This window comes from Mesorhizobium sp. (assembly GCF_024509055.1).
In the GTDB taxonomy this organism is placed as follows: domain Bacteria; phylum Pseudomonadota; class Alphaproteobacteria; order Rhizobiales; family Rhizobiaceae; genus Mesorhizobium.
Genome location: NZ_JANINM010000385.1, coordinates 1 through 54,548 on the forward strand (window position 1 = coordinate 1; position 54,548 = coordinate 54,548).

At 64.0% G+C, this 54,548-nt stretch carries 60 protein-coding genes and 2 pseudogenes (1 of these 62 running past the window's edge); 28 read left to right on the forward strand and 34 right to left on the reverse strand.

What is annotated here, in order from left to right:
- Positions 1-973, forward strand: a 973-nt coding sequence (locus Q0L57_RS18600) for an IS66 family transposase (RefSeq protein WP_296744625.1), incomplete at its 5' end; no start/stop codon positions are given.
- Between the two features lie 29 nt (positions 974-1,002).
- Here the strand turns inward: Q0L57_RS18600 and Q0L57_RS18605 are convergent.
- Positions 1,003-1,778 (reverse strand): annotated as a pseudogene (locus tag Q0L57_RS18605) (IS3 family transposase); the annotation flags it as partial.
- A 103-nt stretch (positions 1,779-1,881) separates the two neighbouring features.
- Between Q0L57_RS18605 and Q0L57_RS18610 the strand changes: the two are divergent.
- From Q0L57_RS18610 to Q0L57_RS18660, 11 genes are all read left to right on the forward strand, one after another.
- Positions 1,882-2,214 (forward strand): metalloregulator ArsR/SmtB family transcription factor, encoded by a 333-nt coding sequence (locus Q0L57_RS18610; RefSeq protein WP_042469209.1) that lies wholly within the window; start codon positions 1,882-1,884, stop codon positions 2,212-2,214.
- Between the two features lie 11 nt (positions 2,215-2,225).
- On the forward strand, positions 2,226-2,654 hold the full coding sequence (gene arsC / locus Q0L57_RS18615) for an arsenate reductase (glutaredoxin) (RefSeq protein ID WP_042469211.1): 429 nt from the start codon (positions 2,226-2,228) through the stop codon (positions 2,652-2,654).
- Entirely contained in the window at positions 2,654-3,940 is a 1,287-nt protein-coding gene (locus tag Q0L57_RS18620) for an arsenic transporter (RefSeq protein ID WP_184106163.1), read from the forward strand. The genes arsC and Q0L57_RS18620 overlap by 1 nt, the downstream gene beginning before the upstream one ends.
- Entirely contained in the window at positions 3,937-4,371 is a 435-nt protein-coding gene (gene arsN2, locus Q0L57_RS18625; RefSeq protein ID WP_042469214.1) for an arsenic resistance N-acetyltransferase ArsN2, read from the forward strand. The genes Q0L57_RS18620 and arsN2 overlap by 4 nt, the downstream gene beginning before the upstream one ends.
- Positions 4,371-5,147: an arsenical resistance protein ArsH gene (gene arsH / locus Q0L57_RS18630; RefSeq protein WP_042469215.1), complete on the forward strand. Its 777-nt coding sequence runs from the start codon at positions 4,371-4,373 to the stop codon at positions 5,145-5,147. Before arsN2 ends, arsH begins: the two co-directional genes overlap by 1 nt.
- A gap of 207 nt (positions 5,148-5,354) precedes the next feature.
- The gene (locus Q0L57_RS18635) at positions 5,355-5,624 is read left to right on the forward strand and encodes an HU family DNA-binding protein (protein WP_042469217.1); all 270 of its coding nucleotides are present in this window, start codon (positions 5,355-5,357) and stop codon (positions 5,622-5,624) included.
- A gap of 88 nt (positions 5,625-5,712) precedes the next feature.
- Positions 5,713-5,880, forward strand: coding sequence for a hypothetical protein (locus Q0L57_RS18640; protein ID WP_157105538.1), 168 nt, complete (start codon positions 5,713-5,715; stop codon positions 5,878-5,880).
- Between the two features lie 134 nt (positions 5,881-6,014).
- On the forward strand, positions 6,015-6,653 hold the full coding sequence (locus tag Q0L57_RS18645; protein ID WP_232318418.1) for a hypothetical protein: 639 nt from the start codon (positions 6,015-6,017) through the stop codon (positions 6,651-6,653).
- A gap of 203 nt (positions 6,654-6,856) precedes the next feature.
- Positions 6,857-7,021, forward strand: coding sequence for a hypothetical protein (locus tag Q0L57_RS18650; RefSeq protein ID WP_156477767.1), 165 nt, complete (start codon positions 6,857-6,859; stop codon positions 7,019-7,021).
- 201 nt (positions 7,022-7,222) lie between these two features.
- The gene (locus Q0L57_RS18655) at positions 7,223-7,981 is read left to right on the forward strand and encodes a hypothetical protein (RefSeq protein ID WP_052814282.1); all 759 of its coding nucleotides are present in this window, start codon (positions 7,223-7,225) and stop codon (positions 7,979-7,981) included.
- Positions 7,978-8,625, forward strand: coding sequence for an RES family NAD+ phosphorylase (locus tag Q0L57_RS18660; protein WP_043061441.1), 648 nt, complete (start codon positions 7,978-7,980; stop codon positions 8,623-8,625). Before Q0L57_RS18655 ends, Q0L57_RS18660 begins: the two co-directional genes overlap by 4 nt.
- A 592-nt stretch (positions 8,626-9,217) precedes the next feature.
- Here Q0L57_RS18660 and Q0L57_RS18665 read toward each other — a convergent pair.
- Positions 9,218-9,796, reverse strand: a complete 579-nt coding sequence (locus Q0L57_RS18665; protein ID WP_241769373.1) for a TetR/AcrR family transcriptional regulator — start codon at positions 9,794-9,796, stop codon at positions 9,218-9,220.
- A gap of 138 nt (positions 9,797-9,934) precedes the next feature.
- Between Q0L57_RS18665 and Q0L57_RS18670 the strand changes: the two genes are divergently transcribed.
- The 3 genes and pseudogenes from Q0L57_RS18670 to Q0L57_RS18680 form a co-directional block, all read left to right on the forward strand.
- Positions 9,935-10,924, forward strand: coding sequence for a zinc-dependent alcohol dehydrogenase family protein (locus Q0L57_RS18670; protein ID WP_043061439.1), 990 nt, complete (start codon positions 9,935-9,937; stop codon positions 10,922-10,924).
- A 101-nt stretch (positions 10,925-11,025) separates the two neighbouring features.
- Complete coding sequence (locus Q0L57_RS18675) at positions 11,026-12,135, forward strand: S-(hydroxymethyl)glutathione dehydrogenase/class III alcohol dehydrogenase (protein WP_043061438.1); 1,110 nt, start codon at positions 11,026-11,028, stop codon at positions 12,133-12,135.
- A 409-nt stretch (positions 12,136-12,544) separates the two neighbouring features.
- Positions 12,545-12,724 (forward strand): annotated as a pseudogene (locus tag Q0L57_RS18680) (hypothetical protein); the annotation flags it as partial.
- A 217-nt stretch (positions 12,725-12,941) separates the two neighbouring features.
- On the opposite strand, the gene Q0L57_RS18685 reads toward Q0L57_RS18680, so the two are convergent.
- The 5 genes from Q0L57_RS18685 to Q0L57_RS18705 form a co-directional block, all read right to left on the reverse strand.
- Positions 12,942-13,235, reverse strand: coding sequence for a putative quinol monooxygenase (locus Q0L57_RS18685; protein WP_037093999.1), 294 nt, complete (start codon positions 13,233-13,235; stop codon positions 12,942-12,944).
- Positions 13,236-13,346: 111 nt separating this feature from the next.
- Positions 13,347-14,087, reverse strand: a complete 741-nt coding sequence (locus Q0L57_RS18690) for an SDR family oxidoreductase (protein WP_043061436.1) — start codon at positions 14,085-14,087, stop codon at positions 13,347-13,349.
- Between the two features lie 18 nt (positions 14,088-14,105).
- A complete protein-coding gene (locus Q0L57_RS18695; RefSeq protein ID WP_156477766.1) occupies positions 14,106-14,282 on the reverse strand; it encodes a hypothetical protein in 177 nt (58 codons plus the stop codon).
- A gap of 10 nt (positions 14,283-14,292) precedes the next feature.
- Complete coding sequence (locus Q0L57_RS18700; RefSeq protein WP_043061435.1) at positions 14,293-14,589, reverse strand: putative quinol monooxygenase; 297 nt, start codon at positions 14,587-14,589, stop codon at positions 14,293-14,295.
- Positions 14,590-14,660: 71 nt separating this feature from the next.
- Positions 14,661-15,455, reverse strand: coding sequence for a type 1 glutamine amidotransferase domain-containing protein (locus tag Q0L57_RS18705; RefSeq protein ID WP_061780455.1), 795 nt, complete (start codon positions 15,453-15,455; stop codon positions 14,661-14,663).
- A gap of 113 nt (positions 15,456-15,568) precedes the next feature.
- On the opposite strand from Q0L57_RS18705, the gene Q0L57_RS18710 reads away from it, so the two are divergent.
- Both Q0L57_RS18710 and Q0L57_RS18715 read left to right on the forward strand, forming a co-directional pair.
- Positions 15,569-16,504, forward strand: coding sequence for a LysR family transcriptional regulator (locus Q0L57_RS18710; protein WP_043061434.1), 936 nt, complete (start codon positions 15,569-15,571; stop codon positions 16,502-16,504).
- 84 nt (positions 16,505-16,588) lie between these two features.
- On the forward strand, positions 16,589-17,605 hold the full coding sequence (locus tag Q0L57_RS18715; RefSeq protein WP_043061433.1) for a zinc-binding alcohol dehydrogenase family protein: 1,017 nt from the start codon (positions 16,589-16,591) through the stop codon (positions 17,603-17,605).
- A 218-nt stretch (positions 17,606-17,823) separates the two neighbouring features.
- Here the strand turns inward: Q0L57_RS18715 and Q0L57_RS18720 are convergent, their stop codons facing one another.
- Positions 17,824-18,732 (reverse strand): LysR family transcriptional regulator, encoded by a 909-nt coding sequence (locus Q0L57_RS18720; RefSeq protein WP_043061432.1) that lies wholly within the window; start codon positions 18,730-18,732, stop codon positions 17,824-17,826.
- 136 nt (positions 18,733-18,868) lie between these two features.
- Here Q0L57_RS18720 and Q0L57_RS18725 point away from each other — a divergent pair, with 136 nt between their 5' ends.
- Genes Q0L57_RS18725 through Q0L57_RS18735 form a run of 3 tightly spaced genes read left to right on the forward strand, consistent with a single transcriptional unit; the run spans position 18,869 to position 21,394 of the window.
- Positions 18,869-19,663, forward strand: coding sequence for a class III extradiol ring-cleavage dioxygenase (locus Q0L57_RS18725; protein ID WP_043061444.1), 795 nt, complete (start codon positions 18,869-18,871; stop codon positions 19,661-19,663).
- A gap of 36 nt (positions 19,664-19,699) precedes the next feature.
- Positions 19,700-20,554 carry an SDR family oxidoreductase gene (locus Q0L57_RS18730; RefSeq protein WP_043061431.1) on the forward strand — a complete coding sequence of 285 codons (855 nt, stop codon included), beginning with the start codon at positions 19,700-19,702 and terminating at the stop codon, positions 20,552-20,554.
- A 48-nt stretch (positions 20,555-20,602) separates the two neighbouring features.
- Entirely contained in the window at positions 20,603-21,394 is a 792-nt protein-coding gene (locus Q0L57_RS18735; protein ID WP_061780454.1) for an SDR family oxidoreductase, read from the forward strand.
- 332 nt (positions 21,395-21,726) lie between these two features.
- Here the strand turns inward: Q0L57_RS18735 and Q0L57_RS18740 are convergent, their stop codons facing one another.
- The 4 genes from Q0L57_RS18740 to Q0L57_RS18755 all read right to left on the reverse strand — a co-directional run bounded on the left by Q0L57_RS18740 (position 21,727) and on the right by Q0L57_RS18755 (position 26,179).
- A complete protein-coding gene (locus Q0L57_RS18740) occupies positions 21,727-24,360 on the reverse strand; it encodes an AAA family ATPase (RefSeq protein ID WP_061780453.1) in 2,634 nt (877 codons plus the stop codon).
- Positions 24,357-25,472: a DNA repair exonuclease gene (locus tag Q0L57_RS18745; protein WP_296744626.1), complete on the reverse strand. Its 1,116-nt coding sequence runs from the start codon at positions 25,470-25,472 to the stop codon at positions 24,357-24,359. Before Q0L57_RS18745 ends, Q0L57_RS18740 begins: the two co-directional genes overlap by 4 nt.
- A gap of 78 nt (positions 25,473-25,550) precedes the next feature.
- Positions 25,551-25,937 carry a type II toxin-antitoxin system VapC family toxin gene (locus tag Q0L57_RS18750; RefSeq protein ID WP_043061448.1) on the reverse strand — a complete coding sequence of 129 codons (387 nt, stop codon included), beginning with the start codon at positions 25,935-25,937 and terminating at the stop codon, positions 25,551-25,553.
- Complete coding sequence (locus Q0L57_RS18755) at positions 25,934-26,179, reverse strand: AbrB/MazE/SpoVT family DNA-binding domain-containing protein (protein ID WP_022676113.1); 246 nt, start codon at positions 26,177-26,179, stop codon at positions 25,934-25,936. Before Q0L57_RS18755 ends, Q0L57_RS18750 begins: the two co-directional genes overlap by 4 nt.
- Positions 26,180-27,424: 1,245 nt before the next feature.
- On the opposite strand from Q0L57_RS18755, the gene Q0L57_RS18760 reads away from it, so the two are divergent.
- Positions 27,425-27,871, forward strand: a complete 447-nt coding sequence (locus tag Q0L57_RS18760; RefSeq protein ID WP_156477765.1) for a disulfide bond formation protein B — start codon at positions 27,425-27,427, stop codon at positions 27,869-27,871.
- 2 nt (positions 27,872-27,873) lie between these two features.
- Positions 27,874-28,605, forward strand: a complete 732-nt coding sequence (locus tag Q0L57_RS18765; RefSeq protein WP_043061449.1) for a hypothetical protein — start codon at positions 27,874-27,876, stop codon at positions 28,603-28,605.
- Between the two features lie 282 nt (positions 28,606-28,887).
- Here Q0L57_RS18765 and Q0L57_RS18770 read toward each other — a convergent pair whose 3' ends face one another.
- The 19 genes from Q0L57_RS18770 to Q0L57_RS18855 form a co-directional block, all read right to left on the reverse strand.
- On the reverse strand, positions 28,888-30,492 hold the full coding sequence (locus tag Q0L57_RS18770; protein ID WP_043061450.1) for a mechanosensitive ion channel family protein: 1,605 nt from the start codon (positions 30,490-30,492) through the stop codon (positions 28,888-28,890).
- A gap of 8 nt (positions 30,493-30,500) precedes the next feature.
- On the reverse strand, positions 30,501-31,592 hold the full coding sequence (locus Q0L57_RS18775) for an inositol-3-phosphate synthase (protein ID WP_043061451.1): 1,092 nt from the start codon (positions 31,590-31,592) through the stop codon (positions 30,501-30,503).
- Between the two features lie 198 nt (positions 31,593-31,790).
- Positions 31,791-32,108 (reverse strand): zf-TFIIB domain-containing protein, encoded by a 318-nt coding sequence (locus tag Q0L57_RS34285; RefSeq protein WP_082049398.1) that lies wholly within the window; start codon positions 32,106-32,108, stop codon positions 31,791-31,793.
- Between the two features lie 29 nt (positions 32,109-32,137).
- Positions 32,138-32,989 (reverse strand): cation diffusion facilitator family transporter, encoded by an 852-nt coding sequence (locus tag Q0L57_RS18780; protein ID WP_082049403.1) that lies wholly within the window; start codon positions 32,987-32,989, stop codon positions 32,138-32,140.
- 104 nt (positions 32,990-33,093) lie between these two features.
- Positions 33,094-33,477 carry a DUF305 domain-containing protein gene (locus Q0L57_RS18785; protein WP_052814285.1) on the reverse strand — a complete coding sequence of 128 codons (384 nt, stop codon included), beginning with the start codon at positions 33,475-33,477 and terminating at the stop codon, positions 33,094-33,096.
- Positions 33,478-33,532: 55 nt separating this feature from the next.
- Positions 33,533-34,219 (reverse strand): ZIP family metal transporter, encoded by a 687-nt coding sequence (locus Q0L57_RS18790; protein WP_043061453.1) that lies wholly within the window; start codon positions 34,217-34,219, stop codon positions 33,533-33,535.
- 565 nt (positions 34,220-34,784) lie between these two features.
- Positions 34,785-35,405 (reverse strand): DedA family protein, encoded by a 621-nt coding sequence (locus Q0L57_RS18795; protein WP_043061455.1) that lies wholly within the window; start codon positions 35,403-35,405, stop codon positions 34,785-34,787.
- 117 nt (positions 35,406-35,522) lie between these two features.
- A complete protein-coding gene (locus tag Q0L57_RS18800; protein WP_061780452.1) occupies positions 35,523-38,021 on the reverse strand; it encodes a heavy metal translocating P-type ATPase in 2,499 nt (832 codons plus the stop codon).
- On the reverse strand, positions 38,018-38,218 hold the full coding sequence (locus Q0L57_RS18805; RefSeq protein WP_296744627.1) for a hypothetical protein: 201 nt from the start codon (positions 38,216-38,218) through the stop codon (positions 38,018-38,020). The genes Q0L57_RS18800 and Q0L57_RS18805 overlap by 4 nt, the downstream gene beginning before the upstream one ends.
- Before the next feature lie 3 nt (positions 38,219-38,221).
- Positions 38,222-38,476: a hypothetical protein gene (locus Q0L57_RS18810; RefSeq protein WP_232318554.1), complete on the reverse strand. Its 255-nt coding sequence runs from the start codon at positions 38,474-38,476 to the stop codon at positions 38,222-38,224.
- 131 nt (positions 38,477-38,607) lie between these two features.
- Positions 38,608-39,459, reverse strand: coding sequence for a bestrophin family protein (locus Q0L57_RS18815; protein WP_286165191.1), 852 nt, complete (start codon positions 39,457-39,459; stop codon positions 38,608-38,610).
- A 66-nt stretch (positions 39,460-39,525) separates the two neighbouring features.
- A complete protein-coding gene (gene fliE, locus Q0L57_RS18820; RefSeq protein WP_043061491.1) occupies positions 39,526-39,867 on the reverse strand; it encodes a flagellar hook-basal body complex protein FliE in 342 nt (113 codons plus the stop codon).
- A gap of 67 nt (positions 39,868-39,934) precedes the next feature.
- Entirely contained in the window at positions 39,935-40,303 is a 369-nt protein-coding gene (locus Q0L57_RS18825; protein ID WP_043061458.1) for a hypothetical protein, read from the reverse strand.
- A complete protein-coding gene (locus tag Q0L57_RS18830; protein WP_043061492.1) occupies positions 40,300-40,788 on the reverse strand; it encodes an SRPBCC family protein in 489 nt (162 codons plus the stop codon). Before Q0L57_RS18830 ends, Q0L57_RS18825 begins: the two co-directional genes overlap by 4 nt.
- Positions 40,789-40,845: 57 nt before the next feature.
- Positions 40,846-44,091, reverse strand: coding sequence for a CusA/CzcA family heavy metal efflux RND transporter (locus Q0L57_RS18835; protein WP_043061459.1), 3,246 nt, complete (start codon positions 44,089-44,091; stop codon positions 40,846-40,848).
- Positions 44,092-44,095: 4 nt separating this feature from the next.
- Complete coding sequence (locus Q0L57_RS18840) at positions 44,096-45,259, reverse strand: efflux RND transporter periplasmic adaptor subunit (protein ID WP_043061460.1); 1,164 nt, start codon at positions 45,257-45,259, stop codon at positions 44,096-44,098.
- Positions 45,259-46,536 carry a TolC family protein gene (locus tag Q0L57_RS18845; RefSeq protein WP_043061461.1) on the reverse strand — a complete coding sequence of 426 codons (1,278 nt, stop codon included), beginning with the start codon at positions 46,534-46,536 and terminating at the stop codon, positions 45,259-45,261. Before Q0L57_RS18845 ends, Q0L57_RS18840 begins: the two co-directional genes overlap by 1 nt.
- A gap of 57 nt (positions 46,537-46,593) precedes the next feature.
- Positions 46,594-46,929 (reverse strand): hypothetical protein, encoded by a 336-nt coding sequence (locus Q0L57_RS18850; protein ID WP_061780451.1) that lies wholly within the window; start codon positions 46,927-46,929, stop codon positions 46,594-46,596.
- Between the two features lie 32 nt (positions 46,930-46,961).
- Positions 46,962-47,633 carry a cation transporter gene (locus Q0L57_RS18855; protein ID WP_286165192.1) on the reverse strand — a complete coding sequence of 224 codons (672 nt, stop codon included), beginning with the start codon at positions 47,631-47,633 and terminating at the stop codon, positions 46,962-46,964.
- Positions 47,634-47,701: 68 nt separating this feature from the next.
- Here Q0L57_RS18855 and Q0L57_RS18860 point away from each other — a divergent pair, with 68 nt between their 5' ends.
- The 4 genes from Q0L57_RS18860 to Q0L57_RS18875 all read left to right on the forward strand — a co-directional run bounded on the left by Q0L57_RS18860 (position 47,702) and on the right by Q0L57_RS18875 (position 49,668).
- A complete protein-coding gene (locus Q0L57_RS18860) occupies positions 47,702-48,094 on the forward strand; it encodes a helix-turn-helix domain-containing protein (protein WP_043061463.1) in 393 nt (130 codons plus the stop codon).
- A gap of 79 nt (positions 48,095-48,173) precedes the next feature.
- A complete protein-coding gene (locus tag Q0L57_RS18865) occupies positions 48,174-48,353 on the forward strand; it encodes a hypothetical protein (RefSeq protein ID WP_043061464.1) in 180 nt (59 codons plus the stop codon).
- A 3-nt stretch (positions 48,354-48,356) separates the two neighbouring features.
- The gene (locus Q0L57_RS18870) at positions 48,357-49,175 is read left to right on the forward strand and encodes a hypothetical protein (RefSeq protein WP_064312603.1); all 819 of its coding nucleotides are present in this window, start codon (positions 48,357-48,359) and stop codon (positions 49,173-49,175) included.
- On the forward strand, positions 49,168-49,668 hold the full coding sequence (locus Q0L57_RS18875) for a hypothetical protein (RefSeq protein WP_061780449.1): 501 nt from the start codon (positions 49,168-49,170) through the stop codon (positions 49,666-49,668). Before Q0L57_RS18870 ends, Q0L57_RS18875 begins: the two co-directional genes overlap by 8 nt.
- 49 nt (positions 49,669-49,717) lie before the next feature.
- Here the strand turns inward: Q0L57_RS18875 and Q0L57_RS18880 are convergent, their stop codons facing one another.
- The 3 genes from Q0L57_RS18880 to Q0L57_RS18890 all read right to left on the reverse strand — a co-directional run bounded on the left by Q0L57_RS18880 (position 49,718) and on the right by Q0L57_RS18890 (position 54,097).
- The gene (locus tag Q0L57_RS18880; protein WP_043061467.1) at positions 49,718-51,733 is read right to left on the reverse strand and encodes an ATP-binding protein; all 2,016 of its coding nucleotides are present in this window, start codon (positions 51,731-51,733) and stop codon (positions 49,718-49,720) included.
- Between the two features lie 70 nt (positions 51,734-51,803).
- A complete protein-coding gene (locus tag Q0L57_RS18885; RefSeq protein ID WP_043061468.1) occupies positions 51,804-52,850 on the reverse strand; it encodes a site-specific integrase in 1,047 nt (348 codons plus the stop codon).
- On the reverse strand, positions 52,847-54,097 hold the full coding sequence (locus tag Q0L57_RS18890) for a hypothetical protein (protein ID WP_133178092.1): 1,251 nt from the start codon (positions 54,095-54,097) through the stop codon (positions 52,847-52,849). Before Q0L57_RS18890 ends, Q0L57_RS18885 begins: the two co-directional genes overlap by 4 nt.
- Before the next feature lie 179 nt (positions 54,098-54,276).
- Between Q0L57_RS18890 and Q0L57_RS18895 the strand changes: the two genes are divergently transcribed.
- Both Q0L57_RS18895 and Q0L57_RS18900 read left to right on the forward strand, forming a co-directional pair.
- Positions 54,277-54,519 carry an AbrB/MazE/SpoVT family DNA-binding domain-containing protein gene (locus Q0L57_RS18895; protein WP_043061471.1) on the forward strand — a complete coding sequence of 81 codons (243 nt, stop codon included), beginning with the start codon at positions 54,277-54,279 and terminating at the stop codon, positions 54,517-54,519.
- Positions 54,516-54,548: the 5' portion of a type II toxin-antitoxin system VapC family toxin gene (locus tag Q0L57_RS18900; RefSeq protein WP_043061472.1), read on the forward strand. Its footprint extends 357 nt past the window's final position; only the first 33 of its 390 coding nucleotides appear in the window; its start codon is at positions 54,516-54,518; the stop codon falls past the right edge of the window. Before Q0L57_RS18895 ends, Q0L57_RS18900 begins: the two co-directional genes overlap by 4 nt.

Sequence of the window (54,548 nt, forward strand, 5' to 3'; positions counted from 1 at the left end):
GCTGGTGTCCAAATACGCCGACCATCTGCCGCTCTATCGCCAGTCGGGCATCTACGCGCGCCAGGGCGTCGACCTTGCCCGCTCCACCCTCGCCGACTGGGTCGGGCGCTCGGCCGCGCTCCTCGACCCGCTGGTCGACGCGCTCGAGCGCCACGTCATGGGTGGCGTAACCCTCCACGCCGACGACACGCCCGTGCCGGTTCTGGCCCCCGGCGCCGGTCGCACCAGGACGGGCCGGCTGTGGACCTATGTGCGCGACGAGCGCGGGGCTGGCGGCGAGGCCCCGCCTGCCGTGCTGTTTCGCTACGCGCCCGACCGCAAGGGCGAACGCCCCGTCGCGCACTTGCGAACATTCCAGGGCGATCTGCACGCCGATGGCTATGCCGGGTTCGACAGGCTCTATGGCGAGCGCATCGCAGAGGTAGCCTGTTGGGCGCATGTCAGGCGCAAGTTCTTCGACGTCCATGCCGCAACCGGCTCCGCCACGGCCCGCGAGGCGCTGGACCATATCGCCAGCCTCTATGCGGTCGAACAGGACGTGCGCGGTCGGCCCCCGGACGAGCGACGACACGTACGCCAGACCAGAGCTGGACCGCTGCTCGATGCGTTCCGTCAGTGGCTCGACGCGACCGGACCGAAGCTGTCCCGACGCTCCGACCTCGCGGTCGCCATCCGCAATGCGCTCGCCCGCTGGACGGCGCTTACCCGCTATGCGGACGATGGCCGCCTTGAGATCGACAACAATGCCGCCGAGCGCTCGTTGCGCGGTATTGCCGTCGGTCGCAAGAACTGGCTGTTCGCCGGCTCCGACCAGGGCGGCCACCGCGCCGCCGGCATCTACAGCCTTGTGGAAACCGCCAGGCTCAACGACGTCGACCCCGAGGCATGGCTGACCGACACCATCAGCCGCATCGCCGACCATCCAGCCCGCCAGATCAATGAACTGCTGCCGTGGAACTACCGTCCCGCCTGACGCGACGCCTTCACCGGACGCTTACGGGCCGCCAGCACATCTTCGTGGCGAAGCTGACGGGCGACCACCAGCGCCAGGCACTCGCGGCTGGCCTCGTCGATGATCGTGAGGATGCGGAACTTGCGCCCGTCGTGCGTCCGTGCCTCGACAAAGTCGTACGCCCAGATGTGCCCGGGATATTCCGGCCGCAGCCGAATACACGAGCCATCGTTCAACCACAGCCGACCACGTTTCGGCTGTCGCTGAGGCACCTTCAGCCCCTCGCGTCGCCAGATCCGTTCCACCCGTTTGTGGTTCACCGACCAGCCGGCCGCATGCAGCAGTGCGGTTACCCGGCGATAGCCGTAGCGCCCGTACTGCCTGGCCAGCGCGACGATGTCGTCGGTCAGCGCCTCCTCGTCATCTGCCCCACACGGCACTTTGCGCTGCGTCGACCGATGCTGCCCGAGGACGCGGCACACCCGTCGCTCGGACACATCCAGCACCTCACGCACCTGGTCGATGCACCGCCGGCGCCGTGCGGGGCTCAGAAGTTTCCCCGCGCCGCCTCCTGCAGGATCAGCTTGTCCAATGTCAGGTCCGAGATCGCGCGACGCAGCCGGAGGTTCTCCTTCTCCAAATCCTTCATCCGCCGCGCCTGATCCGTCTTCAGACCACCATATTCCTTGCGCCATCGGTAATAGGTCTGCTCGCTGACTGCGATGCGCCGGCATGCCTCGGCCGTCGTGCCGCCCTGGCCCAGCATGATCTCAACCTCACGCAGCTTGCCGATGATCTCCTCGGGCTTGTGCTTCTTCGCTGGCATTCGTCGTCCCTTCCTCGATCCAGACTGTCATAGTCGATGGACCACTCAGAAGGGGGCAGCTCACGGGGCTGGACACACCAAGCATATCCATTATGCTGGATATATGGAAAACGAGGATGCCATCTCGGCGCTGGGTGCTCTTGCACAAGGAACGCGCCTTGACACGTTCCGCCTCTTGGTACGGCACGAACCGGATGGTTTGGCTGCCGGCGATATCGCGCGTCAGCTCGACGTGCCGCAGAACACCCTGTCGGCGCACCTCGGCATCCTCGCCCGCGCTGGCCTGGTCCGCTCCGCACGGCATAGCCGCTCGATCATCTACCGTGTCGATCTGGACGGCCTGCGCGCGCTGACGCTGTTCCTCGTCAAGGACTGCTGCGCCGGCAATGCGGAGCTGTGCGCGCCGCTCGTCGCCGAACTCACCCCCTGCTGCTGAAAGGACGCCCTGTGGCCGTCGATGTCGTCGTCTATCACAACCCCGAGTGCGGCACGTCGCGCAACACGCTCGGCCTTATTCGCAACGCCGGCATCGAGCCGCACGTGGTCGAGTATCTGAAAACCCCTCCAGCCCGCGCGTTGCTGGTCGAGCTGATCGATCGCGCCTGCATGACACCCCGCGAACTGCTGCGCGAGAAGGGGACGCCCTATGCGGAGTTGGGCTTGGGCGACACGTCGCTATCCGACGACGCGCTGGTGGACGCGATGATGGCGCATCCGATCCTCATCAACCGGCCGCTGGTCGTATCGCCGCTCGGCGTGAAGCTCTGCCGGCCCTCCGAAGCCGTGCTCGACCTGCTGCCGACCAATCAGCTCGGAGCGTTCGCAAAGGAAGACGGCGAGCAAGTGGTGGACGCATCGGGCCAGCGCGTCGCCTGATGCTCCTTGCTGTCCTGATCTTCGTTGCGACGATCGCGCTCGTCATCTGGCAACCCAAAGGCCTCGGGATCGGGTGGAGCGCGATGGGCGGGGCCGTCGTGGCGCTGCTTGCAGGCGTCGTCACGCTGTCCGACGTGCCGGTGGTGTGGGGCATCGTCTGGAACGCGACAGCCGCGTTCGTCGCGATCATCGTTATCAGCCTACTCCTCGATGAAACCGGATTCTTCGAATGGGCGGCGCTCCATGTCGCGCGCTGGGGGAGGGGGCATGGTCGCCGGCTGTTCGTTCTGATCGTGCTGCTCGGTGCGGCGGTGTCCGCGCTGTTCGCCAACGACGGCGCGGCGCTGATCCTGACGCCGATCGTCATCGCCATGCTGCGGGCGCTGGGCTTCAACGACAAGGCGACGCTGGCGTTCGTCATGGCGGCGGGGTTCATCGCCGACACCGCCAGCCTACCGCTGGTCGTGTCGAACCTCGTCAACATCGTGTCGGCCGACTTCTTCCGGATCGGGTTCGGCGACTATGCGTCCGTGATGGTGCCGGTCGACCTGGTGTCGATCGCAGCGACGCTTGGCGCGCTGCTGCTGTTCTTCCGGCGCGACATACCGGCGGATTATGACGTAGGCGCGCTGCGCGCGCCGCGTGACGCGATCCGCGATGCCGCGACATTCCGCGCGGGCTGGATCGTTCTTGCACTGCTGCTCGCCGGCTTCTTCCTGCTCGAACCGCTCGGCGTCCCTGTCAGCGCCGTCGCCGCTGCCGGCGCGATCCTGCTGCTGGTGATCGCGAGGCGAGGCCATGTGATCCCAACGGCCAAGGTGCTGCGCGGCGCACCCTGGCAGGTCGTGATCTTCTCGCTCGGCATGTACCTGGTCGTCTATGGCCTGCGAAACGCCGGCCTGACCGACCATCTGGCAGCACTGCTGGATCGCACCGCGCAAGGCGGCGTGTGGGGCGCGGCGCTAGGAACGGGCGTCATCGCAGCGGTCCTGTCGTCGGTTATGAACAATATGCCGACGGTGCTGGTGGGCGCGCTCTCGATCGACGCCACGCACGCGAGCGGCGCGATCAAGGAAGCGATGATCTACGCCAATGTGATCGGCTGCGATCTCGGCCCCAAGCTGACGCCGATCGGCTCACTCGCGACGCTGCTCTGGCTCCATGTCCTCGGGCAAAAGGGCGTGCGGATCGGATGGGGCTATTACTTCCGTGTCGGCGTCACGCTCACCGTACCGGTGCTGCTCATCACGCTCGCGGCGCTTGCAATCAGGATTAGCATCGCATGACCAGAACGGTCGCCACGTTGCTCGAACCTGCCGGTCTGGCTGGCTTGGCACAATTGCTCGATGCCGCGGACCTGCCGAGTGCCGATATCGCCGATCCCGGCCGCCTGATCATCCGGATTGAGGCCGATAGCCTCGTCGGTTTCGGTGGGCTCGAGGGAGAAGGGTCCGACCGCTTGCTCCGCTCGATCGTCGTCGTCCCCGATCGACGTCGACATGGCCTCGGGCGGGTGTTGGTCGCCGCCCTCGAACGACAGGCACACGACCTCGGGGTGGAGCGCCTGCACCTCCTGACGACCACGGCCGCACCATTCTTCCGGGCGCTCGGCTATGCCGATGCCGATCGCGGCGCTGCTCCCTCGGCCATCGCCGCATCGCGCGAATTCACCGCACTGTGCCCCGCGTCGGCCGCCTACCTCGTGAAAGCCCTCTGATGCCGCTCCGCACGCTCGCCGATCCCAATATCATGCCGGCGCTCGATCCGGCCTATGCCATCCAGCGACCCGCCGTGAGGCTCGGCCCGCTCGATCCCGCGCCGCGTATCCTTCTGCTCTACGGTTCGCTGCGCGAACGGTCCTTCTCCCGGCTGTGCGTTGAGGAAGCGGCACGCCTGCTCCGGTTCTTCGGCTGCGAGACGCGCATCTTTGATCCATCGACCCTGCCGCTGCCTGACCAACATGCTGGCGACGACCATCCGGCCGTCCACGAGCTGCGCGAGCTGTCCTTATGGTCGGAAGGGCAGGTGTGGTGCAGCCCGGAGCGGCATGGCCAGATCACGAGCATTATGAAGCTTCAAATCGATCATCTGCCGCTTTCTATGGGCGGGATGCGTCCGACACAGGGGCGCACGCTGGCGGTCATGCAGGTGTCGGCCGGATCGCAATCGTTCAACAGCGTCAACACGCTGCGCGTGCTGGGTCGCTGGATGCGAATGATCACGATCCCGAACCAATCGAGCGTTGCCAAGGCGTTCAACGAGTTTGATGACGCGGGGCGCATGAAGGCGTCCAGCTACTATGACCGGATCGTGGATATGATGGAGGAACTGGTGCGGTTCACGGTGCTGCTGCGCCCGCACGCGGTTCAGCTTGTTGATCGCTACTCAGAGCGGAAAGCGGCGGGCGTGCCAATCGACCGCGCGACCGATCTGTCGAGCATAGCGATTGCGGCCAAACCGCGTGGCCGGCACGCCGTCAAGGCAGGCGGCTGATGCGACGTTTGCCGAAGCGAGCCACGCTAATGTGGTCCCGCCGGCTAATCCGGCTTGTGCTCTGCGCTTTGAGAAACCTACGGGTTTCAACCTGCGTGGCCGGCCTCCCCAGGCGTCAGCTGGATCGTCGAGCGCTACCTGTCTTGCGCTGACGCGATTATCGCTTCAGGTCGCTACAGCGACAGATGAAGGGGAGCGTGCTTGACGATGAACACCAAGGATCTGGCCAAGGACGTTGCCGCCAAGCGGGGCGTCACCGAGAAGCAGGCCCTCGAGGTCATGGCTGGGCTCCTCGAGGGTATCGCGGAGGCGGCCGCCAAGGGTGAGGAGATATCGCTTCCCGGCTTCGGCAAATTCAAGGTGAAGGACACGCCCGAGCGCTCCGGGCGCAATCCGTCGACCGGCGAGGCGATCACGATCGCGGCGTCGAAGAAAATCACATTCACGCCGGCCAAGGCGCTTAAGGACCGACTGTAGGCTTGACAGCACCGGCCGGCGTCGCCCGGCCACGTGTTGGATGTTCACGAATTATTCGCTATCTAAGGCGTTGGAGAATGACAGGCGCGTGAACACTGCCAAATCTATGCGGCTGGCCCGGCAGGTGAAGGGGAGGTTCGGCACGTGGGCGGCCGTGCGTCAGGCCTCGCGCGTCGAGAACGGCGTATATGTGGTCGATCCAAGCGCTGGCGGTGACCGCGACAGCAAGGATGTAGCGGTTCCCGCCACGGCGTAACGGCCGTGACGTTCAGCTACTCGCTGTTCCTCGCACTGCTGCTGCTTTTCCTGGGGCTCTGCTTCTGGGCAGGGTGGCGCGTCGGCGAGCGCACCGATTTCCTCAGCCCAACCCCGGACCGGCCGAACTCTACGGTGACGCTGTTCATCGTGGTGTTCGGCACCATCGCAGGGCACCTTCTGGGAACCGGCTTCTTCGCCGCCCAGGCGGCATGGTGCCGGGCGACAAGCGTCTGTTTCGACCCCGGCTTCGATCCAAATATCTATCGCGCGCTCGCCCGCGGCGGCGCTGGGGCACGCGATGCGTCCGACCTCGCGCTGGAAATGTGGCTTTTCGCGATGCTCCTCATCGGAGCCGCGACGGGCTCGATCGCGCACTGGTTGGTGCAGCGGGAAGCAGTTAGCGGGAAGACCGACGCGATCGCGTTCGGCTGGCTCAACCCGGCCGTCCAAGCGGTCAAGAAGGGAGACTCGTTTGTCGTCGCCTATGTGCTGACAAAGACGAGCCACGAGTGCTTCACGATCGCATACGAGGGCACCGTCCAGCAGCTCGCGCTGGACGAGGAACAATCGATCAGGTTCGTCGTCCTGAACGACGTCGACCGATTCCTCGTCAAGATATCTGAGAACGGCCTCGAGCGTGTGGACGCGCCGTCGACGCCGATCACGCAGCTTCAGATCACCGCGGTCGAGATCGCCAACGTCGCGCTTGAGGTAGTACGGGCGCCAGACATGGATGTTGCGGCAATCGAGGCTGAAGACGCGGGTTCATAACGCGGCGTTCGAGATCGTCAGACGTCCGTCAGACCTGTCTCCATCCATAAAGTCTAAATCCAAAAAGCTCTGCATTTAACATAATCAATATTATCGGACTAGCAAATCTGCTCTGCGGCGGAAGCACTTAGGCCGCTCTACCGGCACTCACCCGATCAGCGACACCCGCTCGCGCTGGCGTGCTTCGGCTCGGCGAGCCACGCATGAAACTGCGCCAGAATGTCGGCAACGTCCAGTCCCATTTGCCGATGGTGCATTGGCCACGAGCGCGCAGCGGCGCCAACCAGTCCTTGCAGTTCTGGATCAACATCGCCTGGACCCATTTCGGCGTGCTAGCGAGCAGCCATTCCAGTGATGGCCAGTCATAGGCGGGCCGTACCCGCAATTAGGCGGCTGACCGGCTCATCCGAAGCAGTGCGATATCCAGCGTCCCGTTTCAGGAGAACCAACACGCGCCCTGCCCGGCCACTCTCTTTTTCCAGGAAGAGGGGTTACCGGAAAATACAATGAGGGTGACGAAGCCGGTTAGATCGCTTATATGTTAGCTAGACTAACCGTAGGAGCTGCTCATGGCGACCCTCGCCAACGCCGTTGATCCGGGTGCCTTTGCCAATCTGGTGTTCGCCAGCTTGGTCGAGACCGCACGCAACAAGCCAGCCAAACAGCGTGGATCCGAGCCGGCGCCTACGGTCGACGAAACCTTATATATAGCGCCCACGGTTGAGGGCTTCTCCGCACAATATCGCACCGCCGTCGATCACGCGCTGGAGCAGCTAGCTGAAGCCGGTATTGCAACTGATCCGGATCGGCAGGCGCTCTACGCCATCGTCGACAAGCTGCTGCCCGACATTCGCACCCGACACCTCGAGCGCAAGATCGAGCAGCTCCTCGATGTGTTGGCCGACACGCATGACCCGATGGCGGAATTTCACACTGCGGTCGCGGCCGATAACACCGCGATCCGGCAGCGCTTCCTTCAGGAGGTCGAGACGCTTACCTCGGTCGAGGTTGCCGCGCGCGCCGGGCACGAAGCCAAGAACCGCCACCAGACGGCGGCGCGCTGGAAGGCGCAGGCCCGTGTCTTCGCCGTCCCCTATCAGGGGCAGGATCGCTTTCCCGCGTTCCAGTTCGATGCCGACGGCAAACCCCTTCCGCTAATCCGGCAGGTTCTCGCGGCCCTCCCCGCGAACCGCACGCCATGGCAAGTTGCTTTCTGGTTCGTATCGTCCAACTCATGGCTTGGTGGTCCCGCACCCATTGAGCGGTTCGACGAACCAGCAGCCGTTCTCGAGGCGGCAGCCCACGAAGGTGATGAGATCAGCGGGTGACGGCCCTCGCTCCGACAGGCATCGTTGCGAAACCGCCGACCGCCTTCCCGACCCACGTTACCGACCTACCGGTGGGGACGGTGCTTTGGCGCATTCACGCCGAGAAGCTTGCCGGAGACGCGTTCAATCCGGGTTTCGGCGCTTCGCGCTTCGCGCCGATCGGCCCGGTGCGCAAGCGGGTGCCGACGGCCTATGCCGCAGACGGGTTTGAGGCTGCGGTGTACGATACGATCTTCCACGATCTCGATTCCACGCAGACCTTCAAGACCTTTGCGCTGAGCAGGCTTGCCGATGTTCGCTGCTCGGTACTCCGGGTCGCCAGCCCGCTGGTGCTTCGCTCCTTTCTCGCGCCCGATCTGATGAAGCTGGGCGTCGCCCGTACCCAGCTGATCGACACGCCCGCGCGCGAATTTCCGGACACGCGGCGCTGGTCTGCGGCACTGCATCGCAAAGACGCCGCCACGCATGGGATGGTCTGGGAGTCTCGCCCCTATCCCTCGTCGCAGGCGATGATGTTGTTCGGCGATCGCGTGCCGCCTGGTGCGCTAAGCGTGGTCAGCACGTCTGGCATCGATGGTGATCCGGGGCTCGCCATGCGCTTCAAGGCGCTTGCCGATCGCTCCGGCGTGACCCTTGTCGCGTAAGATGGGAGCGAAATTTGCGGTAAAATAACGCCGTGCTGACGCTCCCGCAGGTGGGGTATCGTGGTATATGTATCTCCTAATCGACGCGTAGCGCCGGCTGCCAAGATCAGGAGCACGGGCCGTCGCGTTCCGGCCTCAAGGCCTCGTGTCCGTCACCAAGGTGGCGACCTTAAAATCGGATTGGCCTGTGGGCACACATCAAGGCGCGCGCGACACGTAAGTTCTTGCGATCAACCACCGTCTGAGCTCAACTTGCTTCTAAGAATGCATTGAGGGGGCGAACCAGTGGCGACGAATCCTTCCGAGAGGGTAGAAGCAGACCGATCTGTGATCCTGCGAGACCTCGCCGAAGACGCCTTGGCGACGTTCGAGCGGATCGTCGAGGCGGCTCTAGCTCGACACCGGCGCGTAGCTCGGCGATCTCATCGGATCGCCGCTCAGCACGTTCACCCATCTTCCAGGTGCCTTGACCCATTGAAGGAACCACTTCCCCGCCGAGCAATGTCACGTGTTTCATGTGCTTTCGTCCAATGAGATGAGTTCGACTGTTCGGTCGCGGGAGGCGGATTGGCAGATGACCACCATGTAACGATCATATCGCGGCCGGCCATCGATCGAGTGCCATTTTGGCGATGGAGAGCAGTTCGTTGATCGTAGCGCCGTCGCGCGCCTGAACGGACATGCCTTCCATGACCGTATTGATGAATTTGCCTAGCACGGCCGGATCGGTGTTGGCCGCAAGCTCGCCCTGCGCGGCGCCGCGTTGCAGACGCTCGATCAGGAGAGCCTCCGCCGCGATACGCTTGTCGCGCAGCAGGCATTCGATGGCGGCGGACGCCGGCGAAACGGCTGCCGCTGCCGAATACATGAAGCAGCCGGCCGGCGTTCCAGGTTCCGAGAATGATGACGCCGCTCGTTCCAGCAGGCCTTTGACGGCCTCGTAGGTGGACAACGCCGGATCGTTGATGGGTGAATAGAGGTGGACGCTGAACGTCGCGGCGTAGCGCTCGATCACCGCCGCAAACAGCCCCGCCTTGTTGTCAAACGCTGCATAGAGACTGGCAGCGGCGACGCCAGTCTCCGCCACCAGATCGGCCATCGATGTCGCCTCGTAGCCGCGCTGCCAGAACAGCCGCACCGCCTTGTCGAGCGCAGCGTCAGTGTCGAACACACGAGGGCGACCTGCGCGGCGACGGGCTTTCGTCTCTGTCATCTTTCGTGCACGATATGGAACGATCGATAAATAATATCTTGAAACGGGTGGTCCGTCTCCTTACAGAACGATCATTCAATAATCAAGGATTTTACAATGAGCCGCATCGTCCGCATCCACGAATATGGCGACGCCAGCGTCCTCAGGATTGAAGATGTGGCAGTCCCCGCGCCCGCGGCCGACGAAGTGCAGATCGCGGTGAAGGCGATAGGCATAAACCGCGCCGAGGTGATGTTCCGCAACCATGCCTACCTTCAGGAAGCCGAGTTCCCGAGCCGCCTTGGCTATGAGGCTGCCGGCACTGTCGTTACGGTCGGCGCGGACGTGACCGGGTTTGCGGAAGGCGAAGCCGTCAGCGTCATCCCCCCGCTCGATATCGCGCGCTGGGGCACTTATGGCGAGGTCGCCAACGTGCCCGCCCGCCTCGTCGTCAAGCATCCGGTGGCGCTGACGTTCGAGGAAGCGGCGGCCGTGTGGATGCAGTATGTCACCGCCTGGGGTGCGCTGGTGGAGCAGGCGAAACTCGGCGAGGGCGATTTCGTCATCGTCACTGCTGCCTCCAGCAGCGTCGGCCTTGCTGCCTTCCAGATTGCGCGGATGGTCGGCGCGACGGTAATCGCGACGACGCGTACCGGCGCCAAGCGCCAGGCCCTGATCGATGCCGGTGCACATCATGTCGTCGCGACCGGGGAAGAGGATCTGGTAGCGAGGGTGATGGAGATAACCGATGGTCAGGGTGCGCGCGTGGTGCTCGATCCGGTCGGAGGCCCGTCGTTCGAGCCGCTGACCGAGAGCATGGCACGCGGCGGCATCCTGCTCGAATATGGCGCGCTCAGCGGCGAACCGACGCCGTTCCCGTTGTTCTCCGTGCTGGGCAAGAGTCTCACGCTCAAGGGGTATCTCTACAGCGAGATCGTCTCGGACGATGCCGCCCTCGATCGCGCCAAGGCGTTCATCGTGGCGGGTCTGGAATCGGGCGCGCTCAAGCCGCGGATCGCGCGCACTTTCCCGCTCGACGCGATCCAGGACGCTCACCGCTTCCTCGAATCGAACGACCAGGTCGGCAAGGTCGTCGTTACGGTCTGACCTGCATACCGGGGGGAGTGAGCGATCGCTCCCCCACGAATTTGCGCTGACGCGACGGCCTCGCACCAGCAATCGGTTTAACTCAACGAGGGTATCCCAACATGAAATCTCGCGCCGCTGTAGCCTTCGAGGCGGGCAAGCCACTCGAAATCGTCGAGATCGATGTCGCCCCACCCCGGAAAGGCGAAGTCCTCATACGGGTGACGCACACCGGTGTGTGCCACACCGACGCGTACACGCTGGCGGGGAGTGATCCGGAGGGTGTTTTCCCGGTGGTTCTGGGCCACGAGGGCGCGGGCATCGTTGTCGAGGTCGGAGAAGGCGTCACCAGCGTCGGACCGGGCGATCACGTGATTCCGCTCTACACCGCCGAATGCGGCAAGTGCGACTTCTGCCTGTCGGGCAAGACCAACCTGTGCGTCGCTGTCCGCGAAACGCAAGGCAAGGGCTTGATGCCCGATGGGACCACGCGCTTTTCTTACAATGGTCAGCCCCTCTATCATTACATGGGCTGTTCAACTTTCAGTGAATATACTGTCGTCGCCGAAGTCTCGCTCGCCAAGATCAATCCCGAGGCAAACCCCGAACATGTCTGCCTGCTCGGCTGCGGCGTCACGACCGGCATCGGCGCAGTCCACAATACCGCCAAGGTCCAGCCGGGAGACTCGGTCGCCGTGTTCGGCCTCGGCGGCATCGGCCTCGCGGCGATTCAGGGTGCGCGCCAGGCGAAGGCGGGTCGCATCATCGCCATCGACACCAATCCATCCAAGTTCGAGCTGGCACGCCAGTTCGGTGCTACCGAGTGCATCAACCCCAAGGACCATGACAAGCCTATCCAGCAAGTGCTGATCGAGATGACGGGCTGGGGCATCGATCATACCTTCGAGTGCATCGGCAACGTCCACGTCATGCGCGCCGCGCTTGAATCAGCGCACCGTGGCTGGGGTCAGTCGATCGTGATTGGCGTTGCCGGCGCGGGCGAGGAAATCTCCACCCGCCCATTCCAGCTCGTCACGGGCCGCGTATGGAAGGGGTCCGCTTTCGGTGGCGTCAAGGGACGGACACAGCTCCCCGGCATGGTCGAGGATGCGATGAGAGGCGATATCGATCTGGCCCCATTCGTAACCCACACGATGGGTTTGGAGGAGATCAACGAGGCCTTCGAACTGATGCACGAAGGCAAGTCGATCCGCACGGTCATTCACTACTGACCCGCCGATCCGAAGCGGCGCGAGGCGCTCGGATCGACAACTCGGCCGTCATCATGGCCCGACCCCGGCCATGATGAAGCGCGCTCTGGCAAATGGGCAACGCGTCGCGATGCGGTAACAAGCGCCGAAGTACGGTCGTTACATGCCGATAGCGGCACGGACCAGGGCCGCCCAGCCCAGGCGCTTACCAGCGGAGTGTGTGTGGCCTCGTCGCGCGACCCAACAGGGAAAATGGTTTTATCGTAACCTTTGTCCACTGCTGGAAAAATACTTCAAAGGTGCCGAATATCGGGCCAGCCTGACCTTTGGATGTATTGAGTCGGAAAAGCATTCATCTGTTCCCCGACTGTGATGAACCACGGGCCGCACGGGCGGATAGGGCAGGAAGACTGAATTGAAGAGCAAGGATATTCACGCGACGACGCCGGCCACCGATCATGGGCATACGGGGCTGCCCGCTTGCGTGCAGGTTCGCGGCGCGCGCCAGAATAACCTCAAAAATATTGACGTCGATGTACCGCGCGACGCCTTCGTGGTGTTCACCGGCATATCGGGCTCGGGCAAGTCATCGCTCGCGTTCGGCACCCTCCCGCGAACGAATGGTGCCGTCACGTCGCGACCCATCAACGGCGCCTTATCGTTAAATTCAGAGATATGATAAGTGCAGAAGACAAGGTCATCCACTATTGCGGATGACCTGCCATATTCATCTATTCATTTCCCGATACGGCCGGGCCACCCATTCCGGATAGAAACACGAACCTTACCCTGCAGTCAGACAGCAGCTTAGGGTGCCGACCGCTCGGCTATTTCGCGGCCAGCAGGGTGAACTTGTGAATTTGCGGCGGTTCAGAAAAAAGTTCTTCTGCCTTGTCCATCAGTGCGGCGGCAACCTTGCCGTCGAGATGGGCTTGCCGATCCTCCTCTGTGTCGAACGTATCGAAGATCGCGTACGCACCGGGACCTTCCTCGATCGCATACCAGGTCAGAGTGCCCGCCTCAGCTTGAACGAGCGGCAATGCCGAGGTCAGGAAATTGGCGACATCACGCTCTTTTCCGGGCTTGGCCTTCAGTGGTACATACAGGGCAAGTTTGGGCATAAATGACTCCTCAAGTGAAACCGACAGTCATTATTCGGCAGAGTAACGGAAGAGCGGGCCGCTACGTTCCCCATGAGGCGGAGCAAACGCGGCCCCGCCTCCTCGTCGAAATCAGAACTGCTGTGCGGTCGGCCGGATGACGATCGCGTTGACGTCGACGTCATCAGGTTGTTCGACAGCGAACGCGATAGCACGCGCCACCGATGCCGCCGGGATGGCCTGCTTGTAGAAGTCCAGCACCGTCTCAGCAGCCGTACCCGACGTCGTGAACTTCAGGTCGCTCTCGACGGCTCCGGGCTCGATCGACGTGACGCGGACCTTCTCGCCCACCTCCTGGCGAAGACCTTCGCTGATCGCGCTGACGGCGAACTTGGTGCCGGAATAGACCGTGCCGCCCGGGGCGAAGACCTTGATGCCGGCGACCGAACTCAGGTTGATGATGTGGCCGCTGCCCTGCTCCAGGAAGCCGGGAAGAGCCGCGGCGATGCCGTAGAGCGTGCCCTTCAAATTGACGTCGATCATCTGGTCCCACTCGTCGGTGTTGACCTCGGCCATCGGACGGATCGGCATCAGACCGGCGTTGTTGATCAGTACGTCGAGACGGCCGAAGTCGGCGACGATCGCGGCGACGACGGTCTGGACCGCCGACTTGTCGGTGACGTCGAGCGCATAGGCGCGTGCCGTTCCGCCGTTCTCGGCGATCTGCGCGACGACCTCGTCGAGCTTGTCCTTGCGCCGTGCGGCGATGGCGACCTTCGCACCGCGTTCGGCGAGAAGACGCGCGGTCTCGGCGCCGATGCCGGTGCTCCCGCCGGTGATGAGAACAACCTTGCCTTCGATACCTTTGGTCATGACTGTGTTTCCTTCACTTCAGATGTTGATTTTTCGCTGCGTCGCGGCCCCGCGCCAGCGGTAGCCGCGTGGATGAACGAGGCCGATAAGGCCCGCGCGAAGCGCAGGTGCCAACAGGCCGATCATCCGCAGCTCCTCTATGTAGAACGGTTGTGCCAGCAGCGCCGACCCCACCCATTCTTTAAGCTTGCCCATGGCAGCACCCTTAGGTCGCGGAGACGGGGTTGAGGACAAACGTGGCGCGCTCGGCCAGATCGCCGATCTGAGAGAGGTAGTTTTGGAAGTGGGGCGTCGCGCGGTGGGCGGTAACCGCATCCGCGTCCGCGTACAGCTCGTCGAGGACGAAGCGGTTCGGATCGCTCTGGTCCTGCCAGAGATCGTAGCGCAAATTGCCCGGTTCGGCACGGCTTGGCTTTAGCATGGCGTCGAGCAGAGCGCGCAGGCGGTCGACGGTATCCGCACGGGCGGTTAGGACGGCGACGATCTTCACGTTGGCGGTCATGGCACCATATCCTGTCCTGGTTATATCCGAAGCGGGGCGCATCCTGAGCGCCCCGCCCGTCATCCTGGTACTCACGCAGCGGCGCGATCGAGGGCTTCGATCAAAGCGTCGGCCATGGCTTGGTCCGACGCCGGATTCTGACCCGTGATCAGCTCCCGGTCCACGACGACATTCGAAGCGAAGTTCTTGTCGGTGACAGAGACGTCGCCACCGGCCGACCGCAGCGCCTTTTCCATGTCGAAGAAGAGCTCGCCCTTCAGCACTTGCTCCTCAGCGATCTTCTCCTCGCTCGCCGAGAAGACGGTCATGCGGTAGCCTGAGTAGATCCAGTCTCGCGCCAGGTCGGCCGCCCCGGCGTCATCGCCTTCCTCCAGCGCCTTGCGGAAGGCCGGAGCATCGTCGAGCGTAGAAACAACGACCACCGGTCCGTGGCAGAGGAGCGCGGTCGGCTTGGCCGCCGCGTGGAAGTGACGGAGGATCGTGCCCGCATCGCGGTCCTGCATCAGATCGACGATGGGCGCGTGACCTCCCGGCACGAACACGCCAACGAAGCCGTCCAGACCCTCGTCGACGACCGATTTCAGCGTGCGGACGTCGTTCATGGCCGGGTGGCTGGCGAAGAAGTCCTTGGCGCGCTGGTATGCCGCCTCATCACCGCCAAAGTGGTCCTTCGTGTCGGAACCGGCATCGATGTGCGGCTTGGTCCCATTGGGCGTAGCGAGAACAATATCATAGCCGGCGTCGAGCAGTGCCAGCGCGGGGACTGCCGTTTCGTTGAGATACTGACCGACCGTTGCGGTACTGCCGCCACGCAGACCGAGCTGTGTCGCGTTCGATCCAAGAACGAGAACCTGACCCTTGCTCATCTGAACCTCCATGTTCGCGGCGCCCGTCGCCGATGGATGGGAAATGGGCCTAGTTGATATATTCTAGAAGTTTATCTTTCTAATGTCAGATATACGTCTGACAGGATGACTGCGTGCGCTACGATCTGAACCTGCTGCCGATCTTCGTGGCGTTGATGGAGGAGCGCAGCGTCACGCGGGCCGCCGAGCGAATGGGCATGACACAGCCCGCCCTGTCTAATGCCCTATCGCGTCTACGACTGATGCTTCAGGACCAACTGTTCGTCCGCGAGCGCTACGGCATCCAGCCGACCCCGATCGCGCTTGAACTCTCACCGCTGATCGCCGAGGCACTCGCGCAGCTTGACGACGCGGTCCTCGGTCAGCAGGCCTTCGATCCCGCACAGGCCGAACGGCTCTTCACCATCGCGCCGAACGGCTATGTCGAGTTCGTCCTGGTCCCCGCTGTCGTGGCGCGCCTGGAGAAGGTCGCGCCCGGCATCAAGCTCCGCCTGACGCCCTACGGCAACGATCTTGTGGAAACAGGCGTCGTGTCGGGCACGACGGCGCTCGTGCTGGGCCGCATCGTCGATCCGCCCGACAACCTCGTCGTCCAGCACCTGATGGACGAAGGGCTCGCCTGCGCCGTCCGCGCCGACCATCCGGGCGTCGGCGATGCCATGACGCGCGAGCAGTTCGAGGCGATGAAGCACGTCAACATCGTGCCGCCCGGACGGATGCGCGCCGGGCTGTTCCAGGCGCTGGCGCAACAGCAGCTGAAGCGCGACGTCGCAATCTCCGTGACAAACTTCTTCGCGGTAGCCGAGATGGTGGCGGTGACCGACTATTGCGCCACCTTGCCCTCGCTCATCTGCAGGCGGCTGATGCACGACCCCCGGCTGAAGATCCTGCCGGCTCCGGTCGACCTTGGCAGCTTTCCCGTGGAAATGGCTTGGCACGTCCGCTATCGGCATGATCCCGCACACCGCTGGCTACGGGCGCTGATCGGCGCGGTCATCACTGACCTCACGGGGAAGACGGCAGCGGCAGCCACGCCGTCGCCAGCCTGAGGACGATGTCGAACCGCGACGTCGCTTGTGCGTATCCCGTAGGTAACAAAATTCGCTATATAGCCTCTGACGATAGGATTTATCATGCGCGCAATCGGCTACCAGCAGCCCGGAACGATCGATCGCACAGAAGCTCTCGTCGATATCGAACTTCCCGATCCCAACGCTACCGGCCGTGATCTCCTCGTCGAGGTCAAGGCTGTCTCGGTAAACCCGGTTGACACGAAGGTGCGCGCTGGCTCGGGTTCGATCCACGGTGATTGGCGCGTCCTGGGTTGGGATGCCGCCGGTGTCGTTCGCGCGGTTGGCCCTGAAGTGCGCGGCTTCGAACCGGGCGACGAGGTGTTCTACGCGGGTAGCATCGGCCGCGATGGGACCAACGCCGAGTTGCACTTGGTCGACGAGCGCATTGTCGGGAAGAAGCCGGCTAGCCTCGATTGGGCAGAGGCAGCGGCGTTGCCGCTGACGGCGATCACTGCGTGGGAGGCCCTCTTCGAGCGATTGTCCGTGCGTACTCCTGTAGCCGGTGCAGCACATGCGCTGTTGATTGTCGGGGGTGCCGGCGGGGTAGGCTCGATGGCAATCCAGCTTGCTCGCCAGGTACCCGAGCTGATCGTCATTGCGACAGCCTCGCGCCCTGAAACGCAGGCCTGGGTGGCCGAGCTCGGTGCGCACCATGTCATCGATCATCGCCAGCCGCTGGCTCGGCAAGTGGCGAATTTGGGCATTGGCGCGCCGGCTTTCGTCTTCTCGACCACGCACACCGACGAGCATATCGAGCAGATCGCCGAGATGATCGCCCCGCAGGGACGTTTTGCGCTCATCGACGACCCCAAGACGCTCGATGTCGTACCATTCAAACGCAAGTCGGTGTCGACCCACTGGGAGTTCATGTTCACCCGGTCCATGTTCGAGACCGCTGATATGGAAACGCAGGGTCAGATCCTGTCGACCATCGCCAGCCTCGTGGACGCCGGCGACGTGCGCACAACCCTCACCGAACGGTTCTCCCCCATCAACGCCGCGAACCTCAAGCGTGCGCACCAGGCGCTTGAGAGCACTACCGCACGCGGCAAGATCGTCATCGAGGGTTGGCAGTGATGCGGTTCACGCTCACCCGCAACGTCCGCCGTGCCCGCGGCCCCCGCCGCACCAACTGAAAAGGACCAAGCCTCGGCGTTATCGATGCCAGCCATGTGCGGTTGTGGGCGTCGCTTTCGCTGGGTCACTGATATCTACAATCATAAAAGACCGTGATGTTTTGAGATAGCAGACGCGGTCCTCGGGTGAAAACTCGGGACGTCTGCTAGCTCGGCCTCTCACCAATCGGTGCCAAGAGCGGGGAGTGCTTCGGCTAAGAAGTCAATCCACGCCCGCGTCTTGGCGGCGGGGCGCCGCGTCGGGTGTGTGATGGCATATGCCGCTCCCAGCATCATAGGCGGCTCGTCCAGCTCAAGCTCGCTCAATTGGCCGGCGCGAAGCGCCTCTGCCGCAATAAAGCGTGGCCCATAGACCAGCCCTTGGCCCGCGATGGCAGCGCGAACCAAGGCCTCGCCATTGTCGGAACACATCGATCCTGAGATCGGCACCTTGATCGTCCCGTCTTTGCCGAACGCCCACGATGTCGTTCCTGCAAGCGACGCGTTGGTGTGGCCCAGGCAATCGTGATCGCCGAGATCGGCCAGGCGGGTTGGCGTTCCCCGCCTCGCCAAATAAGAGGGTGCGGCACACAACACGACGCGCATCGCCACGAGCTTGCGGGCAACAAGCGCACTGTTGGCGAGGCGCCCGATCCGTACGGCGACATCCCAACGTTCTTCCAGCAGGTCGACGTAACGATCGTTGAAGCCCAGTTCGATCGTCACTTCGGGATGACGTGCGGAGAAAGCAGGGATGAGTGAGGCAAGGTGCAGAACGCCGAAGGTGGCGGGCGCACTGACGCGCAGCAGTCCCTGCGCGGTGATCGACCGCGACGATGCCTCCGCCTCGGCTTCTCCGATCTCCATCAGGATACGTTCGGCCTTTTCGAAATAGTCGGTGCCTGCCTCGGTCAGCGACAGCCGACGCGTCGAGCGCTGGATCAGCGTGGTGCCGAGCCGCGCTTCGAGGGCGTCTAGGTGCTTGGCCGCCATCGCCGGCGACATGTGCAGATCGCGTGCGGCAGCAGAGATGCCACCGAGCCTGATCGCCCGGACGAACACGTCCATACCCGTCAATCGATCAGCCATGATTTCCTACCCGTGGTTGAAGCTGATCCTTCTACGCGAACGATTATCATTGCGCGATATCGGGCACATATTCCGGTCAACAGATCGAACAATGATCCAGGCGGCTTCCGTGGCGCCTGCACCGGAGTGTATGACCATGAGCGTCCAGCCTACCTACTTCATCCCGCATGGCGGCGGCCCCTGCTTCTTCATGGACGATCCGCGCGGCGTGTGGAGCGGTATGGAAGCGTTCCTGCGCAGCCTGCCGAACTCGCTTGCCGAGAAGCCCAAGGCCATCCTCGTCGTCTCGGGACACTGGGAGACGGACGGCTTCGCCTTCACCGGCGCCGAACGGCCCGAGCTGATCTACGACTATTACAACTTCCCGCCCCATACCTATCAGCTGCGCTACGACGTGCCGGGCGCACCAGCGCTCGCCGCCCGTGCCGCGGCTCTGCTCAAGGATGCGGGCATCCCCTCGTCTGTCGACCCGAAGCGGGGCCTGGATCACGGCGTGTTCGTGCCCCTCAAGGTCGCCTTTCCGGATGCGGACATTCCGCTGATCGAGATGTCCGTCGAGCGCGGGCTGGACCCGGCCCTCCATGTCGCTGCGGGCCGCGCCCTTGCGCCGCTGCGTGAGGAAGGTGTGCTGATCCTAGGTTCGGGCATGAGCTTCCATAACATGCGCGCCTATGGCGATCCGCGCTCGACGCCCGGCTCGCAGGCGTTCGACCAGTGGCTGGCCGAAAGCATGGAGCTGGACGGCCCACAGCGGGCCGAGCGTCTTACGCAATGGGCCGATGCGCCCTCGGCGCGGTTCGCCCATCCCCCGGCCAAGGAGGAGCATCTGCTGCCCCTGATGGTCGCGGCCGGCGCGGCCGAAGGCGAAGGCGCCCGGGTCTATGCCGAGGAAGTGCTGTCGACCGCCATCTCCGGCTTCCGTTTCAACTGATCTCAACTCTCAACGCGTCATCGAAGGAGAATTGTCATGACCATCGCCGTCACCGGCGCGACCGGCCAGCTTGGCCGCCTCGTCATCGAAAGCCTGAAGCGCAAGTCGACCGGCGAGCCGATCGTGGCGCTGGTGCGCTCGCCCGAGAAGGCCAGCGATCTGGGCGTCGAGGCACGCGCGTTCGATTACGCGCAGCCCGAGACGCTTGCTCCGGCACTGGCCGGGGTCGACACGCTGCTCCTGATCTCGTCGAGCGAAGTCGGGCAGCGCGAGCCGCAGCACCGCAACGTCATTGAGGCCGCCAAGCAGGCGGGCATCAAGCGTATCGTCTACACCAGCCTGCTCCACACCGACCGCTCGCCGATCAGCCTAGGCGAGGAGCACCGTGCGACCGAAGCGATGCTGGCATCCTCCGGCATCCCGACGACCCTCCTGCGTAATGGCTGGTACACCGAGAACTACACGGGCTCGATCCCGGCGGCTCTGGAGAATGGCGCGTTCGTCGGCAGCGCTGGCGAGGGACGCCTGTCGCTCGCGACCCGTGCCGATTATGCCGAGGCCGCAGCCGTCGTGCTGACCAGCGAGGGCCATGAGGGCAAGACCTATGAGCTGGCTGGTGACGACGCGGTGACGCTTGCCGACCTTGCCGCCGAGATCTCGCGCCAGACGGGTCGCGACATCCCGTACCGCGACCTGCCGCAGGCCGACTACGCTGCGATCCTGAAGCAGGTCGGCCTGCCCGAGGGCTTCGCCGAAGGGCTCGCGGCGTGGGACGTCGATGCCTCGAACGGCGCGCTGTTCGATGACGGCCATCAGCTCTCGAAGCTGATCGGACGTCCGACGACGCCGCTGGCCGACGCCGTGCGGGCGCAACTCGCCGCGCAGGGCTGACGTTACGCAATCCTCCGACGGTTAAAAAGCCATCCCTGGAGATAGCGCATGAACATCGACCTTTCCGGCAAAACAGCGCTCGTGACCGGTTCGACCGCCGGTATCGGCTTCGCAATCGCGAAGGGGCTGGCGGCAGCCGGGGCGATCGTCGTCCTGAACGGGCGCGACGAGAGCCGCACCCAGGAGGCGGTGGCCAGGCTGAAGCGTGAGGTCGGGGATGCCGATGTGCGCGGTGTAGCCGGAGACGTTGGAACGGAAGCCGGATGCGATGCCATCGTATCCGCGCTTCCGGCGGTCGACATCCTGGTCAACAATGCCGGCATCTTCGGCCCGCAGGACTTTTTCGAGACGCCTGACGCGGAATGGGAACGCTTCTTCAAGGTCAATGTGCTGTCGGGCGTACGCCTGTCCCGGGCCTATCTGCCGCGGATGCGCGACAAGGGCTGGGGTCGCGTGCTGTTCCTGTCCTCGGAGTCGGGCCTGAACATCCCGGCGGACATGATCCACTACGGCGTGACCAAGACCGCCGACCTCGCCCTGTCGCGTGGCCTCGCCAAGCGCATGGCGGGTACGGGTGTAACGGTGAATGCTATCCTTCCCGGTCCGACGCTCTCGGAGGGCGTATCCGAGATGCTGGCGGATGCGGTCGCCTCGGGCAAATCGTTGGAAGAGGCCGGCGCCGATTTCGTCAAGGCACACCGATCGTCCTCGATCATCCAGCGCGCTGCCACGGTCGAGGAAGTCGCCAACCTGTGCGTGTACATCGCCTCTCCACAAGCGTCCGCGACCACCGGTGCGGCGCTACGCGTTGACGGCGGTGTGGTGGATACGATCGCCTGACTTTCAGTTTGTCCTATCCCGATTGGGAAGGGCGGCCAGCACTACCAATGCGCGAGTTGCACGACATACGGCAAGGCGGGTGCCGTTTCCCGAACTGCTTGTCGAGCGTGGCGAAACGGAAAGCCAGACCGCCAGAAAATCGACCGGGGCTGTTGAAAAATGCGCCGCTGGTGGCCGGTCCGGTTGAGGGCGAGATGACACCCCAAGGTTTCGGGATCCCGTCTCGCATGGGATCCCAATCGGAACGGGGGCCGCGGTAGCCAACGTCAGCTATGCGCCTTGCTTTACCCAAAAGCGGCCGGTCCGCTAACCACCAGAATTTCTAGGTTCCGTTACCGACCTCCCGCCAGGCTAATCCGGTTACCAAGATGGCGAAAGGCGCGATCACGACAGGTAAGCAGGATGACCTGCATTCGCGTTGCTGCCTCCGTCAGAATCTCGGTCATAAGATCGAGGCGGGTATCGTCCGAATAGACCAGCGGGTCGTCCAGGATCAGCGAGACCGGCATGCCCTGCTCGAGGAGCATGTCGGCAAAGGCAAGCCGCGTGAGGACTGCCAGCTGTTCCTGCGTGCCCCTGGAGAGATCGCCGCAACCCTCGGCTAATCCGCCCCGCGCAATCGACGCCAGGCCAAGGTCGTCGCCAAAGCCGGGGTCCGCGCCCGGCAGCAGCCGTTCGATGTGCCGGCGCGCACGCCGCGCCACAGGCCCGACGAACGTCCGTGACGTCTCGGCGCGTGCGCTCTCCAAAGTGTCGCGAAGCAACTTCAGCGTTTCGGCTTCCTGCGTCACACGTGCCAGATTGGCAGCTGCGGCATCAGCCTCCTCACGCGCAACTGCGGCGCGGTCGGCCAGCCCCTTGCCGCCTTCCGCCTCGATCCGCGCCTCGAGCCCGGCAATCACCTTTTCCAGGTCGGTACGCTGGGCCCGGGCCACCTCGACCCGCTTGTCCAGCAGTCCGATCTGCCGTTCGATCGTCACAACGTCATGCGCAGTCGCCGCGCGTTCGGCATCCTGCAGGTTGACGAGCGCTGCCGCCTCCTGCTGGCGCGCATCGCGCAAAGCGTCGTCAAGCGAGGCCACCTCGGACTTGGCTTCCAGGGTGGCAAGCTGGGCCGCGACATTCAGCGCATCCCGCTCGGCGCCAGCTTCCTGAACCATCAATGGAGCATTGCGCGCCTCCACCTCGCGCAACTGCTCGGATGCCACCGCATCGACACCTTCAGCCTTTGCCAGCGCTATATCCGCCTCACGTGACGCGATCGTCAGCGCCTCGACGTCTGGTTCTTCGCCACTCCCCTCCCCTTCCGCGCCTTCCCGCAATCCGGCGATGAAAAGTTTCAGGGCCGAAGCACCCGCCTCGACGTCGAGCAGCGTCACGGCAGGCGTGATCCCGGCGATCCGCGCTTCAAGCGTGCGAAGGTTGGCGACCGCGTCTCGTGCCGCCTCGTTACGATCACGAGCCGCAGCGACACTCTCCACCCCGTGCTCAGCCAAGGCTGAGTTCAGATCATCGGTCGCATTGGCGAGTGCCGTCTCGGCGCCTTGCAGCCCGACCGGCGGACGGATGATCAGTTCGGCATCGCCCAGTCTGATGCGCGTCTCGCGAGACAGCATGCGGTCTCCACGCTCCGCCGCAGCTCCGTCGATCGTCAGACCGCTGACATCACCGGCGAACTCTATCCGCGTCGCACCGGCATCCATAGCCGCCCGCGCCTTGTCCACGGCACGTTCACGTTCTTCGAGGGCCTTGATGACGGTGGCAGGGATCGTCGCAGTCGCGAGCTGTCGCGTCGCTTCGTATTCGGCCTCCAGCCCAACCAACTCGGTATAACGCCGTCGTGCCTCGCCGATTGCCCCCCGGCGCTCGCGCTCCGCAGCCCGAATCCGAGCAGCATCAAGTGCCGCGTGAGCGGTCCGCCGAGTGTCACGAGCACGGGTTAGCAGCTCACGGGCTATCCTCGCTCTTTCCTGTGCGGCCGCCAGCTCCCCGACCAAGCCGGATCGACTATCCCGTGCCTTGCTGAGCGCCGTAGCCGTGTCGCTGACAGCTTTGCGGGCGGTTGCGAGGCGCGATGCGAGATCCTCAAGGGCCCTGACGCGTTCGACAAGGCGGCCGTGCTCTGCGCGGCGTGTGTCGAGCAGCTGAGCGGCAGAGCGCGCCACATCGAGCTGGCCTACCAGCGTCCGACGCTGCTCAGCATCGGTGGTATCGGCAAGATCGCGGTCTAGCACCTTTAGCCGCGCTCGCGCAGCCTCGAGATCGGAGAAGCCTTGTTCCAAGGCGGCAAGCCGAGTGGCCGCCTCGCTCGCGGCGCGTTGTGCTGCCTCATGCTCGTCGCGTGCCGCGGTCTGGCGACCGGTCGGCCGACCGCTGTTGGTCCAGTATTCCGCGAACTGGCTGTCGATGCGGGGACGAACACGCTGGTAGGCGGCACCGCCCATGATCGTGCCGACCTCAGCTTCCAGCGTAGCGCGAACGCTGTCGCGCACGATCTCACCCGGCGCCGTCACTTCAAGCGCCTGTGCCTGCCCGACCCACAGCAGGCCGAGTGCGCCGTGGGCGGCCGCGTCGCCGCCCTGGCTGGTGTCGCGACGCGCACCGAGCAGTGCTTGCAGCTGCGCCTCGGCATCCTCGCCCTGCGCACGCCCGTTCGGTCCCCGAACCTCAACCGAAGCACTTTTCAGGAAGCGCTTGCTGACTTCCCACGCCTCACCTTTCGCCTCGAAGCCGATCTCGATCTGCGGAGCGACGGCCTCACCGTAAGGCGCATAGCTACGCGCAAGCCGGTTGGCGGTGTTGTGCCGGATGAAGAAGGCGGCGCGCATCGCTTCCAGCAGCGTCGACTTACCAGTTTCGTTGGGCTCGATGATGACGTTGAGCCCGTTGGTCAGCCCGTCGAGCACGAAGGGGTCGCGGTATTTGCGGAAGTTTGAAAGCGCAACGCGCCGGATTCGAAGGCTCATGCCGCGTCCTGCCCACGCTGATGTTCCACAAACAGGCGCTCAAGCGCGCGCCTGGCAATGGCGCCGTCGCTGCTACCGGCCTCTATCATGCTCATCAGCTTGCCCGCGGCCGTACCTATCATTCCCTCGACCCGCAGGTCTGCCAAATCCTGTTCGCTCGGCCGACCGACGAGATCGTCGGCGGTAACCACCAGATGGCGCAGGCGATGGCGCAGGTCATTGTCGAGACGCGCAAGGATCGCGATACGATCGGACAAACTGACGATACCCGAGAGCGAGAGCTGCAGGAGGGTTGCCGATGGTTCGACCTGCGCAAGCAGCCGGTCGCACTCGGCGGCAAAGCCCTCCGCGTCGGCCACCGTCCACGAGCGCATCAGCCACTGGAACCTGCCAGTACGGATTGGCGATACCGACGGCTCCGCCCCTGCCTCAAGCGTCACGAGCAGAGCGTAGCCCGGCTCATCCCGCTGGAAGCGGTCGGTTTCTGGCGTTCCTGAGTACCAGGTGCGCGCATCGACCCTGAGGCTCCCGTGCCAGTCGCCGAGCGCAAGATAGTCGAGGTTGGAGCGCTGCGCGCGATCAGGTGCGATCTGGTTCTGCGCCTCGCCGCGCGACGAGAAGTCGCGGATCGAGCCGTGAGCGAGACCGATGCGCGAGCGCGCGCCTGGCGTCTCCATCGTGTCGAACAGCGCGGTTGGATCGTCGAGATTGTGCCGGTGGGTTAGCGGTGCCGGCAGCAGCCACTGCCCGGGCTCCAACTCGCATGGCACCGGCTCGGCGAGGACGCGGACATTGGCGGCGCCCTTGGCGCGGACACGGTCCCACAAGCCGCTATTGCGGGCGAAGTCGTGGTTGCCGGGCAGCAGCCACCAGGTACAGGCATAGCGCTGCATTCGCGATACCGCCTGCACGATCACACGGTCTTCTGGTCCTTCGGTATCGAACACATCGCCGGCGACCAGTACGTGCCTGACCTCATGCTCCGCTGCCGCCTTGCCGATCGCGTCAATCGCATCGAATCGGGCTTCGCTGAGGGCAGCGCGCACATCGCTGTCGAAGCGGCCGTATGGCTTGCCGAGTTGCCAGTCTGCTGTGTGGATCAGGCGTAGCATCGAAACCTTCTGGCGGTGTGGGCCATGGCAGTCGAGCCGAGCCCCCTACCCGCTCCCCTAACCCTTGACCGTACGAAGTCAGCGGATCGCGACAACCTTGACCTCGACGGCGTCGGCGACCTTCTTCCAATTCTGGTCGCTGGTCCATGCGGGCAGACCGTCGCGCCGTGCGAGTGCCAGGCAGAAACGGTCACCGAGACTGAGCCCCGCCTCGGCTGTGGCCGCCCGCAACCGCCCAGCGATCTGCGCGAGCGCCTTGTCGGCCGGCACGACCGTCAGCGGCAATGGATCAAGCATCGCATCGACTTCGCGCTCGGGCATGCCGGCATGGACGAAGTGGCTGACGACCTCGGCATAGTTGACGCTGCTCACTCGCGCGCCACCGATTTCCGCCGCAACTTTTGCCGCGCCGCGCTCGCCCTTGAGCATCGCGATGATCGCAGACGCGTCAAGCACCACGCTCATTCGCCGCTCTCTTCCCGACGTCGGGCGAGAAAAGCGTCAACAGAAGCGTCAGGGTTACCGCCGGTGTACTGCTTGGCCAGGGCTTGGGCACGTGCCACTGCCTGACTTGCTGTTCGCAAGACCACACCATCTTCGGTTTCGTCGAGGTAGACCGCACCACCGCCACTCAGACCGAGGCGCTTCCGGACGTCCGCTGGCAGACTCATGCGCCCGTTAGGGGTAATATTAATTTGCAAGGTCATGTTAGCACGTCAGCCCCGATGCACCACTTCGATGCAATATAGCTAAAACGTCCGCCTACGACAACAATGTCGCTCTTGCGCCTATCTTCCACTCCAATGTCATGCTTGTCCTTACGTGTCACACCGCTACGATCCTGCCAGATGCGCTTTTTAGGAGGTGCGTTTTGGGTATACCCGTATAGCACTACCGGGTCTCAGTACACTTTCCGTGTGCTACAGGTTCAAAGGTACCACTCTCAATTTTGGTGCGTTTTGCATGCGATGAGCTAGCTATAAAAGACCATACGCACCGATCCATAGATCCGAAGCGCCCGATCATCGTCGACCCGTAAGACGGGATCGATTTCTTTCTCGCCAGTAGCCCGCGGTGTGTCACGTGGCACACCGTTGGTCGCGGAAGCCGAACCTCGCGCCGCGATCCACGCGGTAGCGGCGTCGATGCGTTTCAAGGCGGGCGCTGGGGCTACCGCACCGAACGGCCACGGTGCCGGCGGGCCCGTGTTCCTCGCGAAGGGCACACCATCGGACTACCTGTGGATCCCGGACATTTGAAAGTTTGGCCGCTCCCCGGATGGATGGGGCGAGACGTACGTGTCGCGCCGCTGGTCGTCGGTGTGAACACGCTCGCGGCATCAAGCACCAACTCTCCGGTCGAAAGCCCACAACCTGCATGACACGGCGTTGAACGTCATGTACCCCGTCATCATGGGTATGCTCCAACAACCATGTTCGCGCCATCTGGCGATATGGTTCGCGGTGCTCGCGATCGCAGCAAGACTCGTCGTCCCGAGCGGCTTCATGCCGCAGAGGGCGGGCAACCACGTGGTCATGGCGGTTTGCACGAGCTCTGGTCCGCTGGTGACCCTCGTTCAGGTTCCGGGTGCGTCGACGGACACGCGCGACGGCTCCGAATCCATCCGCCCTGCGTCACCGTGCTCGGTCTCCGCCACGGACACCTCGATCTGCTCGGCGGTCGATCCGGTCCTACTGACTGCCGCCCTCGCTTTCATCATCAAGACGTCGATCTTCCACGCCGTACGAAGCACTGTGCCGGCTCCTCCACGTCTTCGTCCTCCACTACGGGGACCACCCTCGACCCGCTAGGCATCGGTCAGGCGGCATCCTCTGCGTCCGCCGCCTCCAACCATAATTCCATGACCGATGGAAGATTCGAAAGGTCGCATGACGCCTCCGGTCCGCGGATGGCGCGCGACCAGACTCGACCTAAGCGAGGAACATACCTTCATGCTCAGCCAACGTCACAGCGAGACAACGCTCGCAGCCATCAGCACCAAACGCTTCCTGCTCCTGGCAGGGCTTGTATCGATCCTGATCAGCGTCGCCACTTGGACGTTGGATCTCACACAGGCGACCTACGCCTGTCCGTTCTGTCGAGTCCAACGTTCGGCGATCGGTATCCTGGGGATACTGATTCTGCTTCTCCCGTACGGCAATCGGTTCTTCCTCCGGTATGCCGCAGTCGCTGTTGCCACGCTCGGGTTGGGCGTCGGCATGATGCAGAACTTCAATGGCGGCTGGCTCGCGATGTTCAAAGGGACGTTCAAGCTTCATGATCCGATCTGGTTCGACTCGACGATCCTCTCGTCGTGCGCCATCGTGATCATGTCCTTTCAGCTCGGGATCATCTTCGAGGTCTCGGCGAGGCAGACGCTTCGGACGGAGAGGGCCTGATCATGCTGAAGTCGACGGTGGCATGCATCGCATGGCTCTTGATGGTCGCGCCCGCGGCGGCCGAGCCGACGCAGATCGTCGTGCGGGTAATCAGCCAGGACGGGAAGTTCGTCGGCGATCACACGGGAGGAGCATCCATCACGCTGCGCGAGGTGAAATCGGGCAGGGTGCTCGCACGCGGCGTCACAAGGGGCGGGACGGGCGACACGGAGCGGATCATGGAGGCGTCTCGACGCAGCCCTTCGATCGCGCTTGCCGATGCCGCATCCTACAAGGTCACTCTCGATCTCGGCGAGCCGACGCTCGTTGACCTTGAGGTGGAGGGCCCCATAGGTCGTCCTCGATCCAGGATCAGCGTGAGATCGCAGCGCTGGATCGTCCCAGGCGTGCCGGTGACGGCAGGCAATGGCTGGCTTGTCGAGCTTCCGGGGCTCGCGATCACGCCCACCATATCGACGCAGGGCCGATCGGTTTTGATCACGGCCAAGGTCGAGCTGATGTGCGGCTGCCCGATAACTCCCGATGGACCTTGGCCATCCGCCGATTACGCCGTCACTGCGAGCATCTGGAGCGGGCGCCACGAACTGGCGAGCGCGCCGCTTGCGTTCACCGCGGCGCCTGGGACGTTCAGTGGGCGCATCGCCCTACCGCGAGCCGGGAAGGCGAAGATCTACGTCAACGCCGTGAACGGCCGAACGGGCAACTCGGGACTGGCGACCGTCAGGTTGCCGTGAGCCAAGGCGCTGCGCGTGGGAAACCGAAGCGCGCAGCGCCTCCGTCGATTGACGAGCTATTGATGAGGATCCGCCATGTCCAAACCTCAATTGCGGATCGGCAGGGGAAATATGCAAATCCGCTAAAGAATAGTTCCACTGGCATGAGCCGGATCGAACGCCATCGCATGTATGAGAGGACCTGTGGCTTCTGATGATGCAGCGCAGGTAAGACCTGCATCATCGCATTAGATGCACCTTTCTTCGACGAACACGCTCCCGCACCCTGCGCAAGTCCCAGGTTCAGGTTATAATCGGCGAGACTTCCGCAGGCACGTCGTCCGAGTCGGTATCCACATGCTTCAGGTGAACGGTCTGCGTGGCGTAGGCTATCGGAACCTTAGCCTTCTCCAAGCTGGCATGGATCTTCAAGAGCAAATCCTGTCGGATGATCAAGCTCTCGTCGAAGTCCTGCGCCCTGATGTAGGAGAAGATTTCTATGTCTACGGAGCTCAGATTGATGTCCTTCAGGCGCGCCCGCGCGCCCGGCTTGATGATATGTTCGTTCGCCTCCAGGATTTCCGTCATCATGTGGAGGGTCGCGGGCAGCTTGTCGGACCTGATCCCGTGCTCCAACCTGATGATCGGATTGAATAGGAAGGAGTCCCGTCGAGCGAAGTTTTCAATCTGTCGCGCCGAGAAATCTCCGTTTGGAATGGTCACCACGGTCCGCTCCAAGGTGCGGATGCGAGTGGAACGTATGCCGACGTCCTCCACCGTGCCTACCACGTCACCGACCTTGCAGAAGTCGCCGACCTGCACGGGTTTGTCTGCGATCAACGTCACGCTTCCGACCAGGTTCTCGACCGTCTTCTGCGCCCCGAGAGCCAAGGCGATGCCGCCGATGCCCAATGCGGCGACCCCCGTCGTGACGTCGATCCCGAACGTGTCGAGGACGGCCACGACCGCGATGAACAGCAGGACGAGCTTCGCAGCGCGACGGACGAGACTGATCACGGACACCGCTTGCCGTCGTTCCAGTCCCTTGAGCCGATTGATGCTGAGCTGTGCCACCGCATCGATCATGCGGGCGAAGAACCACGCCAGCGCGATCCAGGCGAAAACACCCAGGTACCGCAGCAGGATTTGACGTGCGATGATGGAGACCGGCAGCGATCCCGCCCATAGCTGGAACAGCAGGGTCGCCCCGAACAGGCTTACCGGCGGCATCGCCGCCTGAGCCACACGATAGGTCCTGCTCCTTTCGTGATCGTGGATCGTGCGCCTCATCACGAAGAGGATCCCGGCGCTGACCACGTAGAAGCCAAGGAAGACGAGCGACGCGAGGCCGAGCAGGGTCGACCAGTCCCCGACCGCCGCGCCCCCGATTTCGATCGGTTGCCCGCCTTTGCCGGTGTTCCTATGCTCGTGCAGCCGCCGTGCGGCGATGCTGGTCTTCAGCGCCACACGCCAGACGTTGCCGGCCGTTGCCGTTCCGCCACGGGTAAGGAGTATGGGTACGTCACCCGTTCTCGAGAGGCTTCCTACCCGTTCGATGTTGGACCCGAGACCGTCCTCCAGATTTCCCTGCGGGTCGTTGGACAGCGAAACGAACGGATCGATCGCACCGCTCTGATCCAATACGGACTGAAGCTCCTCCGTCAGACGGCGAACGTCCGCCTTGGCTTCGAAGTAGCGGCCGGCCCGGCTGTAATCGCGCTCGGCCATTGCGGAAAGAAGACCCGAGACGGTGCCTCGCGGCGTGTCGCGGCCATAGATGTCGGTCGGGGGCTTTGTGGACGACGCGGACGCGCCGGCTTTCGGGGCGGCCTGCGACTGTGCCCGACCCGGCACGGCGCCCGCGAGGAGCACCATGCCGATCAAGTGTAGGCGTGATGTACGAAGCATCGATGGCCTCATGCGCCTGCGATGAAGTTCTCGACCGCGATCTGGGCGAGGTCGTCAGTCATCTGGGTGCGCGGATGCTTGCAGAAATAGGCGGATGCGGGGTCGATCACGCCGGCGATGCCGCGGTCCTTGGCGATCGCGGCGCAACGGATCATGTCGATCGCGACACCGGCGCTGTTGGGCGAATCCTCGACCGACAGGCGCAGTTCCAGGTTCATCGGCACGCCGCCGAACAGCTGGCCTTCCATGCGCAGGAAGCATACCTTGTTGTCGTTCTGCCACGGCACGTAGTCCGACGGCCCGATATGGACGTTGTCGTCGTCGAGCCGCTCGGCCGCGACCGACTGGACCGCCTCGGTCTTCGAGATCTTCTTGGATTCGAGGCGGCGGTGGTTCGACATGTTGAGGAAGTCGGTGTTGCCGCCGGTGTTGAGCTGATACGTCCGGTCGAGCTTGACGCCGCGCTTGGCGAACAGGTCGGTGAGCACGCGGTGGACGATCGTCGCACCCAGCTGTGCCTTGATGTCGTCGCCGATGATCGCGACGCCGGCATCCTCGAAGCGCTTCGCCCATTCGGGGTTGGAGGCGATGAAGACCGGAATGTTGTTGACGAAGGCGACGCCGGCTTCCAGCGCGCATTCGGCGTAGAATTCGGTCGCCTCCTGGCTGCCGACCGGCAGGTAGTTCATCAGCACGTCGGTGCCCGAACGCTTCAGTTCGGCGACGACCTCTTCCTTGGTCGGCTGCGTGTCGTTGGCGACCACGAAGGTGCGATCGTCCTTATATTGGCTCATATGGTCGGCGACGCCGTCCAGCACCGCGCCCATCTTCACCACCGTGCCGGTCGACGGGATGGTGGCGGCGAACACCGCGGTGCAATTGGGCTTGGCGAAGATCGCCTCGGCGACGTCCTTGCCGACCTTGCGCGTATCCACGTCCCAGGCGGCGACGACCTTGATGTCGGAGGGTTCATAGCCGCCGACTTCCCAGTGCATCAGGCCGGCCGCGTCGTTGGTGCCTCCGCGATAATGCTCCAGCCCCTGGACGAGCGAGCTCGCGCAGTTGCCGATGCCGACGATGGCGATGTTGATGAGTTTCACGAATTTACTCCGGTATGCAGCCGTTGCTCGGCTTTATCGATGGTGAGCATCCATGCGTGACGCCTGCGCAGACATCGCTCTGATCATGCCCAGGACACCGCCTGGATTGGCGGCGCCATTGATCACGTCGGCTTGAATGCTGCTTGCAAGCGACGGCTCTTCGTCGCCTTGCTTTTCAGTGGTTGAAGAGGCCGTCGATCACGCCCCCTCGTCGACTTCGCTCATGGCGGCCAGCGCCGCGAATGCCGGGCGTGCTCTTCGGTCTGGTTTCAGGCCCCCGGGCAGGGAAGCGGGCGCTGCTGGGATGCGGGCTGTCCCGCGGACCATCAATGCCAGCGTAGGCGGATTTCGCGCGATGACCTTGTCGAGTCTGCTCGGGTCAAACCAGACGCCTCGGCATCGGGGGCGATAGTAGAGCTCGCCCCCTCGGCGGTCGGCGATCAGCAGTCCGAGCTGACATCCGGGAGCCAGCATAACGCCGTCACGGCGCTGCGATGACGATGGGATGTCGTTCATGGCCTGCCCTTGAGGTTCGCCCGAGAGGCTCAAGGATGGATGCCCTGTTCGGCGCAATCGCGTCCCGAGACCTCAGTCTGGATCGTGCTGTGTCCGATCTCGTATCGGTCTCGCAGAAGCGCTTGAACGGCCGAGCGCGTCCCATCGACGTCGGCACCGCGATCGAGTACGAGGTGGACCGTACAGTTCACCTCGTCGTTGCTCATCGACCAGACATGCAGGTCATGAAGGTCGGCGACGCCGCGCACGCCGGCGATGGCGGTGCGAACCTCGCTGAGCTTGAGGCCGCCCGGAACGCCTTCTAGTAGGACGTTGCTGGTGTCGCGCAGCAGGATCCACGTACGCGGCAGGACCCACAGGCCGATGCCGACCGCTACGATTGGGTCGACCCAGGTCCAACCCGTGAAGCGGATGGTGAGAGCGCCGGCGATGACGCCGACGGAGCCAATCATGTCGGCCCAGACCTCCAGATAGGCGCCCTTGACGTTGAAGCTGCCTTCCTTACCCGCCATCAGCAACCGCATCGACACGATGTTCACGACGAGGCCGATCGTCGCGACGATCAGCATGCCCCAGGATTGAACCTCCTGTGGGGTGCTGAAGCGCTTGATCGCCTCGACGAAGACGTAGATCGCTACGCCGAACAGCAGCACGGCATTGAAGGCCGCAGCGAGGATTTCGAAACGACGATACCCGAACGTCCGCTTGTCGTCGGCCGGCTTCTGGCCCAGCTTGATAGCCAGCAGCGCGATCACCAGCGCCATCACGTCGGTCATCATGTGAGCGGCGTCCGAGAGGAGCGCCAGGCTGTTGAAGACGAAGCCGCCGATCACCTCCGCGATGAAGTAGGTGAAGGTCAGCGCGAGCGCCCAGCTCAGCATCTTGGCGTTGGCGCCGGCCGCATGGTTGTGACCGCCCGCGCCATGGCTGTGATCGTGCCCTGCGCCAGCATCGTGCGCTCCGGCGCCGTGGTCGTGACCGGCGCTCACTTGCCGGCCTCCCGCTTCGCGAGCCAGATGCGCATCCGCGAGATCTCAGCCCGCTGCGCCATGACCACCTCCCGTGCGAGCTTCCGCACTTCGGGATCGCGGCCGTATCTCAGCTCGACCTCCGCCATCGCGATCGCGCCCTCGTGGTGCGGGATCATCGCACGCATGAAGTCGACATCGGCATCCCCGGTGAACCGGATGTCCATGACGCCGTGCATCTTGGCGTTGGCTGCGCGATACGCCCGCGTCGCGGGAGAACCTGTCGGTGCGGCCGGTCGCAGGTGCCGTCCGTGCGGCATGGTCTGTGCGACCGGTTGCGCGCTCACCGACGCGGTCGCGGCGACGGCCGCGACCGCCAGCATTTTCTTCATCGTGGGCATGTCGTCTCTCCTTTCGGATGGGTGGGCGCAGGGCGCCGATTGGGATCGAGGCGGTTCATCCGGCGATCTCCTCGAGCGCGAGCAGCGCGAGGAAGCCGATGAAGAAGAAGGCGCTGATGAGTGGGCTGTCCGGCTTCTCGTGCGCCTCGACCAGCAGCTCCTCGGTAACCAGATAGAGGAGCGCCATGAGGCCGAAGCTCAGAAAGCCGGCGATCACCACGGGTGACAGTGTGGCCACCGGCAGCGCGGCCAGCGATCCGATCGGAAGCAGAAGGGCGAGGCCTGCGACCGTCAGGACGACCCGCAGCCTGGAGCGCATGGTCTCACCGAGTTCCGTCGTGAGCGTCACGCCGAGGAACAGCACCTCGAGCGTCAGCGCGACCGTCAGCAGGATGCCCGCCTTGGCGCCGGCGACGAATGCCAGTCCCAACACGAGGCCATCGATGAGCAGGTCGATCCCGATCGCGCCCAGCAGCGCGGCGGGACCTTCGAAGCGTTCCTCGAAGCCCTTGAGCGCGAGCATGACCGCCACACCGGCGGCCCCGCCGATCAACGTCGCGGTCGGGCTCGCCTCGTGCTTGACCTGCGGAAGGATCTCTGTCGCCGCCGCGGCGAACACGACGCCGGCCGCGAGATGCTGCATGGCGCTGGTAAAGGCGGCACCGGGACGTCGCACGACCGCGGCAATTGCGCCCAGAATGACCGCGATGGTCGGGATGATGGTGTAGCTCAGTGCCAGCATGGCAGTACTCCCAAACGCGAATGTCCGCGCGATCGGCTTCGCCCGGTCGGTCGGGACAGCCTTCCATCACCAATCGTCCGAAGTCGGATCGTGCTCCGACCGCCGCGGCGCTTCGGCGTCTTCGCAGCGTATCGTCGCTCCCTCGATGCGGTCGATGCCGGTCGGTATGCCGACCTTCGGATCCTCACGATCATGCGATCGGCCCTGGTTGTGAGGACCAGTGCCACTTCCCTCCGCGGCGCCTCCATGTCGCGAATCCGATGCGATGGAACATTCCGATCCATCGGATCAGCACGAGCACATGCGGGGTGGAGATCAGACTGTAGGTTCTGCCAAGGCGCGTCGTGCGTACAAGCAGGTTGGCGGCCAGGAGCCACAGGCCGGCCGGAAGAAGAGCGGCGAAAAGCTGAAGCGTCTTCATCGGGTGGTCAGGCAACGCTTCTGCCCTGTGATGGTCCGCAGGACAGGCAGGGCGATCGCACGGCCACGCAAGGCGCCCGCCGAAGAACGGATCCGGGTGCGATCCGAGCAGGCCCGGACCCGAATGGATCGACGCGCGCGAAGATTACTGAGGGCCATCAGTGCCCCCCCTCGATGGATCGAACGTTGCGACCCTCCAGGCGTACCAGATGAAGGCGGCAACGATCACGGCGTTGCTGGTGGGCTCGATGAGGTCGGCCACCTGCCGATACCGGGTGCCCAATCGGAAGCCGGCCACCACCAGGACGCTCGTCCAGATTGCGGATCCTGCGAACGTCGCAACGAGAAACGGTACGAGCGGCATTCCGCTGACGCCGGCCGGCACGGATATCAGCGTGCGGATGCCCGGGATCATGCGTCCGAACAGCACCGCCCAGCGCCCGCGCCGATCGAACCAGCGGTCGACCCGATCGATCTCGCTTGGGGTCAGTGTCAGCCAGCGGCCGTGCGAGGCGGCGAAGCGCTTCAGGCGATCGACGCCGACCCAGCGACCGGCATAGTACCACAGGAGCGCACCGACACCCGATCCGAGCGTGCCGGCGACGATGACGGCTGGCACGCCGATTTCACCTCGCGTGGCGACATAGCCGCAGAGCGGCAGGATCACCTCCGACGGGATCGGCGGAAAGACGTTCTCCAAAAGCATCAGCAGAAAAACGCCGAAACCTTTGAAGGAGGAAAGTACATCCAGTATGATGTCGAACATTGTGATTTCAGATCCCCGAGCGTCGCGGGCGCAGCCGAAGACGATGCTCGAGCAACATCCCCAGGCTGCTGCACGCAACTGCCTTTTCAGACGTGGGCGTTCTCACGGCTTCCACCGTCATCCTGCCCTACCGGTCGGATCGCGGTAGGCTAGCAGCCTCAAGGCGTTGACGACGACCAGCAAGGTCGATCCCTCGTGCACCGCTACCGCGGGTCCGATCCCGAGCCCCAGGATGGTCGCCGGTACGAGGAAGCCGACGACGCCGAGGCTGACGAAGACGTTCTGGCGAATGATCCCACGGGTGTGACGGCTGAGACCCACCGCGAACGGCAAATGGGCCAGATCGTCGGCCATCAGCGCCACGTCCGCGGTTTCCAGAGCCACGTCCGACCCGGCCGCGCCCATCGCGATCCCGACGGTCGCACTCGCCATGGCAGGTGCATCGTTGACTCCATCGCCGACCATCGCGACCTTGTCCTCGCCTGCCAGCTTCTTGATTGCGGCCACCTTGTCCTCGGGCATCAGATCGCCCCAGGCTTCATCGATCCCGACGTCCCGGGCGATCGCCTCGGCGACCTTCTGATGGTCGCCGGAGATCATGATCATCCGTGACACACCCATGTCGTGCAGACGGCGCAACGCGGTCCTCGCGGCCTCGCGCGGCGTGTCCATGAGACCGATGGCGCCGAGATCCCGGTCGCCCTTGCGCACGACCATCGTGGTCCGGCCGCTCTCGCGCAGCGCGGCGACGGCACTCGTTGCCCCTTGACCCAATACCGGAATGCCTTCCTTGCCGAACATCTCGGCCTTCCCGATCCATACCGTCTCGTCTCCGACGGTTGCGGTGACGCCGCGGCCGGTGAGGCTCTTGAGGTCTCCGGCTTCGGGTAGTCCGCGTGCGCCGAGTCGTTCACGGCCGTCCTTGACGATCGCCTGCGCAAGCGGGTGGTCGCTGAGCGCCTCGACCGCGACGGCGAGTGCCAGCAGCTCGTTCTCGTCGGCAGCATCGACCACCACGACATCGGTGATGCGTGGCCGTCCTTCGGTCAGCGTGCCAGTCTTGTCGAAGGCGATCGCCTTTAAAGATCCGAGATTTTCCAGCGGCGCGCCGCCCTTGACCAGGACACCGCCTCGCGCCGCTCGCGCGACGCCGGAAAGCACTGCACTCGGCGTCGCGATCGCCAGCGCGCAGGGGCTTGCCGCCACCAGCACAGCCATCGCCCGGTAGAAGCTGTCGCGGAAGGGCTCGTCGACGACGACCCAGGCGAACAGGAGTAGAAGGGCGAGCACGAGGACGGCAGGCACGAACACCCGCTCGAAGCGATCGGTGAACCGCTGCGTCGGCGATTTCTGCGTTTCCGCCTCGCTGACCATCTTCACGACCTTGGCGAGTGCGCTCTCGTTTGAGCGACGCGTCACCTCGATCTCGATCGCGCTCCCGCCGTTGATCGTACCGGCGAACACCCGGCTTTCCGGACCCACCGCGTCCGGCTTGGCACGAGCGATCGCGGCATCGGCGACGGGGATCTTGTCGACCGGGATGCTCTCGCCGGTGACGGGAGCCTGGTCGATCGCGCTGGAGCCCTTGATGATGAAGCCGTCTGCAGGCAGGCGTTCGTTCGGCCTAACGATCGCGACATCGCCGATCACCAGCTGTTCGACGGGTATCTCGCTTTTCTGGCCGTCCCGCCGAACGGTCGCGATCTCCGGCGCGAGCTTGGCCAGCGCCTCGATGGCCTTCTTGGCGCGACCCATCGCATAATGCTCGAGCGCGTGACCGAGACTGAAGAGGAAGAGCAGCAGCGCGCCTTCCGCCCAGGCGCCAAGGGCTGCGGCACCGGCTGCGGCGACCAGCATCAGAGTGTCGATCTCGAACCTGCGGAGTCGCAGGTTGTCGATCGCCTCGCGCAGCGTGAAGAAGCCGCCGAAGAGATAGGCCGCGACGAAGCAGGCGGTCGGCAGCCATTGCGCCGCGTCAGGCATCAGCTTCTCGACGCCGTACCCTATCCCCAGCAGCGCACCGCAGGCGAGAGCGAAGATCAACTCGGTGTTGGGCCCTAGGAACTCGGCGTGCGAATGGTCGTGGCCGTCGCCTGGGCCATGCTGCTCCTCCTTCGTCCGGGCGCCCTTCCCATGATCGTGTCCGGCATGATCGTCGGCTGCGATCCGTTCGCCGAGACCCACCTTGAGCTTGCGAAGCGTCGCACGGATCTCGTCCTCGCCGGTCCGCTGCCGATCGTATTCGACGCGGATCGTTCCGCTGGTGGTCGCGCTCGCCTGGACAACGCCGGGCATCGCGCAGAGCGTGTCGCCGATCGTGCGTGCCCGACGTTCGTGCGTGATCCCCGTAACCTCCCAAACGGAATGGCCGTAGCGTTCGGTGATTTCGGCGCCTGCCGCACGTACCATCTCGCGCAGCCGCGGCAGCGGCAGCTTGGCGGCGTCGAAATGGATGCACAGTGCCGCAGGGGCGTCACCGTCGACAGCGATGACGTGGGCCTTCTCGACGCCGTCGCGCGTCGCCAGGGTGGAGACGAGGCGCTCCAGGCAGGCGTCGGCGGCATCGGGCAGGTCGGGCAGCAGCACCGGAATGTCGAGTTCGAGCTTGTCGTTCATGACGGCCTCCCAACTGTGATCTTCGATCGTATGCGGGCATCGCGTCGCATCTCGCGTGCGGCGGCGAGGAAGACGACGCTCGCGGCGAGGTGCCGAGAACACGAAACCAGCCGCAGCTTCAGCCCGCTTCTGGTGATGATGATCGTGCCGAGGATCACCGCGGACGCCGACAACGAAGTGCGTGCAAGAGGGCGCATCGCTCAGTTCTCCCCCTTGGTGCGGTGGCAGACGCGCACCTTGCCGTCGGAGCGGGTGAAGGCGATCGATCCACCCGCGATCACCGCCCTCGTGCTGCCGTTGCGGAACTCGTCACCGGTGCCCCGCGCGCGCAGGATCTCCGTCCTGCCGCGCGGCAGCCAGGTGACCGCCATACGCAGACCATCGCGGAGGTAGTCGACGTCGGCGCGCGATCCGTCGTCGCAGTAGACGACACGTTGCCCAACCAAGTCCGGCATCGTCTCCGCGTTGTGAAGAACGCCTTCCGTGTCGTCTGGCGCTGGCCCGCAAGCCGTGAGGCCCAGTGCGGCGAGCGCGAGCAGGGAGAGCCTGCCACGAGGCACAGCCGTCCGTTTAGCTCGCTCGCTGCTCACCACAGGACTCCATGCACCGGTTTGAGCGGTGCTGGCGCCTCGAGGCCGGCGGACTCGAGCAGATCGATCTCGATCGTGCGGCACATGGCGGTGAGCGGCACATCGTGGACGGTGTTGGCGAAGGGATCGGTGAGATCTTCGCCGATGCTCAGCACGGCGAGGAAGACGAGGCCGATCAACGTCGAGCCTATCGGCGTCCAGAGCCCGAGCGATTCGACCAGCGCGATGGGCAAGAGTAGGCAGAACAGGCGGGTGAACAGGTTCGGGAAGAAACGGAAGCCATTCGGCAGCGGGGTGTTCTTGATCCGCTCCATACCGCCTTGGGCGTTGGCGATGTCGACCAGCACGCGCTCGACCATCGCCTGCTGAATGGTGTCGATCCTGCGGTTCGCGAGGGCACTGGCGAACAGCAGAGAGATGCTGTTCAGGATCGCATTGGCCGGGTTCGTCTTCTTAACGACCATTTCGGCAAGCGTTTCGCCCGCGATCCGCCTGATCTCGTCGTAGGCGGGTTCGCGGCGGAGTTGGCATCGTATCGCATGGGCGAAGGCGATCTGCCGACGGACCACATCCTGGTGGAGACCCTCCGCATCGTCCTTCCCTTCCGAAAGGCTCCGCGCGACGCGCGACAAAGATCGCGACGCGTTGATGAGCGCGCCCCATAAAGTCCGCGCCTCCCACCAGCGCGCATATGCGGCGTTGGTCCGAAAGCCCATGAACAGCGCGATCGCGGTGCCGAACAACGCAGTCGGAAGCGGCGGCTCCTTGATCGGCGTCATGAAGTGGAAGGCGGTGACCGCAACGTCCCATACGAAGAGGATCGTCAGCGGCTTCCATACCTCAAACATGATCTGCCGAAATCGTGGCGTGGCGCCCACAATCATAAATGTTCATTGCTCCAGCATGCTTCGGCATCAGCCGAGCGGCATGTTCATGATGTCTTTGTATGCGGACAGAAGCTTGTTGCGGACCTGAAGCGTCGCTTCGAACGCGACACTTGCACGGTTCTGGATCAGCGCGACGGTCGCGATGTCGTTCGTCTCGCCGCGCTCGTAGGCCTCGGTAGCGACGTCTTCCCGCTGCTGCGTCTCGTTGACCTTCGCTACGACGCCATCGAGCGTCTGTGCGAAACTGGACGAGGGGGTGCCCGGCGCCGCGCCGGGCGCGACGTTCGGCTGCGCTTCGCGAAGCGCTCGACTGCGCGCGATCACGTCTGCGCGGATCGCCATGACGTTCGAGATGGTCGGATCGGACATCGTCACGCCCTCCGCTGACGTCTGCGCGGACGTGTTCCGGCCGAACCGCACCGTTGATACGATCGGGTCACTTGCTGCCCTCCTGGACGCAGGTCCGGGTTCGGCTCGTGCCCTCGACGATCGTCAGCTGCGTTCCGGAGAATGTCGCCGTGATGCCGTCGCCGACATATTGCAGCCTCTGCGTGGGCGCGCTGAGGATCCGGGGAGGAGCATCGTTCCCGTCGCGCAGGTCGAGCCGCAGTCCATCGTCCTTGTAGTCGATCAGCAGCCTGCTTCCGTCGTCGCAGCGATAGCGGTGACGGCCGAGTTGCCCGCTCGACACCCCGCTGTCGGCGGAATGAACCTCCTGCTGGGTGGGCGGGTCGCTGGGCGCGGGCTTCGAGCAGCCGGTCAGGACCACGAAGCCGACCATCGCGACGATCTTGATGCCAATCATCGTACCTTCCTCCGATAGTGCTGCGCTATGCGGCGCCGGTCGGCTCCGCGGACCGCCTGTCCGGCGCGCCAGTGAAGGTAGGCCGCAAGTCGGTCGTCGGCCTCGATCATCAGTACGCGCAGACGACGCAGAACCATCGCGGCGATCGGGAGCGAGAGCAGGCCCCGGAGGGCGCAGCTGTGCGACACCGTGGTGCCGCCGTCGTCGCCCTGGAGTTCGAAGCGCTCCTCGATCATGAACACGTGAGGAATGCCGCACGACCAGGCGAAAGCCCGGGGCTTGTCCAGGTGGTCGACCTCGGCGGGTGAACGGACGGAGCGTGACCAGCCCGGAAAGGCGAACGTGCACTGGGTTTCGCCAACCTGGCTGGCATCGTCGAGCTGGATCATCGGCCTCCAGGCTTGACGGTGCTCGGGCTCTATCAGCGCGGACCAGATCCGCAGCGGCGGGCCATGGAAAACTCGGGAAATCGTGATCTCCGGCATGGGTATCCCCATCATCGATATGGGAGGGCGGCACGACGGTGCCGCCCTCCTCGTTCGTCAGGCCATGGTCTTCCCGAAGGTCTGACCGTGATCATCGCCTTCGTGCTCTTCGTTGTAGTGCTCCGGCAGCTCGATCGCCTTCTGCCCGAACCGCGCGTAGAGGGTGGGAAGCACGAAGAGCGTCAGCAGCGTCGCCGAGATCAGCCCGCCGATGACGACCGTCGCCAACGGCTTCTGCACCTCGGCACCGGCACCATGTCCGAGCGCCATCGGTACGAAGCCGAGCGATGCCACCAGCGCCGTCATGGCGACCGGACGCAGGCGCTGCATCGCACCAACATGCGCCGCCTCGGCGCGGTCCATGCCCGAACGGATCAGGTCCTGGATGGAGCTGACCATGACGAGGCCGTTGAGGACCGCGATGCCGGACAGCGCGATGAAGCCCACCGCGGCGGAGATCGAGAAGTCCATGCCGCGCACGAAGAGAAGCAGCACGCCGCCCACCAGCGCGAAGGGCACGCCGGTGAACACGATCGCGGCATCACGCACCGATCCCAGGGCGCCATAGAGGAGGAACAGGATCAGGACGAAGCAGGCCGGGATGACCAGCTTCAGCCTTGCGCTGGCCGACTGGAGGTTCTCGAACTGTCCACCCCATTCGAGATAGCTGCCCGGTGGCAGGCGCACCTGGCTGCCGATGGCAGCCTGTGCGTCGGCCACAACGCTTCCGACGTCGCGACCACGCACGTTGGCCTGCACGACCACCCGGCGCTTGCCGTTTTCGCGGCTGATCTGGTTCGGCCCGTCCACGACTCCGATGTCGGCGACGCTGGAAAGGGGAACGAAGGACCCGCCGGCGACCGGAACCTGGACCTGCTGCAGCAGCCCCAGATCCGAACGCTGCGCCTCCGAGAGGCGGATGACAACCGGGAAGCGGCGGTCTCCCTCGAAGATCTGCCCGGAGGTGCGGCCACCGAGGGTGGCGGTGACGGTGTCCTGCACATCCTGAGCGGTGACGCCGAGGCGTGCCATCGCATCGCGGTTGACGCGGATGTCGAGCATCGGGAGACCCGTCGTCTGCTCGACCTTCACGTCGGCCGCGCCTTGCGTCTTGCGCAGGATTGACGCGACCTGCTCCGCCGTCCGGTTCATGGCGGAGAAATCGTCGCCGAAGACCTTGACGGCGATGTCGCCGCGAACGCCTGCGATCAGCTCGTTGAAGCGCATCTGGATCGGCTGGGTGATCTCGTAGGCGTTGCCCGGGAACTTCGCGAGATTGCCCTCGATGCGCTTGACCAGATCCTCCTTCGCCAACTTGGGGTCGGGCCAGGCGTCGCGCGGTTTCAGGATGACGAACATGTCCGTGGCATTGGGCGGCATCGGGTCCGATGCGAGCTCGGCGGTGCCCGTCTTCGAATAGACGAACTGCACCTCGGGCTGCTTCGACATCATGCGTTCGATCGGCACCTGCATCGCCTGGCTCTGCTGGACCGACGTCGCCGGGATGCGCAGCGACTGGATGAGCAGGTCACCCTCGTCGAGCTGCGGCAGGAACACCTGCCCCAGCGTTCCGAACGCTAAGACCGCCAGGACGAGGCTGCCGACGGCCGCCCCGATCGTGATCGTGGGACGCCTCATGGCCCGATTGAGCCCCGGCTCATAGCGCTTCTTGAGCCAGGTGACGATGCGGCCGTCCTCCTCATCGACCTTCTTCGACAGCCAGATGGCAATCATCGCAGGCACGAAGGTGAGCGACAGCACGAACGCGAAGGCGAGCGCGATGATGACGGTGAGCGCCATCGGCACGAACGTCTTGCCCTCGACGCCGGTGAGCGTGAGCAGCGGTACGTAGACGAGTATAATGATCGCCTGTCCGTATACCGAAGGCCGGATCATCTCGCGCGCGGCAGCCGCCACGCTCGCGAGCCGCTCCTTGACGGTGAGCCGTCGGCCTTCGTGATGTTGGCGCTCCGCGAGCCTGCGCAACGCATTCTCGACGATGATGACCGCACCATCGACGATCAGGCCGAAGTCAAGCGCGCCGAGGCTCATGAGGTTGGCAGAGACGCCTGCCTTGAGCATCCCGAATCCGGTTAGCGTCATCGTGATCGGAATGACGAGCGCTGCGATGAGCGCCGCGCGGAAGTTTCCGAGCAGGAGAAACAGGACGACGATGACGAGGACCGCGCCTTCGCCGAGGTTGCGCGCCACCGTCCGGATGGTGGAGTTAACCAGCTCGGTGCGGTTGAGCACCGGCTGCACCACCACGTCCGGCGGAAGCGAGGCGTTGATCGTCTTCAGCTTGTCCGCGACCGCGGTCGCGACCGAGCGGCTGTTCTCACCGATCCGCATGATCGCGGTGCCCACCACGACCTCGGTGCCGTTCTCGGACGCGGAACCCATCCGGATCGCCTGTCCGGTGCGAACGGTCGCGACCTGATCGAGCGTCACGGGCACACCGTTGCGGGTCGCCACGACGGTCCGGGCCAACTCGCCGGTGTTGCGGACCAGAGCGTCCGACCTTACCGCCAGTCCCTCACCGTTGCGGTTGACGAAGCCGCCTCCGACACTGGTATTGTTCCGCTCGAGAGCGTTACCCAGTTCGGTCAGCGTGATGCCGAGTGAAGCGAGCTTCTGGACATCGGGGACGACCAGGAACTGCTTGGCATAGCCTCCGATCGAGTCGACACCAGCCAGGCCGGGCGTGTTCTTCAGTAGCGGGGTGACGATCCAGTCCTGCGCGGTACGCAGATAGGTCGCCTTGTCCTCCTCGCTCGTCAGCCGATCGCCCTCGGGGGTGATGTAGCTGCCGTCGGGCTGCTGGCCCGGCTCGCCGGGCTTGTGCTTGTCGTCGGCGCGGTGCTGCAGGCGGACGGTGTACATGTACACCTCGCCCAGACCGGTCGCGATCGGTCCCATTTCGGGGTTCACGCCGTCGGGCAGGTTCTCGGCCACGCCCTGCAGCCGTTCGCCGACCTGCTGGCGGGCGAAGTAGATGTCGGTCGCGTCGGAGAAGACGGCCGTGATCTGGGCGAAGCCGTTGCGGCTCAGCGAGCGGGTGTATTCGAGGCCCGGGGTGCCGGCGAGCGCCGTCTCGATCGGGAACGACACCTGCTTCTCGACCAGCTCGGGCGACAGCGCTGGCGCGCGAACGTTGATCTGCACCTGATTGTTGGTGATGTCCGGCACCGCGTCGATCGGCAGCCGGTAGAGGGAGAAGGCGCCGATGGTTGCGGCGATGACGGCGAGCAGCAGGACGAGCCAACGCTTCTCGACCGCCCATGTGACGATGCGGGCGATCATGATCTCAATCCTCTACCGCTTCGCTCTTGCCGAGTTCGGCCTTGAGCGTGAAGCTGCCGGTGGTGGCGATCTGCTCACGGCCGGTCAGGCCGGAGCGGACGATCACCGTGTCACCGGATGCGTCGCCGAGCTGCACCTGGGTCGCCTGGAAGCCGTTCGGAGTTCGTACGAAGACGACCGATTTGCCCTCGTCGGTCTGCACCGCCGTGGTCGGCACACGGATCGCACCGCTGCCGCCGCTGCCCGTCAGTTCGACCGAAGCGGTCACGGGTTCGCCGACGCGCCAAGTGCCACCACGATTGTCGAGCGTCGCGATCGACGGCACGAGGCGGGTCTGGGGATCGAGCGCTGGCGACACGAAGGTGATCCGCGCCGTCGCCTGCCGGCCCGCGGCCTTGACCGTCACGACGTTGCCGGGACGGACGCGGCCGGCATCCTCCGGCTTGAGGTTCAAAGCCAGCGACACCTGGCCGAGATTGGCGATGCGATAGAGCTCGGCATCGGCCGTCACGGTCTGACCGAGGGTCACGGGCCGTGCGATCACCTGGCCCGAGATCGGTGCGGCGATTCCCAGCCGGTTCAGTCCCGCCCCGCCGACGCCGGCTGCCGAAACGGTGCTCTGCGCCTGGGTCAGCGCGATGCGCGCCTCCGTCGCTGCGGTGCGCGCCGCGATCAGGTCCTGCTCGGGCGAGACCTTCTGCGAGAACAAGCGCTGTTCGCGCGCGAGATTGGAGTTCGCGAGCTGCAGCCGTGCACGTGCGGCCTGCACCTCGCCCTTGATCTGTGCGGCCTCCCGGCTTTCGATCACGGCGATCGTTTGACCTCGGCCGACGGTCTGCCCGAGATTGCGCGTGAGCGCGACCACCCGACCGGCGATGGCAGCTGACACGACCTGTGTGCCCTGCGGATCGCCTTCGATGATTGCAGGAAGCTCGATCGTTCCCGCACCTCCGACGATCGGACGGCCGATCTGGACTCCGGCTGCGGCGATCTGCTCCCGCGTGAGCGTCACGGCATCCTTCTGCGCCGGTGCTTCCGCCCCGGCGTTCGCCGACGCGCTGTTCGATGCCTCGTTCGCAGCGGCTTCGTTTCCGGCGTCGCTTCCACCGCCGCATGCCGACAGCAGGAGGGCGGCCGTCGCTGCGCCCACGAGATAATAGCTTTTCATCACTGGTTTCCCCCAACGGGCGCAGGGGCGGTCAGCCGCTCCACTTGCGCGCGTGCATTCTGGTAGTTGGCGAGCGCGTCGATCGCGGCGACGCGCGTCTCGGCGAGGGTGCGTTCGGCGTCGAGCAGTTCGAGTTGCCCGAACTTGCCTTCGCGATATCCGATGCGCGCGATCCGAGCCGCTTCCTGCGCGGCCGCCAAAGCCGGTCCGGACGCCGCACGCGCAGTCGTCGCCGCGTTCGCCGCCTGAGCCTGCGCGTCAGTGATGGCTTGCTCGATGTCGAGCGCCGTCACCCGGCGAAGAGCGTCCGCCTGGGTACGCTGTGCAGTCGCCTGTGCGATCGCCGCGCGGCCGTTGTTGAACACCGGGATCGGTATCGAGACCGTGAAGACGGCCGCGGTGTCGTTCGTCGCTTCCAGCCTGCGCAGCGCCGGACCGACGTTGATGTCCGGCACCCGATTGGCGCGCGCGAGCCTTACGCCCGCATCCGCGATGCTGAAGTCGGCATCGGCTGCGGCCAGCGCCAGCGTTCCGACCGTTCGTACCGGTGCCGCCGGCCCATAGGCCGCCGCGTCGGGCAATCGATCGAGCAACGTCTCGTCGAGACGGCCATCGATCGGCTGACCAATGCGTCGCGCCAGATTCGCCCGGGCCGCGTCGGAAAGTCGGAGCTGACGCTCGACGTTGGCCTCGGCGTTGATCCGCGCGACGTCGGCGCGCTGTTGTTCGAGCGGCGACGCCCGTCCGGCCTGCACGCGAACACTTGCCGCGCGGAGTGCGTCGCCCGCTATCCGCGCCTGATCCCGCGCCGTCGTCACCCGCCGCTCGGCTGCGACCGCTTCGACGTAGAGCTGCGTCACCTGCAACCGCACGTCCGCGGCTATGATGGCCGCCTGGATCTCGGCGCGTGAGAGTTGGGCGTTGGCAACTCCGACCCGGGCGCTGCGCTTGCCACCCAGTTCGATCGGAATGGCGAACCCGACCGTAGTCTCTGCGGCGCGCACGCCCCGATAGGGTCCGGAGCCCGTTATATTCTCAATCTGTCCTTGGAAGACCGGGTTGGGGCGCAATCCCGCAACGGTCCGGCCCGCACGTGCGGCTTCGATGGCAGCGGTAGCGGCCGAGGTCGAAGGCGCCGAGCCGCCGGCAGCGACGACCGCCTGGTCGAGCGAATAGATCGGTCCAGCCTGCGTGATAGGCGCAGGCGGCCCGGCTTGCGCGTGGGCCACCGAGGCGCACGACGCCGCAGCCAGCAAGGCTGCGCACAATTTCTGCATTGTCGAGGAATCCTAACGAATGTCGTCAGGCCGGGTCATCCCGGCCGGCAGCATCCGTCAGGCGTTTGGCGGCCGCAACGCCGGATCGACGGAACTCAGCGCCCGCACGGCGTCGAAACCGGGTTTGGGACGAGCGCCCTCGATATTGAAGGTGACCGGGATGGCGTCAGCCTGCGGAATGCTCAGAGCCTGTCCGTGACAGGTTCCATGATGATGCGGGATCGCCTTGTCGGCATCACCCTGCGACTGATCGGCATCACCATCTACATGGACGACGCCTGTGCATTCGATCGTCGTCGCCTGCCCCGGCACTTCGCGCGCGTGGACGGTCGCCGTCATCACGAGCGACGACGCCAGCAGGAGGAGCAGCAAGGACCAGGCGCGGGCCAGCATGGGAACGCGCCTATCACCATGACGACCCGATGTCATGCGTTCTCTCCGCGATGAGGGCGATTGTAGGCACTGGACCTGTCAGCAAAACGCCATGCGGGGATAGCATCCGCGAACACCCGCCACGCGGAGCGGAGGAAGATAATCGCAATGACGCCTCCGACCACGATGTCGGGCCATGCGGCACCTGTGAGGTGGACGAGGCTCGCTGCGATGAGCACTCCGATGTTTGATGCGACATCGTTGCGCGAACACTCGAAGGTGCTCGCCATGTTCACGTTCGCAGCGCGGAAACGCCACAACAGCGCCAGACACGTGAGGTTCGCTGCCAGCGCCGCCCCGCCGAAGCCGAGCATCAGCGTCGAAGACGGCGGCACGCCGTTGGCGATCTTACCGGCGATTTCGACGAGGACGGCGATGCCGAATACCAGGATGAGGCCGCCCTTGGCGATCGCCGCTCCCGCCTCCCAACGTGCGCCACGATTGAGTGCATAGAGGCTCAGCCCATAGACCACGGCATCGCCGAACATGTCGACAGAGTCCGCCATCAGCGCCGACGAGCGGGCCAGCAGCCCACCACCGAACTCGATGGCGAACATCGATAGGTTGATGACCATGACGACGATCAGCGCGCGTCGCTGCTCGGCCTTACGGCCAAGTTCCGCGATCGTGTCGCGCTTTGCTGAACAACAGGCGTCCGCCATCATCGTGCTCGATTCGTTGGGTCGGACCCCCTATATGAACCCTCATCCCACTAGAGGGTCAAGGGTCTGTGATGAAGATCGGTGAAATAGCAAGATTGACCGGGTTGAAGGTCGAGACGGTACGCTTCTACGAAGCGGAAGGATTGATCGGGGCGCCGATCCGCAGCGGAGGGAACTACCGCGTTTACAACGGCTCCCACCTGGATCGCCTGTCGTTCATCAAGCGCTCGCGCGATCTTGGCTTCACCCTCGACCAGGTGCGTGACCTTCTGCGGTTAGCAGACGATCCGCGCGGCTCCTGCGCGGAGGTCGATGCGATCGCCGCGGTTCACATCCATGAGATCGATCGCAAGCTCGCCGATCTCGCCGCGCTGAGAACCGAGATCGTGCAATGGGGAGCGACCTGCGACGCGACAACGATCGCCGATTGTCGGATCATCGACGCACTTTCGAACGCTGGCTGACTAAGCCTTCAGGCCGTCAGATGCTGGTATAGGACCGTGCCCCATAGACGCGGCGCGATCGCGTCCCTATGTTGTCCACATGGCCACTGTTCTGACCCCTCGCGAACAGCAAGAGACCGCCTCGATCGCGTGGCAGCTTGGCGGTTACGATGACATGTTACGCCTCGAGCGGGAGCTCAAGGCTATGAAGGCTGCGGGCAAGCGCCCTAAGATGGTCATTGACCAGGCGACCGGTAAGCGGAAATTGGTCGAGGCCTGAGCCTTGTTCTCACTGACGCTGGCCGTTGTCACAGGCGTTGCAATCCTCCTTCCTGGCTTCTTCGCAATCCTGCTCTGGAATACCCGCGCCCGCCGGTACGCCGTTGCGCGCCCGGATCTGCCGGTTAACGCATTGAGCGTGCTGGCGATCGGGGTCGCCGTTTCCCTGATCGCGCACCTGCTGACCGGGCTTGCTATCGGGCTGGTGCAAACGCTTCTGATCGACGTCAGCCGCTTCTTGCCCGCAGATTACCGGACGCCCGCGGTCAATCCGATCGGCACGTTGCTGATCGTCGCGCAGGGTGGGCCAAAGGCAGCCGCGTTGAGCGCTAGTGATCTGGTGTGGGGCATTTGCGCACCGATTTTCTCGACGCTGGCAGTCGTCATGCTGATGGCCGACGATGCACTCGATGTCGCTACGGAAGGGTGGGACTTTGGCGGGCACGGCTGGGCCTACACGCATATCATCAAGCCTACGCAGCACGGTCATCGCCCGATCGCCTATGTGCTGACCGATCTCCAGCATGACGGACTTGGGGTCGGCTATCGCGGCGTGGTCGCCGACATCCGCCAGAGCAGCGATGGCCAAACGCAGAGCATCAGCCTGGCCTCCCCTGCTCGCTTTCTTTTCGAACTCAAGCCCGGCACGTCGCGACGTTGGACGCCGTCCAGCGAGCCTGCGCTGGTTCGCTACGCGGAACGTCCGGTCGGAGACGTGATCAGCCTCGACCAGAAGGTCATCCACGATATCGTGGTCTCGACGCCGGCCACCGATCTGTTGCGCGAGCTGCGCGACCTCGACACGCAGCGCCAGCATGGGTGATTTCTTGACCTTCATTGCTCCCAAGGCGCTGCTGTGGATCGGTTTCGTCGTCAGCATGGTGTTGACCGGCCTGTTGGTCGCGCTCGCGGCATGGGCAGTCGCAGGTCCGTGGTGGCCGACGACGCTGGTTCAGAACGGCTTTCGCCGTCATCGTTCCTGTTGGGCGCTGATTCAGGCATTCGCCATTGCCACGCTTCCCATCCTGCTGCTTGGCGAACACGGCGTCGGCGTGGGGGCCTTGATCTTCCTGGTTTTCGCGCCACGATACGTTAACTGGCGGGTTCGCTGGGGCGCCTGGCACGATGACAACGAGGCGACCCGCACCACCGCCCGCACGATCCGCAATCGCCTGCGGGACCGACAGGAAGAAGCTGCGATGCCACCAGGTGCCGGCCCATGGCCGGAATATGTAAACGACGTGGTTCGCGCGACTAGGGACCAGCTTTATACGCCACCAGAGACGGTAGTGCCACCTGATGCCCTCCCTAGCTGACATAGGAATCGCAGCTATGTCATCCGCGCAAATTCGTGATTCCGAGTAACTAGTTCAGCCCGAGCTTGGCAAAGAAGGCCTCGTTTCTCAGCCGGGCATCATGAAGCAGCTTGTTGTAAGGCAGAACCTCAACGACGGCATTGTGGATGGGCGAAAAGCCAAAGTACCCCTCGCCATCCGCACTTTTATTCTGAGCAATCGACATTGATACAACCTCGACCAGCTTTGGCGTAAAATCAGCGACGACGAAGCAGATAAATCTGGTGCTGGGAGGAATAGGTTTGCGGAACCTGCCGGTGCGATCCTTGAACGCTCCGCCGTTCCGCATGATGTTTACATATTCAAGCACCTGCGTGACCGGGTTGTCGCTATGACTGTAGTTGGGTCGGCCGGGTCGCTTGAATTCGACAATGATAATCGGTTCGTCAGTACCTTCACGGTCGAACGCCAGCGATCGATCGAAAACAACGGCGACGTCCGGTTCGCGGGTACTGTCGCTGTCGGTGAGAAACGTTGTGAAGGGCTTGTCGGACTTCAAATAGGAATAGAAGGCTAGTCGATCATCCAGAATCCATAGGTTATGGTCTTCATAGTCGAGCGCTTCGCCATCCGAGCGGATCGGTATGATGAGGTCATGGACGATCTCCTCACGCAAGTAGTCTCGCTTCTCCGGATCGACGTACGCCAGCGAACTGTCGAGGAGATCGAGGATCTCCTTCCGCTTAACGACATATTCGGCGAGCGACGCTTTCTTGTCCGAGTTGATCGCACTGGCAACCTTCTGCACCCGGTCGACGACCTCACTGGCATTGCCGGCGGATAGTGCCTTTATCTCGCGCTTCGTCTCGCGTTGCTTGCGTCGACGCTGGCGCGCCAGCTCGATATAAATATCCTCCTCCGACTTGGCGTTGAGCGATAGATGCTCCTCGACGAAAGCCGGGATATTGCTGGCGACGGCCAGAAACTGCGGGTTCTCACGTACGACGCGCAAGGTAATACCGGCCTGTTTGGTGCGAACCTGTTCGATATAGGGCGCTAGGTGTCGCTTGGCAGCGTCGACCGCCGCCTGATGCAGGCTGCGATAGTCATCTTCGCGGAACGTGAAGTTGGTGCGCTCCTGATTAACGTGGCCGTTCAGGTAGTCGCCTGACACCAAGCCGATATAGACGGAGTCGCTATTTTCACCGATGTAACCAAGCCCAAGCTGATTATCGATTTTCTCGTCGCGAACAACGCGGCCATCGCCCACATACAGGTTCCAGTGCTTGCCGCCGTCGTGCAGGCGCAATCCCTTGTTGAGCAGGATGTGGTACATATCAACGTCGATCGGTTCTTCCCCGGGCTCGAGGACGACTTTCAATGTCTCGGGCGTGTCGGACTCGACGTTGCTGCTGTAAAAATCGAGCAGGCTGATCCGCTCGGCACGATCAACAAGCGTGAAGGATGGCACTTCATAGCTGGCGAAGTTGCGCAGGAAATGACCAATGATGTGCGCGGCTATCGTGTCGACCTTGCGAGGACAATGCGCACTGTAGGATTGCACGTAAGGCTCCAGCCGCACTTTCGTGCCGATGGTCGGGGTCGCACCCGCAAGCCGCAACTCATGGCCAATCAGCGGACTGGCGTCGTTCTGGGCGACAGCGAAGTCGAACGACCGGTGCAGCGTTGAGCCGCCTTCGCTGAAGCTGCTGTTGACGTGCGTGTTCTGAAACACCTTCAGCCAGGAAAGGCGACCCACCCCCTTACCGCCGCGGCTGATCTTGCTGGCGGTATCTGCGGTGCGGAACGCGCGCCAATTGTCGGTGTTCAACCCGATCCCGTTGTCTTCAATCAGGAAGCCAGCGACCGGTGGGTTTTCGTCGTCCGAGCTGCTGCGTAGGATCGTCACCGTGATGACGCCCTTCGCCGTCGCCTCACGATCCCAGCGCGCCTCGATGGCATGGAACGCGTTGGCGATTGCCTCGAACAACGGGAACAGCGCGTTCAACGGAGAGGGCGCGAAACCAAGGTTGCGCACGCGGCCTGCCAGGCTGAACTGGAAGTCATCGGATGTGTCGGTCTTCACAGCGTCCCCTCGCCCTTATGCCTATGCGACATCCTCGCCAACGCCAACCCATCCCTTCCGCGCCTGCTCATTACGCAAAGCCTTCGCCGGCGTGATTGCGGAACGCCTCCTGATCGCGAACATACTCGCTGAGCATCTCGAGCGACTTATGGCGGCTGTGCTCTTTCATCTTAAACAAATTGGCACCATGGCGACCCGCCTCGGTCAGGAAGCCGGCGCGCAGTGAATGGCCTGAGAAAAGTGCCGGATCATAGCCGGCTGCGGCTGCGCGCGCCTTGACCACCAGCGCCACTGTTTGCGGACTAACTGGCTTTTCGGTGAGGCGGCCGTGCGGTGTGAGACGGCGGAACACGGGCCCCTCGGTGATGCCCGCGACCTCCAACCAGGCGCGGTAATGGCGCACAGGCTCCATGCGACGACCATCGAGGACCGCGACGCTCTGCCCCTTGCCCTCCTGATCGCCCTTCGAAAACGGAATCGTGACCAGCAGCCCGCGTGGATCTTCGGCCACATCGGCGATGTCAATCGCGACCAGCTCAGAGCGGCGGAACGCCCCCATCATGCCGATGCTCAGCAGCGCGCGATCCCGGTAGTCGATGAGGGCGGAGCCGGTGATATGGCGCACCATGTCACGCAGCACGTCGCTGTCGGCCGGCCGCTTCTTCGCCGGGCGATCGCTGCGTTTGGCGTTACGGATACCCCGCATCACGCGATCCAGCGCGGCCGCGCCGGCTTGTACGGTTGGCGGTTCGAGCTCAGCGGCGCGGTGGGCAAAGACGATCGCGGCCAGCCGCCGACCGATGGACGACTTGGATAACGGTCGCCCATTCGAATGGGTGCTACCGTCTCTGGCAAGCTCGCTTAGGAACGCAGCCGTGACAATGGGTGAAGCCGGGAGTGAGGCGTAGCCGCGTGTGTCGCACCAGGTCGTGAACAGTCGCCAGTCGGACCGATAGGCACGCAAGGTCGCATCCGCCGATGCGCGCGCCAGGAAATGGTCGACCCGGGCGCGGTCGCTCTGGTTAAGATCCGGTGCGAGATCGATTGACGCTGGCGACAGATCGATCGGCCCGATCGCGAGAAGCGCGCGGCGCTCCGCGGCATCATCGCCGATCATACTGGACCGTCATGCACAGGATCATAGAGAGTCACGTCCTTGTGCCATGACAGCGTGCCCTCCTGACGTAGCCAATGACCAAGCGGGCGCACTCGAGCCTTGTCACCAAAGGGAAAGATACCGGACTGGTGCTCGTAGATCGAGACGCTGGTCCAGCTTGCGAGGTGAGGTGTCGTCAGCGCTCGCTTCCCAAAGGCGATGGCACCGTCATCGCTGTCTTCGCGTTGATAGTGCTTCAGAAAAGTTCGCCCCGATCGTTCGCGGGGCCGGCCAAAGATGAAGTCGTAGCCATAGACAGTATCCCCCTGGCCATCGTTTGGTGGGCCGTCGATCTTCAGATGCTCGTCCTGCAGCTGGTAGCAGGTCAGGCACCGCTCCATGGCGATGACGTTACCGACACATTCCGGATACACACACTCGTCTCTGCTAACGTCAGTCGTCGTCTGGCAGACGACGCAGCTTAGCTCGGTCTCGCCGGGCACCTTGGCGGCAAACTGGGCTAGCTTTGGGAGATCCACCGCATAATCGTACGGCGTGGCCTCAAAGCAGGCAGGACAGAGATAGGCATGCTGCCTGGGATTGAAGCCGAAAAGGTCGATCGCCTCCGCGGGTGTGAGGAATTCGATGGCACAGGCCACCTGGCCGACAACGGCGCTGTAGACGTGGTCATCCAGGCCGAAGATGGCGAACTTGCTCTCCCCCTCCATCGCAAACAACCGGTCAACCCATGATGTCTCCGCAAAAAGCGCGTTTGCCGCCATTAGGATGGTACGGGTGACCTCACCCGCAGTGAAGGTTACGCGCGGCGCCGAATGCATGATGCGGTTGCGGTCTTTGCGAACCGCGGTCCAGAAGGTGTTGAACGCCGGGTCCAGCGGCGGGTCCGCAACGCTGTTGTGCACGGCTACGAGCTTTGACGCCTCGAGGCTCGGCAGCTCGCCAAACGATGTTGCCCCCTTCGCCGCCTTCGGGCTCCAGTCGGCTGGATCGCCAAGGAGGAGGTATGGCGACACGCGCGCGATCCGGCCCTTGAGGCCGAGCTCCATCGCTTGCTGGATAAGGCTGTAGGCGTTCGACAGTGCAGGCTGCACACTTCGCCAATAGTCGTCGGTCGCCTCCGCATCCCCACTGGCACCAACTCCGATGGACCACGCGTCGTGCGCGTCCATGGTGATCTTCCATGCCAGGTAGAGCTGATTGACGCCGGCATCGTGAAATTCATCCGGCGTCGGCACGTCGATGATCACTGTTTCGGCTCCGTTCCGACCCATAATTTTGCCTGCCACCTTGCTAGCAGGAATCGGGCTTATCGCTAGTAACTATTGTGGCTGTCGGGATCGATGGCGGCTTGCGTTTACCCCCTCGCCTCTTCGCTATCATGGTGGCATATATAACTCCTAATGCCACCACACGCGGGCTTTGCCATATGACGCTACAAGTTAACATCACACCAAATGGTCGTATGAGCCTGCCGGTGGGCATTCGAAAGCGCCTAGGGCTTGAGGATGGCGGTGCGGTCCTTGTCGAAGAAACGCCGGACGGAGTTATCCTGCGCACCGTGGAGCAGGCGGTGGCAAAGGCGCAAGCAATCGCCAAGCGCTACGCACAACAGCCCGGCGCGTCGGTCGATGACTTTCTTGCCGTACGGCGCGAGGACAGCGGCGAATGACCCATGTCGTTCTCGATGTCTCGGCGATC

Excerpts from the sequence above, each read along its gene's own strand:
- Q0L57_RS18815 (WP_286165191.1), bottom strand. The coding sequence starts at position 39,459 with ATGTTTGAGGTATGGAAGCCGCTGACGATCCTCTTCGTATGGGACGTT.
- Q0L57_RS18875 (WP_061780449.1), top strand. The coding sequence starts at position 49,168 with ATGGGTGATTTCTTGACCTTCATTGCTCCCAAGGCGCTGCTGTGGATC.
- Q0L57_RS18670 (WP_043061439.1), top strand. The coding sequence starts at position 9,935 with ATGAGCCGCATCGTCCGCATCCACGAATATGGCGACGCCAGCGTCCTC.
- Q0L57_RS18855 (WP_286165192.1), bottom strand. The coding sequence starts at position 47,633 with ATGATGGCGGACGCCTGTTGTTCAGCAAAGCGCGACACGATCGCGGAA.
- Q0L57_RS18685 (WP_037093999.1), bottom strand. The coding sequence starts at position 13,235 with ATGCCCAAACTTGCCCTGTATGTACCACTGAAGGCCAAGCCCGGAAAA.
- Q0L57_RS18780 (WP_082049403.1), bottom strand. The coding sequence starts at position 32,989 with ATGCTGAGCTGGGCGCTCGCGCTGACCTTCACCTACTTCATCGCGGAG.
- Q0L57_RS18740 (WP_061780453.1), bottom strand. The coding sequence starts at position 24,360 with ATGAGCCTTCGAATCCGGCGCGTTGCGCTTTCAAACTTCCGCAAATAC.
- Q0L57_RS18805 (WP_296744627.1), bottom strand. The coding sequence starts at position 38,218 with ATGCGCCCTCTTGCACGCACTTCGTTGTCGGCGTCCGCGGTGATCCTC.
- arsH (WP_042469215.1), top strand. The coding sequence starts at position 4,371 with ATGCCGCTCCGCACGCTCGCCGATCCCAATATCATGCCGGCGCTCGAT.
- Q0L57_RS18750 (WP_043061448.1), bottom strand. The coding sequence starts at position 25,937 with ATGAGCGTGGTGCTTGACGCGTCTGCGATCATCGCGATGCTCAAGGGC.
- Q0L57_RS18705 (WP_061780455.1), bottom strand. The coding sequence starts at position 15,455 with ATGAGCAAGGGTCAGGTTCTCGTTCTTGGATCGAACGCGACACAGCTC.
- Q0L57_RS18745 (WP_296744626.1), bottom strand. The coding sequence starts at position 25,472 with ATGCTACGCCTGATCCACACAGCAGACTGGCAACTCGGCAAGCCATAC.
- Q0L57_RS18795 (WP_043061455.1), bottom strand. The coding sequence starts at position 35,405 with ATGTTCGACATCATACTGGATGTACTTTCCTCCTTCAAAGGTTTCGGC.
- Q0L57_RS18835 (WP_043061459.1), bottom strand. The coding sequence starts at position 44,091 with ATGATCGCCCGCATCGTCACATGGGCGGTCGAGAAGCGTTGGCTCGTC.
- Q0L57_RS18840 (WP_043061460.1), bottom strand. The coding sequence starts at position 45,259 with ATGAAAAGCTATTATCTCGTGGGCGCAGCGACGGCCGCCCTCCTGCTG.
- Q0L57_RS18725 (WP_043061444.1), top strand. The coding sequence starts at position 18,869 with ATGAGCGTCCAGCCTACCTACTTCATCCCGCATGGCGGCGGCCCCTGC.
- Q0L57_RS18865 (WP_043061464.1), top strand. The coding sequence starts at position 48,174 with ATGGCCACTGTTCTGACCCCTCGCGAACAGCAAGAGACCGCCTCGATC.
- Q0L57_RS18860 (WP_043061463.1), top strand. The coding sequence starts at position 47,702 with ATGAAGATCGGTGAAATAGCAAGATTGACCGGGTTGAAGGTCGAGACG.
- Q0L57_RS18760 (WP_156477765.1), top strand. The coding sequence starts at position 27,425 with ATGCTCAGCCAACGTCACAGCGAGACAACGCTCGCAGCCATCAGCACC.
- Q0L57_RS18730 (WP_043061431.1), top strand. The coding sequence starts at position 19,700 with ATGACCATCGCCGTCACCGGCGCGACCGGCCAGCTTGGCCGCCTCGTC.
- arsN2 (WP_042469214.1), top strand. The coding sequence starts at position 3,937 with ATGACCAGAACGGTCGCCACGTTGCTCGAACCTGCCGGTCTGGCTGGC.
- Q0L57_RS18690 (WP_043061436.1), bottom strand. The coding sequence starts at position 14,087 with ATGACCAAAGGTATCGAAGGCAAGGTTGTTCTCATCACCGGCGGGAGC.
- Q0L57_RS18755 (WP_022676113.1), bottom strand. The coding sequence starts at position 26,179 with ATGACCTTGCAAATTAATATTACCCCTAACGGGCGCATGAGTCTGCCA.
- Q0L57_RS18655 (WP_052814282.1), top strand. The coding sequence starts at position 7,223 with ATGGCGACCCTCGCCAACGCCGTTGATCCGGGTGCCTTTGCCAATCTG.
- Q0L57_RS18695 (WP_156477766.1), bottom strand. The coding sequence starts at position 14,282 with ATGGGCAAGCTTAAAGAATGGGTGGGGTCGGCGCTGCTGGCACAACCG.
- Q0L57_RS18700 (WP_043061435.1), bottom strand. The coding sequence starts at position 14,589 with ATGACCGCCAACGTGAAGATCGTCGCCGTCCTAACCGCCCGTGCGGAT.
- Q0L57_RS34285 (WP_082049398.1), bottom strand. The coding sequence starts at position 32,108 with ATGAACGACATCCCATCGTCATCGCAGCGCCGTGACGGCGTTATGCTG.
- Q0L57_RS18800 (WP_061780452.1), bottom strand. The coding sequence starts at position 38,021 with ATGAACGACAAGCTCGAACTCGACATTCCGGTGCTGCTGCCCGACCTG.
- Q0L57_RS18720 (WP_043061432.1), bottom strand. The coding sequence starts at position 18,732 with ATGGCTGATCGATTGACGGGTATGGACGTGTTCGTCCGGGCGATCAGG.
- Q0L57_RS18650 (WP_156477767.1), top strand. The coding sequence starts at position 6,857 with ATGAAACTGCGCCAGAATGTCGGCAACGTCCAGTCCCATTTGCCGATG.
- Q0L57_RS18620 (WP_184106163.1), top strand. The coding sequence starts at position 2,654 with ATGCTCCTTGCTGTCCTGATCTTCGTTGCGACGATCGCGCTCGTCATC.
- Q0L57_RS18635 (WP_042469217.1), top strand. The coding sequence starts at position 5,355 with ATGAACACCAAGGATCTGGCCAAGGACGTTGCCGCCAAGCGGGGCGTC.
- Q0L57_RS18810 (WP_232318554.1), bottom strand. The coding sequence starts at position 38,476 with ATGCCGGACTTGGTTGGGCAACGTGTCGTCTACTGCGACGACGGATCG.
- Q0L57_RS18885 (WP_043061468.1), bottom strand. The coding sequence starts at position 52,850 with ATGATCGGCGATGATGCCGCGGAGCGCCGCGCGCTTCTCGCGATCGGG.
- fliE (WP_043061491.1), bottom strand. The coding sequence starts at position 39,867 with ATGTCCGATCCGACCATCTCGAACGTCATGGCGATCCGCGCAGACGTG.
- Q0L57_RS18850 (WP_061780451.1), bottom strand. The coding sequence starts at position 46,929 with ATGCTGGCCCGCGCCTGGTCCTTGCTGCTCCTCCTGCTGGCGTCGTCG.
- Q0L57_RS18770 (WP_043061450.1), bottom strand. The coding sequence starts at position 30,492 with ATGCTTCGTACATCACGCCTACACTTGATCGGCATGGTGCTCCTCGCG.
- Q0L57_RS18610 (WP_042469209.1), top strand. The coding sequence starts at position 1,882 with ATGGAAAACGAGGATGCCATCTCGGCGCTGGGTGCTCTTGCACAAGGA.
- Q0L57_RS18675 (WP_043061438.1), top strand. The coding sequence starts at position 11,026 with ATGAAATCTCGCGCCGCTGTAGCCTTCGAGGCGGGCAAGCCACTCGAA.
- Q0L57_RS18790 (WP_043061453.1), bottom strand. The coding sequence starts at position 34,219 with ATGCTGGCACTGAGCTACACCATCATCCCGACCATCGCGGTCATTCTG.
- Q0L57_RS18895 (WP_043061471.1), top strand. The coding sequence starts at position 54,277 with ATGACGCTACAAGTTAACATCACACCAAATGGTCGTATGAGCCTGCCG.
- Q0L57_RS18785 (WP_052814285.1), bottom strand. The coding sequence starts at position 33,477 with ATGCCCACGATGAAGAAAATGCTGGCGGTCGCGGCCGTCGCCGCGACC.
- Q0L57_RS18715 (WP_043061433.1), top strand. The coding sequence starts at position 16,589 with ATGCGCGCAATCGGCTACCAGCAGCCCGGAACGATCGATCGCACAGAA.
- Q0L57_RS18830 (WP_043061492.1), bottom strand. The coding sequence starts at position 40,788 with ATGCCGGAGATCACGATTTCCCGAGTTTTCCATGGCCCGCCGCTGCGG.
- Q0L57_RS18765 (WP_043061449.1), top strand. The coding sequence starts at position 27,874 with ATGCTGAAGTCGACGGTGGCATGCATCGCATGGCTCTTGATGGTCGCG.
- Q0L57_RS18735 (WP_061780454.1), top strand. The coding sequence starts at position 20,603 with ATGAACATCGACCTTTCCGGCAAAACAGCGCTCGTGACCGGTTCGACC.
- Q0L57_RS18825 (WP_043061458.1), bottom strand. The coding sequence starts at position 40,303 with ATGATTGGCATCAAGATCGTCGCGATGGTCGGCTTCGTGGTCCTGACC.
- Q0L57_RS18845 (WP_043061461.1), bottom strand. The coding sequence starts at position 46,536 with ATGCAGAAATTGTGCGCAGCCTTGCTGGCTGCGGCGTCGTGCGCCTCG.